This window comes from Acinetobacter cumulans, from assembly GCF_003024525.3.
Classification (GTDB): Bacteria; Pseudomonadota; Gammaproteobacteria; order Pseudomonadales; family Moraxellaceae; genus Acinetobacter; species Acinetobacter cumulans.
Genome location: NZ_CP035934.2, coordinates 1,670,475 through 1,728,145, shown reverse-complemented (window position 1 = coordinate 1,728,145; position 57,671 = coordinate 1,670,475). Strand labels below are relative to the sequence as shown.

Sequence of the window (57,671 nt, the reverse complement as noted above, 5' to 3'; positions counted from 1 at the left end):
GCTCAAAAAGCTGTATACCAAGCTCTGCTTCAAGGTTCTGAATTTGACGGCTCAAAGGCGGTTGAGCAATAAATAATTTTTCAGAAGCTTTGGTAAAGCTTTGCTCCTCTACAACTGCAACAAAATAGCGAAGGTGTCTGAGTTCCATTCAATTCCATACCTTTTATGTATATAAAAATGCAAATTTGATCTTCGACAGTCAAATTTTATTCTTTTAAGGTATATCACAAGAGCCATAAAACGCAAGTTTGCGAAGAGTAAACATGTACAAATCAGTCGAAACACTTTTAGTCGAAATCCCGACCATCCGCCCACACAAAATGGCGGTGGCGACGATGCAAACCCAAACTTTGGTTCTAATTAAAATTACCACTGAAGATGGATTTGTCGGTTGGGGCGAAGCAACCACCATTGGTGGCTTAGGTTATGGTGAAGAAAGTCCTGAAAGCATCAAAACCAATATTGACACTTATTTTTCACCATTACTTAAAACTTTAAAAGTACACAACATTGCGCAAATTATGCGCGTGTTGAAAAAAAATATTAACGGTAACCGTTTTGCGAAATGCGCCATTCAAACTGCACTTTTAGATATTCAAGCACAGCGTTTGAATCTACCGCTATCGGAGTTATTGGGTGGCCGTTTACGTGAAAGTGTACCTGTGCTTTGGGTGTTGGCTTCTGGTGATACCAGCAAAGATATTGCCGAAGCGCAAAAAATGATAGCGATTAAACGTCACAATACATTCAAACTCAAAATTGGTTCACGTCCTGTAGAAGCAGATGTTGAGCATGTGCTTGCGATTAAACAAGCTTTAGGTACAGATATTTCGATTCGCGTAGATGTAAACCGTGCGTGGTCAGAACTTGATGCCCTTAAAGGCATACAGCTTTTACAAGATGGTGGTGTTGATCTCATTGAGCAACCTTGTGCAATTGACAATATTGATGCCATGCAACGCCTAAGTCGCCGTTTCGATATTGCCATTATGGCGGATGAATCTTTAATGGGTCCAAGTTCGGCGTATCGCCTTGCACGTACCAATGCCGCCTCCGTATTTGCAGTCAAAGTTGCGCAGTCTGGTGGACTTTTAGAAGCTAAAGATGTTGCCACCATTGCCAATTTGGCAGGAATCGATCTTTATGGCGGCACCATGTTAGAAGGCCCTATCGGGACAATTGCATCTGCGCATTTATTTTCAACCTTTGAAAATTTGGCCGCAGGAACAGAACTTTTTGGCCCGTTGTTGCTTACCGAAGAAATTTTAAAAACCCCTTTGCAATATCAAAATTTTGAACTTGCTGTGCCAAAAACATCAGGTTTAGGCATTGAGTTAGATCAAGACAAACTTGATAACTTGCGTCGCAAATAAACTTAAATCAGGAGCTTCACATGCTTTTTCAAGTACGAATGGACGTGAATATTCCTCTGGACATGCCAGCGGAAAAAGCAAATGAAATTAAGGCTGTAGAAAAAGCCTATTCACAAGAATTGCAGACTCAAGGTAAGTGGCGTCACATTTGGCGTATTACAGGCCAGTACTCGAACATCAGTATTTTTGATGTGGAAAGCAATGAAGAACTGCACAACATTTTGCAGGGTCTACCGCTATATCCCTACATGAATATTGAAGTAATGGCTTTAAACCGTCATCCATCTTCTATCCGTGACAATGACAGTTAATTAAAACAGTCAATCACATCCTAAGGGTTATTTAACAAGGAATGTGGCAGCCAAGTGAAATTATAAAAATCACATCAGCCACCCAAAAAACATACTTAAGGAGCAATAGTATGAACCGTCAAGACATTGATACTTTAGTCAAAACAATGAATATAGATACGGCAACCAAACCTGTAGATGCACGTGTTCAGCAAGTTGTTGTACGCCTTTTAGGTGATTTATTTCAGGCCATTGAAGACTTAGATATTTCACAATCAGAACTGTGGAAAGGTTTGGAATATTTTACCGATGCAGGTCAGGCCAATGAATTAGGCTTATTGGCAGCAGGCCTTGGCCTAGAACATTACCTAGACTTACGTGCCGATGAAGCAGATGCCAAAGCAGGTATTACAGGCGGTACGCCGCGTACCATTGAAGGCCCGCTTTATGTTGCAGGTGCACCTGAATCTGTTGGCTTTGCTCGTATGGACGATGGTACTGAAACAGATAAGATTCCAACTTTATTTATTGAAGGTACAGTGAAGGATACTGCAGGCAATATCATTGAAGGTGCAAAAGTTGAAATCTGGCATGCCAACAGCTTAGGTAACTACTCTTTCTTTGATAAGTCACAATCTGACTTCAATCTACGTCGCACAATTTTTAGTGATCAAGACGGCAAATATATTGCACAAACAACGATGCCTGTTGGCTATGGCTGTCCGCCTGAAGGCACAACACAATTTGTATTAGACAAACTTGGCCGTCATGGCAACCGTCCATCTCATGTGCATTATTTTATTTCTGCACCAGGCTACCGCAAGCTAACGACTCAATTCAACATCGAAGGTGATCAATACCTATGGGACGACTTCGCTTTTGCAACCCGTGAAGGTCTCGTTGCAACGGCTGTTGATGTCACTGACGAAGCTGAAATTACCCGCCGTGGTTTAAACCAACCGTTTAAACACATCACGTTCAATGTTGAGTTGGTGAAAGAGCAAACAGAAGCTCCATCAACAGAAGTTGACCGCCGTCGCGCTAGCGCTTAATACCCATAGATTAGGAAACTCAGATGTCTGCAGGATGACATTGTCATGACATTTGAGTGACTTCCCCCAAATTTGGAAAGTTGGAGAAAGGATATGCCACGTATTCCAGTCATAAATACCAGCCACCTCGATCGTATAGATGAATTACTTGTAGACGATTTTGAAAGTGGTGAATTTAAACTTCATCGTTCTGTATTTACAGATCAAGCCCTGTTTGACCTAGAGATGAAATACATCTTTGAAGGCAACTGGGTGTACTTGGCACACGAAAGCCAAATTCCAAATAATAACGATTTCTACACCACCTATACTGGCCGTCAGCCGATCATCATTGCGCGTAACCGCCAAGGTGAACTGAATGCCATGATCAATGCTTGCTCACACCGCGGCGCACAGCTTTGCCGTCATAAAAAAGGCAACAAAGCAACTTACACTTGCCCTTTCCACGGCTGGACATTTAACAACTCAGGAAAATTGCTGAAAGTCAAAGATCCATCTGAAGCAGGTTATTCAGACTGTTTTAACCAAGATGGTTCGCATGACTTAAAGAAAGTTGCACGCTTTGAAAGTTATAAAGGTTTCCTATTTGGCAGCTTAAACCCTGATGTGCCTTCACTAGAAGAGTACTTAGGTGAAACCAGCAAGATTATCGACATGATCGTCGGCCAATCCGAACAAGGCCTTGAAGTGCTGCGCGGTTCATCAACTTATACCTATGAAGGCAACTGGAAACTGACTGCCGAAAATGGCGCAGATGGTTACCACGTGTCTGCGGTGCATTGGAACTATGCAGCAACCACACAGCACCGTAAAGAAGCGCAAGCAGCCGATAACATTCGTGCCATGAGCGCAGGCTCTTGGGGTAAACAAGGCGGTGGCTCGTATGGCTTTGAACATGGCCACATGTTGCTTTGGACACAATGGGCAAACCCAGAAGACCGTCCAAACTATGTTAAAGCTGAAGAATATACCGAGAAATTTGGCGCACCGATGTCGAAATGGATGATCGAGCGTTCACGTAATCTTTGTTTATATCCAAACGTGTATTTGATGGATCAGTTTGGTTCACAAATCCGAGTGTTGCGTCCAATTTCAGTCAATAAAACTGAAGTGACGATTTACTGTATTGCCCCTGTGGGTGAAGCGCCAGATGCACGTGCACGCCGTATCCGTCAGTATGAAGATTTCTTCAATGCCTCAGGCATGGCAACACCAGATGATCTAGAAGAATTCCGTGCCTGCCAAGCCGGCTATGCAGGCATTGAACTGGAATGGAACGATATGTGCCGCGGTTCAAAACATTGGATTCAAGGCCCAGATGAAGCCGCCAATGAAATTGGACTCAAACCAATCCTCAGCGGTATTAAAACTGAAGATGAAGGTTTGTATCTTGCACAGCATCAATATTGGTTAAAAATGATGAAGCATGCCATTCAAGCGGAAAAGGAATTGGCAGAAATTGAAGCTTCTGCAATGGGAGAAAGCGCATGAATGCAGCCGTTCAACAAGATGCGATCACGCTCGAAACTATTGCACAATTTCTCTACCGAGAAGCACGCTTTTTAGATGATGAACAATGGGACGATTGGATCGAGTGCTATGCCCCATCGGCCTCATTTTGGATGCCAGCTTGGGACGACGACGACAAATTAACGACCGACCCTCAGTCTGAAATTTCATTAATTTACTACCCTGACCGTCAAGGTTTAGAAGACCGCGTTTTTCGAATTAAGACTGAACGCTCATCAGCAACCATGCCTGATACCCGTACCAGTCACCACATTAATAATATCGAAGTCATTGAGCGTGATGGCACTAAAGTCACTGTGCGTTTTAACTGGAACACCTTGAGTTTCCGTTACAAAACCAATTACAGCTACTTTGGCATGTCACGTTATGAAATCGACTTTTCAGCAGAACAGCCGCAAATCTTAAGTAAATACGTGGTGCTGAAAAATGATTACATCAATCAAGTCATCGATATCTATCACCTCTAAGTATAGACAGCAATGTCACCTTTCAGCCAGAAGGATATTTGGCTGAAAGGTCTCAGTTACACCGATTTTTAAAAGGATATTCAGCCATGTCAAACCACAATGTTGCACTTCAATTTGAAGATGGCGTTACGCGTTTTATTTCAGTTGCACAAGGTGAAACGCTTTCTGATGCTGCTTACCGTCAAAAAATTAACATTCCGCTAGATTGCCGTGATGGCGCATGTGGTACTTGCCGTGCATTCTGTGAATCGGGCAGCTTTGATATGCCTGAAGAAACCTATATTGAAGATGCCCTTACACCTGAAGAAGCGGCTGAAGGTTATATCTTGGCTTGCCAATGTAAACCGACTTCTGATGCAGTTTTCCAAATTCAAGCCACTTCAGATGTCTGTAAAACTGAAATTAAAGCCTTACAAGGTACATTGGTCAGTGTAGACAACCTATCTGACTCGACCATTACATTTGATATTCAACTCGATGAAGGTCAGCCTGATATCAACTTCCTTGCGGGCCAATATGTCAATGTCGGCATTCCTGGAACGACTGAAACACGCTCTTATTCTTTTAGCTCAAAACCGGGCAACCGTCTGACAAGTTTTGTGGTACGTAACGTGCCGAACGGCAAGATGAGTGACTTTTTAAGCGTCAATGCCAAAGCGGGCGACAAAATGACTTTTACCGGCCCTTTTGGCAGTTTTTACTTACGTAATGTGGCACGCCCTGTATTGATGCTTGCAGGCGGCACAGGTATTGCCCCGTTTATGTCCATGCTGCAAGTTTTAGAAGAAAAAGGCGCAGAACACCCTGTTCGTTTGGTCTTTGGTGTGACCAATGACTTCGATCTTGTTGCCATAGAAAAACTCAATGCCTTAAAAGCAAAGTTCAATTGGTTTGACTACCGCACGGTAGTGGCAAGCCCTGAATCTAAGCATGAACGCAAAGGCTATGTGACCAACCATATTGAAAACGAATGGTTAAATGCGGGTGATGTTGATGTCTACCTATGTGGCCCTGTGCCAATGGTAGAAGCTGTACGTGGTTGGTTAGATGGTGAAAACATTAAACCTGCTAGTTTCTTATTTGAAAAATTCTCTGCGAACTAAGCATCTGACTACGTTAGACATATAGAGGTAGAGACATAAATGAACCATAACAACCGTTTTGAAAATAAAGTGGTCATTGTGACCGGTGCAGCACAAGGTATTGGACGCGGTGTGGCTTTACAAGTTGCAAGTGAAGGCGCTCAAGTTGTATTGGCCGATCTTTCTGACTATGTGGAAGAAACACTGGCTGAAATTGAAGCGCATGATGGCGATGCCATTATTGTTAAAGCCAATCTTGAGACTTTTGCAGGTGCAGAATTCGTCGTAGCCCAAGCCATTGCAACCTATGGCCGTGTAGATGTGCTGATCAATAACGTAGGCGGTGCAATTTGGATGAAACCATTTCAGGAGTTTTCTGAAGATGAAATCATCAAAGAAGTGAACCGTTCACTGTTTCCAACAATGTGGTGCTGCCGTGCGGTATTACCTGAAATGATCGAAAATCAGCGCGGTACGATTGTCAATGTGTCGTCTATTGCGACACGTGGAATTAACCGTGTGCCCTATTCTGCGTCCAAAGGCGGTATCAATGGCTTAACGGCTGCACTTGCTTTTGAACATGCTCAAGATGGTATCCGAGTGAATGCTGTGGCAACTGGCGGTACAGAAGCGCCGCCACGTAAAGTCCCACGCAATGCCAATCCATTATCGGATGATGAAAAGCAATGGATGCAGCAAGTGGTTGATCAAACCATTGACCGTACTTTCCTCGGGCGGTACGGCACGATTCAAGAGCAAGTGAATGCGATCTTATTTTTAGCATCCGATGAATCATCTTATATGACCGGAACTGTCGTTCCAGTAGGCGGCGGTGATCAGGGCTAAAGCTGATCGATTTCAGGATCATTTTTGAAAGCATGGAGGCAACAACAATGGCGACCCTGTTGAAAACATTAAAAGAAGATTGGTCACTTTCAGCAACTGTTGCAGGATTTTTAGCTGTGCTGATTTCCTATTCAGGGCCATTAATTATCTTCTTTCAAGCTGCACAGAAAGCAGATGTTGCACCTGAGATGATGATCTCATGGATCTGGGGTATTTCTATTGGTGCAGCAGTTGCAGGTATTTTTTTATCCATCAAATACAAAGTACCTGTGATTACTGCTTGGTCTGCACCCGGCACGGCACTTTTAGTCACGCTTTTTCCCAATATTAGCTTGAATGAAGCCGTCGCTGCCTACATTACGGCAGCAATTGTGATCTTAATTATTGGATTAACAGGTTATTTCGACAAACTTTTAAAATGGATTCCGCAATCCATCGCTGCAGGCATGATGGCAGGTATTTTATTTCAGTTTGGACTTGGTCTGTTTAATGCCACCGACAGTATGCCCTTGATTGTATTTGGCATGCTGTTGGTTTTTTTAGTGTCAAAACGACTCAACCCGCGCTATAGCATGCTTTGGGTACTCGTGACAGGCGTAGTCCTCAGTTTAATCTTTGGCAAAATGAACCCTGTCGACATCCACTTCAGTTTAGCCATTCCGCAGTGTATTAGCCCTGAGTGGACACTCAACAGCTTACTTAATTTAGCCCTTCCCCTGATTTTAGTCAGCCTTTCAGGCCAATTTTTACCAGGCATGGCCATGATGAAACTCAGCGGTTATGACACACCTGCCAAACCCATTATTACCGTGACCAGCTTAGCGTCATTAGCTGTCGCATGTGTCGGCGGAATCACCATAGTTCTCGCATCCATCACTGCTGCTTTATGCATGGGTAAAGATGCACATGAACTTAAAGACAAACGCTACATCGCAGGAATTGCCAACGGCATTTTTTACATCTTCGGTGGTCTCTTTGCTGGAAGCATTGTTTTGCTCTTTAGCTTATTACCTAAAGAACTCGTTGCAGCCCTTGCAGGTCTAGCGCTTTTAGGCGCAATTGCCACCAATGTATCCGTGGCGATGAAAGATGAAAGTCAAAGAGATGCGGCGCTAATTACATTTTTAGCAACAGCTTCAGGCATGCATTTTATGGGGCTGAGTTCAGTTTTTTGGGGGATTTGTATCGGGATTATTGCGCATTTGCTTTTAAGTAAACCGAGTACAAAAATAGCCTCTCAAACAGCTATGACAGGCTCAACAGATTCTAAAACTTTATAGTATAGGTACGTATATGATCGATAAAAGTCAGACTTCATTAACTGAAGTACTTTCACAAATCAAAAATGGCTCAACCATTATGATTGGCGGTTTTGGTACGGCAGGACAGCCAGCAGAACTGATCGATGGCCTGATCGAACTGGGCATTAAAGACTTAGTGATTGTAAATAATAATGCAGGTAATGGTGATTACGGCCTTGCCAAATTGCTTAAAGCCGGTGCTGTACGCAAAATTATTTGTTCTTTCCCCCGTCAATCTGACTCTTGGGTTTTTGATGAATTATACCGTGCCGGAAAAATTGAGCTTGAGCTGGTTCCTCAAGGTAACCTTGCCTGTCGTATACAAGCTGCAGGTATGGGACTTGGGCCAATTTATACACCTACAGGTTTTGGGACTTTACTTGCCGAAGCTAAACCTATGCTGAACTATGAAGGCAAAGATTATGTGCTAGAAAATCCAATTAAAGCCGATTTTGCACTGATTAAAGCCTCTCAAGGTGACCGTTGGGGTAATTTGGTTTATCGCAAATCTGCTCGCAATTTTGGCCCAATTATGGCAATGGCCGCGGATATTACCATTGCCCAAGTTTCTGAAGTGGTTGAACTTGGTGCTTTAGACCCCGAGCACATTATTACCCCAGGCATTTTTGTACAGCACGTTGTTGCTGTCACACCTGCACAGTAATTGGAGATTTTTATATGAGCTATACCAAATTAACTCGCGACCAAATTGCTGAACGTGTGGCGCAAGATATCCCTGACGGTGCTTATGTGAACTTAGGCATTGGCCTCCCGACCAAAATTGCCAACTACTTGCCTTCAGATAAGGACGTATTTTTACATTCAGAAAATGGTTTATTGGCCTTTGGTGAAAAGCCCGAGGTTGGACAAGAAGACCCTGAACTGATTAATGCAGGCAAAGAATTTGTCACGATGCTGACAGGTGGTGCATTTTTCCATCATGGTGACTCATTTGCCATGATGCGTGGCGGTCACTTAGACATCGCAGTTTTAGGAGCATTCCAAGTTGCACAAAATGGCGATCTTGCCAATTGGCACACTGGTGCACCTGATGCGATTCCTGCTGTAGGTGGTGCAATGGACTTAGCTGTAGGCGCAAAAAAAGTCTTTATTACGACCGATCATGTCACTAAAAAAGGTGAACCAAAGATTGTTGCAGAACTGAATTACCCAGCGACAGGCTTGAAGTGTGTAGACCGAATTTATACTGATTTATGTGTGATTGATGTGACTTCAGAAGGCATGAAAGTTCTTGAAAAAGTTGAAGGTCTTTCTTTTGAAGAATTACAGTCACTAACAGGTGCGAAGCTAATTGATGCGACTGCTTAAAGCAAAATATTCCCTCTTTTTTAAAGGGGGGATTTAGGGAGGATTAATAATAAAAATTAACTTCCTGTAAATCCCTCCCAACCTCCCTTTTACAAAGGGAGGAGCTGTGTTTCTAGGATTTAAAAAATGAAAAATGCCTATATTATTGATGCTATTCGTACACCTTTCGGCCGCTATGCAGGTGGTTTAGCACCAATTCGTGCAGATGATCTCGGTGCTTTGCCAATCAAAGCCATTATGGAACGCAACCCAACTGTAAATTGGGAAAAAGTAGATGACATTATCTTTGGCTGTGCCAACCAAGCCGGTGAAGATAACCGTAATGTCGGCCGTATGTCTGCGCTACTTGCAGGCGTCCCTTACCAAGTCCCTGCTACCACAGTAAACCGCCTTTGTGGGTCATCTCTTGATGCAGTAGCTATGGCTGCACGTGCGATTAAATCGGGTGAAGTAGATCTGATTATTGCTGGCGGTGTAGAGTCAATGTCACGCGCGCCTTTAGTTATGGGTAAATCTGAAGCAGCCTATGGTCGTACTCAAAAAATTGAAGACACCACTATGGGTTGGCGCTTTATCAACCCTAAACTCAAAGAAATGTATGGTGTCGAAACCATGCCACAAACGGCAGAAAATGTCGCCGAGCAATTTAAGATCAATCGTGAAGATCAAGACAAATTCGCATTGAATAGTCAACTACGCACTGCAGCAGCCCAAGCACGTGGTTTTTTTGCCAATGAAATTATTCCCGTACACATCGCTCAGCGTAAAGGCGAGCCTGTTGTAATTGATACGGATGAACACCCTCGCGCATCAACCACACTTGAAGCTTTAACAAAACTTAAACCTGTGGTGAAAGCAGATGGAACAGTGACTGCAGGTAATGCATCTGGCATTAATGATGGTGCCGCCGCTCTACTCATTGCATCTGATGAAGCCGTTACACGCTATGGTTTAAAACCACGTGCCAAAGTGATTGCTGCAACAGTAGTTGGGGTTGAACCTCGGATTATGGGCTTTGGCCCTGCACCTGCGATTAAAAAGCTGCTTTCGCAAACTGGCTTAACACTTGCACAAATGGATGTAATTGAACTGAATGAAGCTTTTGCAGCCCAAGCACTTGCAGTGACACGTGACTTAGGACTTGCTGATGATGATGCTCGCGTCAACCCGAATGGTGGTGCGATCGCCATTGGACATCCACTCGGTGCATCAGGCGCACGTTTAGTTACCACTGCTTTGAATCAACTCGAAGCAATCAACGGGAAATTCGCACTTTGTTCGATGTGTATTGGTGTCGGTCAAGGGATTGCTTTGATCATAGAAAAAATTTAACTAATTTAAAATCCACTCCCTGTATCAAGGGAGTTTGGGAGGGATTCAATGCCAACATTCAATTCAAATGATGCTCAGATTAACTATCAAACTTTTGGCAATAATACAAAGCCAACCTTGATATTTTCAAACTCATTAGGCACCAATTTTTCGATGTGGAAACCGCAAGTTGATGTGCTGAAAAAACTATTTTATATCATTTGTTATGACACCCGTGGTCATGGTGAATCAACTGCACCCAAAGGCCCATATACATTGGCGCAACTCGGCCAAGATGTTATTCACTTGATGGATCATCTCTCCATTAAAACGGCATCATTTTGCGGTATTTCTATGGGTGGGCTTACAGGCCAATGGTTAGCCATCCATCATCCTGAACGTTTTAATCATGTGATTGTATGTAATACGGCAGCCAAAATTGGGCAAGAACACGCATGGACTGAACGCGCAAAACTCGTGCGTGAACAAGGCCTAGAACCGATAGCCAGTACAGCTGCATCGCGCTGGTTTAGTGAACCCTTTATCCAAAGTAACACAGCAGTGATTGCAAAACTTTCTAACGACTTAGGTGCTGGCAGCCCTGAAGGTTATGCAAGCTGTTGTGAAGCTTTGGCTAAAGCGGATCTAACGACAGAGATTTCACAAATACGAATCCCACTTTTAGTCATCGCGGGTACGCTCGACCCCGTAACAACTGTTGCAGATGGACAATATTTAGTGAATCAAATTCGTAGTAGCGCACTATTTGAAATTGAAGCTTCACATATTTCAAATATTGAACAAGCACAGATCTTTACTCAAACAATTTCAGAATTTTTAGAGCAAAGTTAAATACAAGTTCATCTAAACACAATTTAAAATGCCTGCTTAAAACAGGCATTTTTTTTAATAAAAAATTAGATCAGAAAGTATTAAATGCGTTGTAGCTCATTAACAGATGTACCACTTTGTGCCAACCATTTTGCACGGCGTTTAAACAGTTTAGGTGCAGCTATATTTACGTCATCAATCAATTTTTGTAAATCTGCATTCAATAACTGGCCATTTTTAACCAATGTTTGCCCTGCTACCATCGTCATGACAACATCTTGACCTTGTACAGCATGAACCAAATTGTGATGTAGGTTAAATAATTGACCTCCTTTAATCAGTGGCGTCATACGTGGTGTTGCCGTATTTACCACAATCATATCTGCCTGTTTTCCCGTCTCTAAAGAGCCAATTTTGTCTTGCATACCTAAGGCTTTCGCTCCTAAAGAAGTGGCCATTTTGCACACAGACCATGCGTCTAAAGATGCCGCATTTAAATTGGAGAATTTTGCCAATAAAGACGCTGTTTTCATTTCTTCAAACATGTCTAAATTATTATTCTCTTTTTCACCGTCTGTGCCTAAGCCCACGGCCAAACCTTTGGCCAGCATTTGCGTAATAGGTGCCGCACCAGAAGCCAACTTCATGTTTGAAATTGGATTATGTGCCACACCTACACGGTAATTTTTTAAAATATCTATTTCTGTCGCATCTGTCCAAACACAGTGTGCAAGTAAGCACTTAGGTACATCAAATAAGCCTAACTGCTCCAGAGTTTGGATCGGGCGCACACCATAACGCTTCAAATTTTCTTGCACATCAAACTGACTTTCATTGCTATGGGTATGAAATCCCGTTTGATAATCCTGACAGAGCTTTTGTATGCGATCTAATGCTGGTTCTTGTGCATAAAATAAATGCTCTAGCCCCACCCACACCTCTATGCGACCTTGTGCGCTTTGGTGCCAACGATTGAGTAAAGCCTCATTACTTTTGAGCGTTTCAAAGTAGTTGTGGTCAGGGTGCTCTGCCACATAAGGCACCAATACCGCACGAATGCCAAGTTCTTTAGCTGCTTCAGCACTACCATCCATAAAACGCCACATATCAACTATTGTGGTCGTACCCGACAGAAGTGCCTCTGCATAACACAAGTAAGAGGCTATTTTGGCATCTTCAGGCAGAAGTACGCGGTGCATTGGATCAATAAACTGTTGCAACCAATCCCATACAGCCAAGCCTTCTGCAGTCCCTCGCAAAAAACCAGAGTGACAATGTGTATTCACTAAACCAGGCATAAGTAAGCCATTTGCATAATGTTCAACTGTTACGTCTGGATACTGCGCTTGAAGTTTTGCTAATGTCCCAACTTGCTGAATGATTTGACCATCGATGAGCACTGCCCCTTGTTCAATACAGTCTAATTGTTCATTCATGGTCAGAACATAATCTGCACTGATAATTTTCATTCGTATCTCTATTGTTATATCTGTGGGAGTTATGGCGTAAATGTCTTACCTAATGATGCAGGTAAGTTCATTTTCAATAATTTTTTGTCACGTGAAATTATGACAAGCACGACAATCGTAGCCACATAAGGCAATGCAGAAAGCAGCTCATTTGGCACTTTTAAACCCAATGCTTGCGCATGAAATTGTAAAATTGTGACGCCACCAAATAGGTATGCACCCAACATAAGACGTGTAGGTTTCCATGTCGCAAATACGACTAGGGCAATTGCAATCCAACCACGTCCTGCCACCATGTTTTCAATCCACATTGGTGTATATACCGTTGATAAAAACGCACCGCCAACTCCTGCCATTGCACCACCAAACAACACGGCACAATAACGAATGGCCAAGACGTTATAACCCATTGCATGTGCACTTTCTGGTGACTCACCCACTGCTTTTAATAGCAAGCCTAAACGAGTTTTTGCCAATACCCACCAAATCACGGCAAAGGCCAAAATCGACAAATAAACCACATAGTTTTGTTGAAATAGCACAGGGCCTATAAATGGAATATCTGCTAATCCAGGAATATTCATATTTTGTAAGCCGGGTAAAGCCATGCTCACGTAGTTTTGACCAATAAATGCCGAAATACCAATCCCAAAAATGGTCAGTGCCAAGCCACAAGCCGACTGGTTTGTACTTAAGGACAGGGTAAAAAATGCGAAGATGAGTGACATAAACATGCCCGCCAAAGCCCCAACCAATAAGGCACTGGCAACGCTTGCTTCATAGTGCGCAGCAAATGCAAAACCTGCGATTGCACCTACTAACATCATGCCTTCTACACCAAGGTTAATTACCCCTGTACGCTCAGCAACTAATTCACCTAAACCTGCAAAAATCAGAGGTGTTGCAGCTGCAATCGTTCCCGCTAAAATCGCGGTCATTTCAATACTCATGATTTATTCCTTTTGATTTAAGCCACGCCAGCATTTGGTACGGGTGCAGTTTTCTTTTTGGCAAAACGGTAGCGCTTTTCAATTAGCACATCCGACGCCAATAAGAAAAAGAGTAATAAGCCTTGGAAAATACCGGTAATTGCGACAGACAGTTGTAATTGCATTTGTGCCATTTCACCTCCAAGGTAAAGTAGTGCCATCAATAGCCCTGCAAGTACAATTCCGATCGGGTTTAAACGGCCTAAATACGCCACAATAATGGCTGCATAGCCATAACCTGGGGAAATATTTGGATTTAACTGACCAATTGGGCCTGCAACTTCACAAATACCTGCAATACCTGCCATCAGTCCAGAGATCCCTAAACTTAACCACACGGCTTTTTTAGATGAAAACCCTGCATATTGTGCAGCCAAAGGCGCCTGACCACTGACTTCAAGTTTGTAAGCCGTCATGCTTTTTTTAATAAAAAACCAAAATACAATCACGGCTAAAAGCGTTAAAAAGATAGAGACATTGACACGTGTGCCTTCCACAATAAAAGGCAAAGTGGCACTTTCACCAAACATCACAGACTGTGGAAAGTTCATGCCATCTGGGTCACGCCATGGTCCATTCACCAAATACAATAAAACAAACAAAGCCACGTAATTCATCATGAGCGTAGTCAATGTTTCTTCTGCATTAAAATGTGTTTTTAAAAATGCAGGAATGAGCCCCCAAAATGCACCACCAATCGCACCCATCACAATCATGAGGGGTAAAATCCACCAGCCCATTTGGTCATGAAATAAAATGGCAATACCACCACCAAAAATGGCGCCCATGGTGAGCTGTCCTTCGGCACCAATATTGAAGAGCTTGGCGCGAAAGCCAATGGCAAGGCCGAGCGCAATTAATATGAGCGGGCTGGCTTTAATCACCAATTCACTTAAGCTATAGAGCGAAGTTAAAGGCTCAATAAAAAAGATATACAACGCTTTAGCGGGGTCTACCCCCAAAATAAAAAACAACAAACTTCCAACAACCAGCATGGCAATGAGTGCGATGAGTGGTGACAACCATCTCATCAGTTGTGAGGGCTTTTCCCTCGGTTTTAATAAATACATGGATTCACCTCTATGCCTTGCTAAGCATGTAATTCTGGCTGTTTGCCATCATGTACATCGGATTGTTCTGATGCAATGCCCGACATGAGCAAGCCAATTTGTTCCGCATTTGTGCTTGTAGTTGCTTGTGGCGCCGAAAGCTTGCCTGAAGCAAGCACACAAATTTGGTCACTAATTTCGAATAACTCTTCCAATTCTTCTGAAATCACTAAAATAGCCACGCCAGTGCGCGACAGATCGATTAAAGTTTGTCGAATAAACATGGATGCACCAACATCTACGCCCCAAGTTGGCTGAGAAATAATTAAAAAATTGGGTTGTTGTAAAATTTCACGACCGACAATAAATTTTTGTAAATTACCACCAGACAGTGATCGTGCTTCTGCATGTGCACCAGCAGCCTTGACGCCAAATTTTTGAATACAATGCTCTGCAAATGCTTTAGTTTTCGAAAAATTAATAAAGTTAAAACGCGTCAACCCATGACGAAATGCCGTGAGTAAAGCATTTTCCGCTAAGGTCATCGCAGGGACTGCACCTCGGCCTAAACGCTCTTCTGGAACAAAGCCCAAGCCTAAATCACGGCGCTCACCCGCATTTAATTTGGTAATATTTTGACCCTTTAGCCATATCTCACCTTGCTCAGAAAATGATTCGCCAGAAAGCAAAGCCAAAAGCTCAGCCTGACCATTGCCCGATATTCCCGCAATCCCCATGATTTCGCCTGCTTGAATATTCAGGTTAATTCCAGCTAAAGACACGCCAAAAGGATCATCAGAAGTTTTGGATAAATTAGAAACCTCAAAGCAAGTAACTTTCTTACCTTCATAATCAGCATGTACATAGGTCGGCAATTCACGCCCAATCATCAGTTTGGCTAAATCACTGGTCGAGTTATTTTCGGGTAAAACATGACCTGTCACTTGACCATTTTGGAGAATGGTCGCTTCGTCACAAAGTTCTTTAATTTCATGTAACTTATGACTGATATAAAGAATAGATACACCTTGAGATGCTAAGAGTTTTAGCGTTTTAAATAACTGCTGTACGGCTTGTGGTGTCAGGACAGAAGTTGGTTCATCCAAAATAATTAACGATGGGTTTTGCAGTAGGCATCGGATAATTTCTACACGTTGTCGCTCACCTACAGATAAAGAATGGACTTCACGTCTTGGATCTACAGGTAGGCCATATTGCTTGGAAACCTCTAGAATTTTTTGATGTAGGTCGTCCAAATCAATTTTATCGTCCAGACCTAACAAAATATTTTGTGCAACGGTTAAGGTTTCAAACAAAGAAAAATGTTGATAGACCATGCCAATACCTAGCTTACGGGCCATCGATGGATTATCAATTTTTACTTCTTTACCATTCCAAATGATTTGCCCTTGATCAGCTTTGGTCGCACCATAAATAATCTTCATCAAGGTACTTTTTCCAGCACCATTTTCACCCAATATTGCGTGAATATGTCCTGCTTGTACTTTCAAGTTAATGTTGTCATTGGCTTTCAATGAATTGTAATTTTTACAAATATTGAGGAGCTCAAGACGAGGAATGGCTGTACTTGGTGCTCGATTTAGTTTTATGTCAGGTTCATGTTGAAATGCATTCATACCTCAAGCTCTCATTTTTAAAATCTAGGGTGTATGGCTTGAGCCTAGATACTGCGTATCTAGGCTAAATTCGGCTTTATTTAGGTAGAGCGCCTTCTACACCTTTAACATAAAAGTTCATTTTGCCAAGTTCAGCATCAGTCATAGACTTACCTTTAGCCACGACTAGACTGCCATCTTGTTTATAAATAGGGCCTGTAAATGGGTGCAATGTGCCTTTCTGAATCGCACTTTGTACGTTAAGCGCTTTTTGTTTTACATTGGCTGGGACAAAAGGTGCAAAGTTTTCAATTTTTACAGCATCTTGTTTTACGCCATACCAAATTGCGCTCGGTTTCCATGTTTTATTCGCCACTTGTTGCATGACAGGCGTATAAATTTTTTCCCAATGTAAAACCGATGCTGCCAGTTGCGCTTTGGCACCAAATTTACTCATGTCCGAATCCCAACCAAAGGCATAAACACCTTTTTGTTCGGCAGCTTGCACCACCGCTGGTGAATCTGTGTTTTGCATGAGTACATCTGCATTTTGCGCAATGAGCGCCAAAGCGGCATCACGCTCTTTACCAGGATTAAACCAAGAGTTCACCCAAATCACTTTGGTTTTAATTTTTGGATTGACACTTTGAGCACCTAAGGTATAGGCATTAATGTTGCGTACCACTTCTGGAATTGGGAAAGACCCCACTACGCCTAGGGTATTCTTTTTAGTTTGTTGACCGGCAACCACACCTAACATATAGGCACCTTCATAGGTACGTACGTCATATACCCCTAAATTTTTGCCTTGCTTATAGCCAGTTGCATGCATAAATACAGTATTAGGAAATTGTTTCGCCACTTTCTCCATTTGGTTCATATAACCAAAGGACGTCCCAAAAATCACTTTATTCCCTTGCTGTGCCAAATTTCGAATAACACGTTCTGCATCAGCAGTTTCAGGAACATTTTCAATATGAGAGGTTTTATATTTTCCAGCCAATGCTTTTTCAGCTTTAATACGGCCTTGGTCATGTGAATATGTCCAGCCATGATCACTGGTTGGACCAATATAAACAAAGGCTGCTTTATCCGTAGCATTGGCAGCAGTAATAAACGAAGTCCCCAAAAGCGTCGCTGTACTGAGTGTTAGAACGATTTTTTTTAACTGTGTTTTAAAGCTATATTCTTTTGGCATGAAGCTGCTCCTACTCATTAAATGCATTTCTAAATTGATGTAATTACAAGGCATTAGAAATATAAAAATTGAACATCGGTTTAAATGTCTGTGTTCACTTTCTGTTAATTAGCAAGTTCCATTCCAAAGTTAATAAAAATTAGAACATAGACACTTTGTTCGATTTTTTAGAACGCATATATGAATTTTTAAACAATAAATACAATGACTTATGATTTTATAGACAATGTAATTTGTGAGTTTTTCGTATCCATTTCAAAACACTTTTTTTAAATTTTAACGATTAAAACAAAAGTGCATTTTTTTAGCGCAAGTGCTTTTTTGTATGCACCCAAAATAAAAAAAGCCCTGTACCATCAATCGTACGGGGCTGTTTTTAAAAATTTTTAGTTAGATTTGTTCTAGTATTTTCTGTTCATCTTGGCTTAAGTCATAAGCTTTCATATACATTTCTTCCATGTGTTCACCTGCCGTACATGGGCGGTATCGATATACCTCGCCATCATTCAATGTGCCGGGTAGCGCATTAATCGCAGTCATATAATTTGGCCCATAAAAAAATGGAATTGAATAACGAGACTGCCCACCAGCATATACATTACGCACCCGATGTGGATTAGATTTAAATAAATCATTACTCCAACGCGGAATAAGATCTCCTAAATTCACCACAAATGTTCCATCAATGGGCGGTGCTGTCACCCATGTGCCATCAGGTAAACATACTTCTAAACCACCACAACTGTCTTGCGCTAAAATGGTAATTGAACCCCAATCTGTATGTGCCCCCACACCATAACTATCAATATCAGCATCTGCAGGATGTGGCGGATAACGGAGCATTTTTAGCGTGATCATTGGATCATGATAGCTTTCATCAAAATAATGCTCATCTAAATTTAATGCTAAGGCCAAAAGTTGCATAATGCGTTTGGCTAATTCGCTTAGTGCCTGAATATATTCCTGACAATGTTGCTCCATTTCTGGCACTTCGGCATGTGGCCATTGGTTAATTCCATAACCTTGATAATGTGCCAAAACGTAGGGATGATCACTGGCATAATTTTTCCCGCAGTAAAATCCTTCCTTAAGATCAGGTTTACCACTGTAATCGGACTTTTGCGCAGCGAATTGTTCGAATCCCAAATGACTAGCATTTAAACTTTGGTCATATTTCAGTTTTGTAGCTAAGGGTAAATCGAATATTTTTTGACAGAGTACAAATTGGCGCTGAATAATTTCAGCAGAAATGCCATGATTTTTAACATAAAAAAAACCGGAATGCGTGGCTGCTTCACGTAGTAAAGCGACAACTGCATGGGCCTGATTTGAATCAGATACAAGCGCTTCACTCAAATCTAAAACTGGAATACTGGTCATGTTTTTATTACCTGTAAAAATCAATGTGCGCTTGGAACAGCGCACAAAACAATATTGAAATTACGCCCGAATAGCTGATCTATTTGTTTTATTTAGGAAATGTTCCTTCTACACCTTTAACGTAATAATTGGTTTTCGCTAAATCTGCATCTGTTAAAGACTTCCCTTTTGCAATCAACAAACTGCCATCTTGCTTATAGATTGGGCCACTAAATGGATGTAATGTCCCTTTTGCAATCGCATCGCGTACAGCCAAAGCTTTAGCTTTCATTTCAGGTGTGGTATTTGGGCCAAAGTTTTCAATATTCACAGCGCCTTGTTGAGCACCATATTTTATAGCACTACTTTTCCATTTATTTGCGAGTACATCTTTCATCACAGGCTCATAAATTTTTTCCCAATGTAGTACTGCGGCTGCCAAGTGTGCTTTAGGGCCAAACTTAGTCATATCGGAATTCCAGCCAAAGGCATACACGCCTTTTTGCTCTGCCGCTTGGACCACTGCAGGCGAGTCCGTATTTTGCATGAGTACATCTGCTTTTTGAGCAATCAGTGCCAAAGCAGCTTCTCGCTCCTTACCAGGGTTAAACCACGTATTGGCCCAAATCACTTTGGTTTTTACTTTCGGGTTTACGCTTTGTGCACCTAAAGTATAGGCATTAATATTACGTACAACCTCAGGAATAGGAAAAGAAGCCACCACACCAATGGTATTGGTTTTGGTTTTTTGCCCAGCCACTACGCCTAACATATAAGCGCCTTCATAGGTACGTGTTTCATACACACCTAAGTTTTTGCCCTGCTTATAGCCCGTTGCATGCATAAATACAGTATTTGGAAATTGCTTTGCGACTTTTTCCATCGCATTCATATAGCCAAAGGAAGTACCAAAAATAATTTTATTGCCTTTTTGTGCCAAATTTCGAATCACACGTTCTGCATCTGCAGTTTCAGGTACATTTTCGATATAACTGGTTTGGTATTTACCCGCCAAGGCTTTGTCTGCTTTTATACGTCCTTGTTCATGTGAATAAGACCAGCCATGATCACTGGTTGGACCTAAATAAACAAAAGCTGCTTGCTCTTTGGCTTGGGTTAAACTCGAAATGCCAATAGCTAAAATAGTTAAAGCCCCCACAAACACTTTCTTGTTAAATTGCATACAGACCACCCTCACCTTTTATGATTGATCACTTGATTTTTGACTTTCTAGACATTTTTTAAATATGCAATTAGCATTCCAAATACAATTAGGTTTGATTATTTTATTAAAATATTAAAAGTTACCAATAAAATAATTTAGTTCTATTATATTTAAGTGATTAAAACCCATTAAAAATATGAATAATATAAAATTAAAATAAACCTATTTAACGATTTGACCAAAATTCAGCTTGTACTTGTATTATTTCTGGCTCTAATTCTTCCATAGGACCAATCAATTCAATGTCTTTTTGACCATGTGCAAATACATAAGATGCAGGAATGCTCAGGGTTGGATTTTCATGATGATTTCCAGTGCATGCCAAAAGTTTTTCTTCAGTCATGGCAAAAACCACACGCCCAATATTGGCCCAATAAATGGTTCCTGCACACATACAGCACGGTTCTACGCTGGTGTACAAAGTACAATTCCATAAATATTCAGCTGTATAATTAGTGCTGGCGATACGTGCTAAAGTTGATTCCGCATGATTAACACTGTCAATATTACACTGAGTGAAAAGCACCGTTTCGTGATCTGGCGCAACCAATACTGCACCAAATGGGTGATGCCCTAAAGATATTGCACGCTCAGCGACATCATTAGAAAGTTTTAAAAAATTAATCATCTGTTCATGAGTCGGTTTATTCATCAAAATGACCCCAAATAAATATATTTAAATTTAATAAATAATCAAAAATACTGTCTAAAAATAAAAAAGCACTTTTAAATAAAAGTGCTTCATATAATCAAATTAAACAGTATATCGTTTACTCAATCCCCATTCGGCTAATATACGGCGATATGTTGTCGATGAGCGATCAGCTTCAAAATGCGCCTCCATACTAATGTCAAGCGGAAGCTCCTCAGGTTTTTGACTTTCAACCATGTCTTGATCTTCAGCAAAAATCTGTGCATTAAAGTCATATACCGCTTGCAAGTCGCCTGTGGTGTCAAAATTACGTGTAAGTGGTACAAATAATCGGGTTTGATTATGTGAAACAGGACAGCAAGCATTTAAAATTTTCAAAATGCCATCATTTGGAAAATACACCGTCAACGTTGCTGAAAATGGCGGATAGACATCAAATTCACGCGTCCATAAAAAGTCTTCTGGCGCTAAATGTTGCATCCCATGCGGATAATTGCTGACATCAGAAATATAGATGCTTTTCAGTCCATAATCAGTTCGCTCAGTGTGATATTTGGGTACAACAGGATTATCACGCGTAGCAAAAGCTTCATGATGCACCCATGCAAAATGCGCTACATCAATAAAACCTTCTAATTGACGGCCACTTGAACCTGCAATATCAACATAAGGCGGCAAAATAGCTTGATGATCGGCATCATCCCAAGTTTCAAGAATTGGAAAATTGGCTTCGCTTTCATTTCGGCTAAATAAACTGGTCCAAATCAGGCCATATTTTTCTACAACTGGAAATTTCGTTAAGCTAAAACGATCTGATATTTTCGTTAGTTCTGGTTGCGCAGGAATTTTGCTGCATTTACCATCGGTGTTATAGCGTAAGCCATGATATGGGCAAACAATCTCTTCACCTTCAACCCAGCCTTTACTGAGCGGTACACCACGATGTGGACAAATATTTCGTACCAGATGAATTTGACCACTTTCGGTTTTGTATAAGGCCATTTTCACATCAAGCAAAATAACTTGTTGAGGCTCAATCGTGACATCTTGAACACGTGCAACAGGATACCAGTGCTGTGCCAAAATATTCCAATCCGATGCTTCAAATTGGCTACATTGCGGTTGGCTAAATAAATTGAGGACTGGAATAGCGTTCATAATAGACTCACGAATAGCATTAATTTTGCAGAAATTCTGATGTAAAACGAAACATACTGACTTCTGCCTGATGCTTTTAAATTAATGTTTTTATTAATTTTCTGTCTATTAGAATGTTTCTAACATTTTGTTCTAATAATTAGAACATCTGAGTATTCACTTCATTTTCTGCAACATTGCTTCAGATACATTTTTAGCTGTGAAAAAAATTGCTCATTCCAAATAATAAGTTGTTCTATTTTTGACAAATTTGAATGGCTGGTACAAAAATTGTATGCATGCACGTCATAATGATTTGTGTATGGTTACTTTATGACAACGCTTTGGATTAAAAACCCCATGGCTATTTTTACCGCCAATGATCAAGATGCACGTGGCGGTCTGCTTATTTCAAACGGTAAGATAACTGAACTGGTTGCGCTTGGACAAAGCCCTAAACAACCTTATGACACTTTTTTTGATGCATCACAGTTGGTAATTACTCCGGGTTTAATTAACAGCCATCATCATTTTTATCAAACCCTAACACGTGCTTGGGCACCCGTGGTCAACGCGCCACTTTTCCCTTGGTTAACCACTTTATACCCAGTGTGGGCCAAGCTAAATCCTGAACAACTCCATTTAGCCACTCAAATTGCCCTTTCAGAGCTTTTGCTTTCTGGCTGTACATTTGCAGCTGATCATCATTATTTATTTCCACAGCAATTAACAGATGCCATAGACATACAAGTCACTGCCGCTAAAGAAATTGGCCTTCGCGTGATGCTCACGCGCGGTTCAATGAGTTTAGGTCAAGATGCAGGTGGTTTACCACCCCAACATACTGTGCAAGATATTGATATTATTTTAAAAGACTCAGAACGCTTGGTGAAAAAGTATCATCAGCGTAGCCCTGATGCGATGGTGAATATGGCGCTGGCACCGTGTTCGCCTTTTTCAGTTACGCAAGACATTATGAAAGAAAGTGCTCAATTAGCACAGAATTTAGATGTCCGCTTACATACGCACTTGGCTGAAACCATAGATGAAGAAAATTTCTGCTTAAATATGTTTGGCATGCGCACGGTAGATTATTTGGAAAGCGTCGGTTGGCTGAGTGATCGTACTTGGTTAGCACATGGCATTCATTTTAATGCTGATGAAATACGGCGTTTAGGACAAGCCAAAGTAGGCATTTGTCATTGCCCACATTCCAATATGCGTCTTGCTTCTGGTATTTGCCCAACCATGGACTTATTACACGCTGGTAGCCCAATTGGTTTAGGCGTAGATGGCTCGGCGTCGGGTGATGCGTCTAATTTAATCCTTGAAACACGCCAAGCAATGTATTTACAGCGCCTCAAATATGGTGCAGAAAATATCACACCTGAGCTTGCATTGAGCTGGGCAACCACAGGTTCCGCACAGCTTCTTGGTCGTGAGCAACATTTAGGGCAATTACAAGTAGGCTTTCAGGCGGACTTAGCCTGCTATGCATTGAATGATGTGAAATTTTCAGGTGCACATGATCCAATCGCTGCTTTGCTACTGTGTGGTGCAGACCGTGCTGAACATGTCATGGTAAACGGTGAATGGGTCGTCAAAGACCAAAGCTTAGTCAATGTTAATATTGATGAACTGCAAGCTAAACACCGCGTTGCTGCCAAAGCCTTACTGGCAGCATGATCAAAAAGACCGAAGTCATGTGCTTCGGTCTAAATTTTAATTCTAGCGATACTTTTAAAGCCCATATATTTCAAGATTAAATGAGGAGATATTAAGCTACAGGATGATTGAGTTGATCAATGATACCTTGTGCGGCCAATTCATTTAATTCAGATTCAGTTCTAAATTGGGACAAAATTTCTGTCGTGTGCTGCCCTAACTGTGGTGGTGCATGACGGTATTCCACTGGTGTATCAGATAATTTCATCGGTGATCCAATCACTTTAAAATCATGATTTAAAGCATGTGGAATATTTACCACCATTTGACGATGTTGAATTTGCGGTTCATTTAATGCGTCTTCTACAGAGTTGATTACACCCACTGGCACTTTTACCGCATGAATCGCATCAACCCAAACTTGAGCATCTTGAGTGAGAAAATAAGCACTCAATAATGGAATTAATTCTTCACGGTGTTTCACTCGATCTTGATTACGTAAATAGTTCGGCTGATCTAGCAGTTCTGTATAGCCAATCGCAATACACAAGTCTTTAAATTGTTTGTCATTACCACAGGCAATAATAAATTCCTTATCTTTGGCTTTAAAAGTTTGATACGGCACAATATTCGGGTGATTATTTCCCATACGCTTAGGTGCTTTACCTGAGGTCAAATAGTTCATACCTTGATTGGCTAAAGCTGCCACCTGTACATCGAGTAAAGACATATCAATATATTGACCGCGTCCAGTATGCTACCGCGCCAACAATGCCGCCTGAATGGCAATGGTTGAGTACAATCCCGTTTGAATATCGACCACAGCGACCCCCACCTTTTGTGCTCCACCCATCACATCATCTGCTTCACCAGTAATACTCATCAAGCCAGACATGCCTTGAATAATAAAGTCATAGCCTGGTTCTTCCGCACGTGGACCATCCTGACCAAAACCTGTAATTGAGCAATATACGATATTTGGATTTAGCCCACTGAGCGATGCATAGTCCAAACCATATTTAGCGAGTGAACCCGCTTTGTAGTTTTCAATCACGACATCTGCCGTTTTAGCAATTTCACGGACTAGGGCTTGCCCTTCTTCACTAGCAATATCAATGGCTACAGAATATTTATTACGGTTCGCACATTGGTAATAGCCTGATTCTCTCGTCGCTTGACCTTGCTGATTTGGCATCCAAGGTGGTCCCCACATACGGGTATCATCACCGACTTTAGGACGTTCAATTTTGATTACCTCTGCACCTAAATCAGCCAATATTTGACCGCACCAAGGACCTGCTAAAACACGGCTTAAGTCCAATACTCGAATTCCTTTTAATGCACCCATAGTTCACTCCAGATGTGCCATAGTATTGAGCTATGGCACAGATCTTTTTATTTATTTTGCTGTTGCAGTTTTTGCATTAGTTTTTTGCGCTGCATCAGCAGCATGTGTATCTAAACTTAAACGGGGCAGTTTTTCTTTTTCCGCATCTGAAGAAAACGATGCTTGCTGCGGGTCATATTGACGTTCACGGATAAACAAGCCAGGAATAACCCCTGCAATAAAGTACGCAGCTCCCATTACAATAAAGGCCATGGTGAACGATCCACCAGCAGCGATCATACCAATGGTTGCTGGTGCAATGGCTGCGCCCAAACGTCCCATATTGTAAGCCCCACCAATAGCTGTACCGCGTACATCCGTAGAGAAACTTTCTGCCATATAAGTTGCATTTACCCCGTATGGAATACCGTATAAGAAACCGAAAGTTACGAGTAAATAGGCGATATTGGCTGGTGTGTTATAGAAAATGATGATTGGTAAGAAGGCTGCCGTGGCTACCGTACCAAACACAAAGGTAATACGACGTCCGAACTTATCAGCAGCATAGCCTGCTAAAATTTTGCCCAGAATCATGGCGGTATATGCACCTACCATATAGCCAGTCATGGCTTTAAAGTTCATGCTGAGTTCGGTTTCTAAATACGTCGGCATCCAGTTGTTAACACCGTAATAACCGAATTGTAGAAATGCAGCGGTCGACATCCAAAGGAAGAACATTTTGCGATGATTGGTATGGCCAAAAATACGTTTGTAAATACTTTCAGAAGGCGCGTTTTGAGTGGCTGCAGCATGTTGCTGTACAGGCTCAAGTTTTAATTCACGGCGTTTTAGCTGCTCAATTTTTGCTTCCTGCCAAGATTTTGGTTCAGGAACAAAACGCATAAAGATAAGAGCAAAAGCAGCAGGAATAATGGTGACATAAAATAGCATGCGCCAGCCATGATCTGGAATAATGGCACCCGCCATCAGCGTTGCAACGATATACCCCACGGTTTGACCCGTTTGCAAAGTCCCGAGTACTGTTGTGCGGTATTTGGTTGGTACATATTCTGCCATCAGCGTATTACACGCCATATAAAGTGAGCCCAAACCAAATGCGCCAATAAAACGTAAAATTAAAAATTGTTCATAGCTTTGGGTAAAGCCTAAAATACAGGTCATGATTGAGAAAAATACTACCGACCAAGCAATAGTTTTCACACGGCCGAATTTATCGCAGGCCCATCCACCAGAAATACCACCCAGCGCCATCCCTGCTAAAGAAGAGCTACCAAGCATTCCTGCTTGAAATGTACTTAAACCAAACTCAGCCTTTAAACTGGTGAGGCTGAATGACAGCAACATAATGTCTACACCATCAATCACCAAAGAAATAAAGGCAAAAATAAAGGCCATTTTCCAAGTGTTGCTGGTAATACGATGCATCGTGCCCACGTTAGAAGGCAATTTGAGCGTTCCTTCTCCGTTTTGCATTTCGTTATTCATTTCCTTGTTCCTCATTTTCCCAAATGAGTCATCGGCATTCCTATGTCTGCACATTTGCCTTTTTTATTCTTTTTATTTCATCACTGCTCAGGCTATTGCACAGAGTTACAAGAGTGTTTCACGATGAATCCTTTATTGATTAAGTTTATTTTTGCACAAAAAGTCTCTAAGGCACTCTATGTAGAGCACCTTATGAATATATAATTCAATTAGTTACAAAAAGACGCGATGCCTGTTTGCGCACGACCAAGGATCAGCGCATGTACATCATGCGTTCCTTCATAAGTGTTGACGACTTCGAGGTTAACCAAATGGCGGGCAACACCAAACTCATCAGAAATGCCATTTCCGCCCATCATGTCACGCGCTACACGGGCAATATCTAAAGCCTTGCCACAGTTGTTACGTTTAAAAGGTCGGCCAAACTGTTTACGGTCCATGGTGTATTGGTGTGCTGTATGCCAACAGAACTCAGCTGCGCCCATTGCACCCCAAGCGATACCATAACGTGCACTATTTAGGCAGGTAAATGGACCTTTTAAACCACGTACTTCTGGAAAAGCGTTTTCTTCAGGGACAAAGACATTGTCCATGACAATTTCACCGGTAATCGAGGCACGTAAGCCAACTTTACCGTGAATTGCTGGAGCAGATAGACCATCCCAGCCTTTTTCCAAAATAAAACCGCGAATGTCACCCACATTGCCTTCAGCCGAAACCTCTTTCGCCCAAACCACAAAAACATCGGCAATTGGGCTGTTGGTAATCCACATTTTTGCGCCCGTTAGACGGTAGCCACCATCCACTTTTTTTGCACGCGTAATCATGCTGCCTGGGTCAGAGCCATGATCAGGTTCAGTCAGGCCGAAGCAGCCAATGTATTCACCCGTTGCCAGTTTTGGCAGGTATTTTTGTTTTTGCTCTTCCGAGCCAAATTCATTAATCGGCACCATCACCAAAGAACTTTGCACGCTGGCCATTGCACGGTAGCCGAAAATATTATTTAGTCCACTCGAGCCAAGACAGCTCACCGCAAATAAAAAAATTTGTCGATTGGGTGCTACAAGAATTGAATCAGCTAAGTTGAAGTAGTCGCTATATTTTGAGTACAGTAAATTCGCTGAATCATCCATTCAATACATGCAACCGTACGCATTGGACTCATCAATTAAAATATAAGGCTAAATATCTATGCAAAAAATTGTGGTGTTTTCAGGTGCTGGCATGAGCGCAGAAAGCGGCATCAATACCTTCCGTGACAGTGATGGTCTTTGGGAACAGCATCGTATTGAAGATGTGGCCACACCTGAAGCTTGGGCACGCGATCCAGCTTTAGTACAGCGATTTTATAATGAACGCCGTAAACATATTTTAGCCGCAGAGCCAAATGCAGCGCATAAATTAATTGCTGAACTCGATGATTTTTTTGATGTTCAAGTCATTACACAAAATATTGATGATCTACATGAACGTGCAGGTAGTCACAATGTACTACATCTGCATGGCAATATTCGTTACGCAAAAAGCTCTGGCCCTCAGGCGCAATATACGCAGGAATTGTTTCCCATTGAATGTGCAGATTTAAACTTAGACATCGACAAATGCCCTGATGGATATCCTTTACGTCCACATGTGGTTTGGTTTGGCGAAGCAGTTCCTGCCTATGAAGATGCCAGTGTGAGTGTGCAAACAGCAGATATTTTTATTGTGATTGGCACAAGTCTGGCTGTCTATCCTGTGGCAGGATTGATTCACGAAATCCCTGCCAACTGCCGTGCATTTTATATCGATCCGAAAGCAGACTATCAACGCGTACCTGAGCAGTATCAATTGATTAAAGCAGGCGCGAGTGAAGGAATGAAAAAACTGTTTTTGCAATTGGTTGCGCCATAAAAAGACATTTTGGCATCAGTATCGATCAAAAAAACTAATATTGCCTGCTTCTTTTGCAGGCTTTTTGCTGTTTATAGCCTATCTAACTTGGCTTAAGTCCAATAAATCACGCCATACACGTGTTTGGCATTCAAATTGCTTAATAGTATTACGTTTTATTAAAAAAGTAATATTGGGGCTTGGTCAGTATGGGTTATGTCGCAAGAGAGCTCAGTCCGAAAAGCAAGCTATTGCTCGGCTTCGGATCATTTTTAATTCCTGTGCTTATTTGGTGTGCAGTGAGTTATTTGCCATTTTTATGGCATCCACAGGTGCAAATTACTCAGTCTGGCAGTGTGTCGTATTTGCAAGTCGATAGCCGTGTAGACAAAGCGGTGTTTTATGCCGAAGCGCAATCTGCGGTCAATGCAGGTGCAGAACCACCGCAAGGTAAACTGGTCAATCCAATCTATCTACCTGCACCGCATGAAGTGGCAAAAGCGCTGGTCACAGCCTTTATTACCCCGCCAGCCCAACCAGATGCCCCATGGTTTCATCAAAGCTTATGGCACAGTATTAAAATTGTGTTCAGCGCTTTTTTTATCGCCTCTCTCATCGGTATTCCGCTGGGTATTCTTTGCGGTTTTTCTCAAAAAATATCTCAACTGACAGAACCCTTTGTTGAGTTTTTCCGCTACTTGCCCGCTCCTGCTTTTGGTGCCTTAGCCGTTGCGATTTTAGGCATTAATGATGCACCTAAAATCGCCATTATTGTGATTGGTACGCTATTTCAGCAAATTCTAATTATTGCGAATACCACACGGATGGTAGACCGTGGCCTGATTGAAGCAGGTTTTACGCTAGGTACCAATAAATTAAAAAGCTTATTTCATGTGGTGATTCCAGCGGCGCTTCCCGACATTTACCGCGATTTACGTGTATTGTTGGGCTGGGCTTGGACTTATCTGATCGTATCTGAACTGATTGGCACAACCTCTGGGATTACGTGGTTTATTACTCAACAAGCGCGTTACCAAAACTTTGACAATGTCTATGCCGCGATCCTCATCATTGGAGTGATTGGTTTGGTGTGCGATGTGGTGCTAATGAAACTCGGTCAACGTCTATTTAAATGGAAAGCAGGAGCAAAATAATGAACAGCACAGAGTTTAATGCCACCACTTATTTCGATGCAATTTATGCACGCCCTGTCATTTTAGAAGCAAAAAAACTTACACAAAGTTTTAAACACGGCAAGACTGAGCGCACTATTTTAAATCAGTTGGATTTAAAGATTCATAAACGTGAATTTATCTGCGTGATTGGCCCATCGGGTTGCGGTAAATCGACCTTTAGCCGAATTGTGGCTGGACTTGACCCTTACAGTAGCGGTGAATTGCTGATCGATGGCCAAGTCATTGAAGGACCAAGCCCTGAGCGTGGCATGGTGTTTCAAGGCTACACGCTTTTTCCATGGAAAACGGTCAAAGAAAATGTGATGTTTGGCCCTTTAATGAAAGGTGCCAGCAATGCCTCGGCTGAATCCAACGCCCGCGAATGGATTGATATTATTGGTCTAGAAAAATACCAAGATCAGTACCCGCATCAGCTGTCTGGCGGAATGAAACAGCGCGTTGCTATTGCCCGCGCATTGGTCAATGAACCAAAAATATTATTGATGGATGAACCGTTTGGCGCGCTTGACCCGCATACCCGTCAAAAAATGCAAAAACATTTAATGGATCTTTGGCAAAACATTGATATCACCATCATTTTTGTGACCCACGACATGGATGAAGCCATTTTATTAGCGGATCGTATTGTGGCGCTCAAAGCCAATCCTGGTGAAATTAAAGAAATAATTGAGGTCGATTTACCCCGTCCTCGTAATCCTGAACTCATGCTGAGTCCTGAATTTAAACAACTGCGCGAACGGGTGGATTTCTTGGTGCATGCGCAGGAAGACGAGCTCGACCCAGCGATGGAAAACCTACCGAAAATTCCGCGTATGACCCAAGTCAGTACGCAAAAATAACTGGATTAATCCCTCTTCATCTTTAGGACGGCCTAAATGATGTACTACAGCGTTGGACGGCCAACATTATAGGAGTTGAAGATGAATGAATCTTATGTTTTGCCACTTGTTGATATTTCAAAAATGCAAAGCACGGTACTGTCAGAACGCTTAGAAGTAGCCTCTGCGTTGGATCAAGCCTGTAAAGATGTTGGTTTTCTTTATTTAAAAGGTGATCAGTTCAATTTTGATTTTGCGACATCACTGATTCAGGTGGCAAAGCGTTATTTTCAACAAGATACCGCCAGTAAAATGCAACACTATATTGGGCTGTCGAAAAATCATAGTGGCTATGTGCCAATTGGTGAAGAACAATTTGCAGGCAACAGCTACGACTTAAAAGAAGCCTATGACGTCAATTATGATTACCACGGCGAAACTACGGCATTTCCATTGCTTGGCCCTACTTTATGGCCAAATGATGCCACATTTAAAAGTACCGTCAGTGATTATTACTGCCATTTACGCAGTATTAGCGAGCAGATTTTTCAGGCCTTTGCTTTAGCTTTGAATGTAGATGAGCATTTTTTTGATCGTAAAATTACCCATCCGACCAGCCAACTGCGTCTAATCCATTATCCCTATAACCCTGAAGTGAAAGATGCTGAAGGTATTGGCGCACATACAGACTATGAATGTTTTACACTGCTCTTGCCGACTGCACCGGGTTTGCAAGTATTAAATAAACAAGGTGAATGGATGGATATTCCATTGATTGAAAATACCTTGGTGATGAATATTGGCGACATGATGGAAGTTTTGTCGAATGGCAAATATTTGGCCACCAAGCACCGTGTTAAAAAAGTCTCTGAAGAGCGCTACTCTTTCCCTCTGTTCTGTGCCTGTAATTACGAAACAATTATTGAGCCTGTACATTCTACTGAAGCGCCCAAATATCAGCCCTTAATTGGTGGTGAACATTTATTTAATCAAACCGCGCAAACCTTTAGTTATCTCAAAAAACGTATCGCTTCAGGAGAGCTGAGTCTAAGAAATGCTGTGCCTTTGTCATCATTTGGTATGGATGAAAATACAGAAGTACAAGGAGCAAGCGCATGAATCTATTTCAGGCTTTAGCACAGCTTCCAGCCAGCCAAGAGGTTTCAGGTCCTATTCCAGACTATTTGTATGGTGCTTTTCGCCGTAAAAGCATTAGTTTTTCAAATGGTTTAACGGATGAAAAAACGATTGTGTATTGGTTTCAGTCACGTAGTTTCACCATCGATCTACGTTTAAAAAGCCAAGAAAATACGCCAGTAAATGAGCGTCAAGGCTGGATTGGCAACACTCTTTGGGATGCTGAACAGCAATTATTGTCTTGGGACGTTAAAGCACACTCAAATTATCAAAATCATGTGCAATGGCCAGAACCTGCCAAACTGCATGCGATTGGCAACTGTATTTTAGAATTCTCTCCAAGCAATGTGTATGTCGAAGACTGGCGTCAGCAAGTTCATGAAGGGCTATTTTTAGGCCTGCGGTTGAAGTCAGCCCTCGATATAGAAAGTCATCAACCATTGCCGATGGATGGTGGTTTAATTATTTGTGATAAGTATGTGGCCTTTGCACTGAGCCGTTTACCTACAGATCAGCAAACAGTTGCCAGCATCGACATATCATCTGCACCTACTATGTATAAAACGGTGATTGAAAGCTTTGAAGTTTCCATCGCTGTAGATGGTCTGCATAAGCACTATACAACGACTTCATCTCAGCAAAATCAAGTGCTTAACTTTGATCATTTTGAAGTTATTGATGAAACACATTTAAAGCAAAACGTAATTATTAATGGTCAAGCAGTACAGCTGATGTTCGAGGTGGATATTTATGTTCCACATTATGCATTTCAGCATCACACTGATACCACGACAGAAAGTACAGATTGGTTACGAAATGAAAAACAGCATCTCATGCACCATGCAATAGAATGTCTATAGGAAATCAATGTCGTTTATATATTTGCTTATCGCAATCATTGCCGAAGTGATTGCTACATCCGCCTTAAAAGCCAGTAATGGCTTTACTGAATTTGTGCCGATTATTTTTACCGTATTGGGCTATGCCATTGCGCTCTTTTTTTTAGGTTTGACCTTTAAATCGATTCCTATGGGATTGGCCTACGCCATGTGGTCCGCTGCAGGCATTGTGCTTATTTCATGCGTGGGCTGGGTTGTGTTTAAACAAAATTTAGACCTACCTGCCATGATTGGTTTGGCCTTTATTTTATTGGGCATTGTGATTATCAATGTTTTTTCTAAAAGCACAGAGCTTTGAGATGTCAGTTTTGAAATGTAATTTTTAAATAATATCTTTGAAATTTTAAAGACTTAAATTGCTATAGATAAAAATGCTCTAGCTTGCTGTTGCACACTAGAGCATACGTTTCGAATGAATTAACTGTGATCAGTCGGCTTCTATAAAATGCCTTTCACTAGAAAAAAGCATCCAACAATACACAACAGCACCGCGAAACATTTTTTCAGTACTGCTGGTGAAAGCGCATGCGCAGTTTTCGCACCATATTTAGCAGTGAAGAAACTCATCACACTAATGCCAAAAAAGGCATAGATATGAATAAAGCCAATGGTATTTGGAATTTCAACTTGCTGCTGCATGCCAAAGAACATAAAGCCTAATGCACCCGCAATGGCAATGGGTAAACCGCACGCCGCAGACGTCCCGACCGCTTTTTGCATCACCACGCCATTTGCCGTTAAATACGGCACTGTAATACTGCCACCGCCAATTCCGAAGATTGCCGATGCAACGCCGATACCCGAACCCGCCGCAATTTGCTTAGCTGTAGATGGCAGTGTTTTGTTTGGATCGACTGGCTTTTTTGCTCCCATAAACATGGTATACGCCACCCAAAGTAAAAACACACCGACAATCATTTGCAGATGTAAGCCCGACAGCCAGCCTGCAATGCCCGCGCCTGCAAAACAGCCAATCGCCATAGGTGGGGCTAAATTTTTAAATACAGGCCAAATCACAGCGCCATTCTTATTGTGCGCCATCAAGGAGCTGATCGACGTCACCACAATCGTAGCCAAGGACGTACCTAGCGCCAAATGCATAATCACATCGGGGCTATAGCCCATTTGGCTAAAAACAATATAGAGCAATGGCACAATGATAGTACCGCCGCCAACGCCAAACAGCCCCGCAGCAAAACCAGCAAATGCGCCAATAATTAAGAAAGTAATGAGTTCCACGAAATAGATACTTTTAAAAAGATGTATTGAAGAAGTCTGACTGGTTTAAGCCAACTCCACTTGACCTACAGCATGATAAGCACGGTTGAAATACACCAAACTTTCTTCCTGCTGACTTTGCTTGATTGCGACCACACGGCACATAAACACGCTGTGCGTACCCACTTCTTGAATCTGTTCAATCTGACAGTCAAAACTGACCAAAGCATCTTTGAGTATTGGTGAACCTGTTTCTAATGTGGTCCAAGAACCCAATTTAAAACGCTCTTCCGAATTAAATTTGCTTGAAGCAAAGGCATTGGAAATTTGCTCATGCTGTGTGCCCAAAACATTGACAGACAGAACTTTATTTTCAAGAAAATGCGCATGAGAACGAGATGATTGATTCATACAAACCAGCAAAGTTGGCGGTGTATCTGTCACACTGCATACTGCTGATGCTGTAAATCCATGCATGCCTGCTTCACCCTCAGTCGTAATCACGTTGACTGCAGTCGTCAATAAAGACATTGCATTTCTAAAATCAGTTGCTTCAATCATCTCTTCAATCTCAATGGTCTATATGGCTTATCTCTTTCTCATGTTTGGATAATAGGGATTTCATTTCCTTCTTGCTCCTACATGAAATTGAGTCAGCTCGAATTTATGCGGTCAATTCTTGGCGAATAATGGCAGCGCCTGCGCTTAGCGCATTTAGTTTGCCTTGCGCCACGTGGCGAGGTAAAGGCGCCATACCGCAGTTTGTTGAAGGATATAGCTTGTCGGCATCTACGAATTGCAATGCTTTGCGTAATGTATTTGCTACTTCTTCTGCTGTTTCTACTTGATTGGTTGCTACATCAATTGCACCAACCATCACTTTTTTACCGCGGATGAGTTCGATTAAATCCATTGGTACACGAGAGTTTTGGCATTCAAGTGAGATGATATCCAGCTTCGATTGTTGCAATTTCGGGAATGATTCTTCGTATTGGCGCCATTCATTACCCAAAGTCTGTTTCCAATCGGTATTGGCTTTAATGCCATAACCATAGCAAATATGAACGGCTGTTTCGCATTTCAAACCTTCAAGCGCACGCTCTAATGTCGCAATACCCCAGTCATTGACTTCATCAAAAAATACGTTAAACGCAGGCTCATCAAATTGAATGATATCCACGCCTGCCGCTTCAAGCTCTAACGCTTCTTGATTCAGGATTTTAGCAAATTCCCAAGCCAATTTTTCACGGCTCTTGTAGTGTCCATCATACAAAGTATCAATCATCGTCATCGGGCCAGGCAAAGCCCATTTGATCGGCTGATTGGTTTGGCTGCGTAAGAATTTTGCATCATCCACAAACACTGCTTTCTTACGCGATACTTCGCCCACCACAGACGGTACACTTGCATCGTAACGATTACGAATACGCATCGTTTCACGCTTTTCGAAATCTACACCTTCAAGATGTTCAATAAATGTGGTCACAAAATGCTGACGGGTTTGTTCACCATCACTGACAATATCAATGCCTGCATGGATTTGTTCATGCAAAGATAATTTCAACGCATCACGTTTTGCATCTAATAATTCTTCGCCTTCAAGTTTCCATGCTGACCACAATTTTTCAGGTTCAGCCAGCCAAGACGGTTTAGGTAAGCTACCAGCAGTTGAAGTTGGGAGTAAAATGGCCATATTCGATCTTCTATCTCTATTTTCTTTAAAACGGGTGGTTTAACTCACCCGCGTTTTCATCTATTTAAGTGATTTAAAATTAAGCTGCGTCTGCATTTTCAATACTAAAATTAGCCGCCCACTCATTCAGAATGTCTTTATATGGCTGAATAAAATTCTCTTCTGTCCATTTGCCCTGTTTAACCGCCAACTGACCACGTTCAACACGGTCATACACAATACGGGTTAATGAGTAATCGCCAAAGCTTAAGCTTGGTTGATACACTAAACCTGCTGTCGCATTGGTATTGTAAATTTCAGGACGGTAGATTTTTTGGAAGCTTTCCATGGTGCTGATCGCGCTGATCAGTTCGAAATCTGTATAGTCGCTGAGCAAGTTATTTGCTGAATAGAATGCCAATGGTGCAGTCGCATTTTCAGGTTTGAAGTAACGAACGCTTAAGCCCATTTTTGCAAAATAGTCATCGGTACGTGAATGGTCATCATTGGTGTATTCCACACCTAAGATCGGATGTACATTTGCAGTACGGTAATAAGTTTTTGTCGTTGAAACACTTAAGCAAATCACAGGCTGTTTTTTAAATTCAGCTTTGAATACGTCTGAATTGATCAAGTGTTGATAAAGCTTGCCGTGTAAATCGCCAAAATCTTCAGGTTTTTCATTGAATTTGCAACCGAGTGCAGGCAATACCACACTGAAATCATAGTCACGCACATACGATGAAAAACTGTTGCCGATCATGCCTTCAATGCGTTCATTGGTTTTATGGTCGATGATGGTGCTTTTTAAAGTTTCAATAAACGGGAAAGTTTGACCATTGCCTTCTACATCGAGTTCAGCAGAAATAATGTCAATTTCAAGTGAATAACGATCCGCATTTGGGTTATCACAGCTGGCCAAAGTGTTGAAGCGGTTATTAATCATTGCCAAGGTACGGCGTAAATTTTCTTCACGGTGCTCACCGCGCGCCAAGTTAGCAAAGTTCGTTGTTAGACGTGTATTGTCAGCTGGTTTATAGTTTTCATCAAAGCGGATTCGTTTGATTGAACATGCAAATTTATTACTCATGGAGATTCACGACCCTAAAATTAAAATAATCAAAATTTCTGTATGGAGTAATTTATACGTGAATCTTAAGATGAATAAAAATGATTTAACCTCAACACAAAGTGAGTGAAATTCATGTTTGGTAATTTTATAGGATGAATCTATTTCAATTTAGGTCAATGCGCGCATTTTAAAACTGACTAACCCATAGAATAATCTCAAATTAATATAAGTATAAACAACACTTTATGATTTTATTAAATGCATATTCATATCAGCATTCTGCTGATTTTTTGATGTAAAAATGAAGCTGATTGATAAGAATGTCCACTTTTAGAATGTGGCTATTTATTATTCTAAGTGAATTAAACTCAGCTTAAACTGAGAAAAGATCAAATTATTAACTGGATTTTCATTTCTTATATTTAGGTCCAAGTACCCAAATTTATCATTTAGATACTTGCCCTATATTTGTAAATTGCTATGCCAATACTTTAAAAAATAAAAGATTTATGCACGACAATCCCTGTCATTGCTCCATCACCCACGGATAAAGCAACTGAACCGCCTGAACGTGTGACATCACCGCAAGCATAAATTCCTTTAACATTTGTTTCTTTTGCAGGCGAAGTTTTAATGGCCTCGCCATATTCATTGCAGTCTATCTCTAAACCTAAATGATGAATCCAGTTCGATTGCAGACGAGTAACGGTTGAAACAAATAAACCATTCAATTGAATTCGTTCACCATCTGCCATTACAACGTCACAATGACCTTCAATATGGTCAATTTTACGCGTTTCGATCTGAATTTGACGCTTAGAAAGCTTCGCTAATAACTCATCATCCAATTGATCTACAGCAATTGCATCATTTAAAAATAAAGTAGTATTGCCCCAATCTGGCAACATCAACGCCATGTGTAATGAGTGCATACCCGACACCAACATGCCAATTTCACCTAAGTTCAGTTCATAACCATCACAATATGGGCAGTGATAAATAGATTGCCCCCAACGTTCAGCCAAACCATTCACTTGAGGCAATTCGTCACGTACGCCAGTGGCAATAATTATTTTTTCAGCTTGAATTTGCTGATCACCTGCGATAACTGAATATTTTCCATCAACTGCTTTTACATCTGTAACCGTTTCAGCAAGCCATGAAATCGTGGAATACTTTTCTAATTGTGCTTTAGCTTCTTCTGCAATAGCACTAGGTGATCGGCCATCTTGCGTCAAAAAATTATGTGAATGTTCAGCAAAACGATTACGACGTTGCCCTGCATCAATAATTAAAATACGGCGGCGCGCACGTGCTAAAGGTAAAGCTGCAGAAAGCCCTGCATAACTGCCTCCAATAATCACAACTTCATAATTCATGTTCATAATTCCTAATATGTAACTTTTGAAGTTACCATATCATTTAATCCATGTATAAGAAACTTTTAATGTTACAATCTATCAATTTCTCCGATAATCAATTTCCTCATGCGTAAAGACAGTAAACTTTCACGAATGCTGCATGTCCTGCTACATATGGCGCGTGAAAATAAGCCTTTTACATCCGATCAGATTGCCGAAATGCTAGAAACAAACCCAGTTGTGGTACGTAGAACCATGTCGGGTTTAAAAAAGCATGGATATGTTGATTCTGAGAAAGGCCCTGGTGGCGGCTGGAGTTTGATTAAACCTTTGCATGACATTTCGCTGTATGACATTTACCTTGCTGTCGGTGAACCTTCAATTTTTGCGATTGGCAATGAACATTCAGCACCAGATTGCTTGGTAGAACTGGTGGTCAATCGGGCACTTGATCATGCCTTTTTTGAAGCGCAAGAAGTGCTGATTAAAAACCTTAAAGCAACTCAATTAGACCAATTGGCACATGATTTTCAGATTGAATGGAATCAGCAGATTAATGCGAAATAAAATAAATGCATCTTCAAATCTGTTTCAATTTTAAGTCTCTGTACTGAATCTGTCTCAGCTCAAACTTAGAAAAAATCAGCATATTCGAAATTTGATATTTCCATGAATCGCTAAAATATAAAGTTTATATTTATAGCTTATGATTATGTCAAACAAACTTGAACGTCAGAAACTGACGCTTCCAACAGGTCATGACAAGCTTTTATTGCATTCTTGCTGTGCGCCCTGTTCTGGCGAAGTCATGGAAACTTTAATTGAATCTGGTATTGAATTTTCGATCTTTTTTACAATCCTAATATTCATCCAGTTAAAGAATATGAAATCCGTAAAGAGGAAAATATCCGCTTTGCAGAAAAACACAACATTCCGTTTATCGACTGTGATTACGACACAGAAAACTGGTTTAAACGTGCCAAAGGCATGGAAAATGAGCCTGAAAAAGGTATCCGCTGTACCATGTGTTTTGATATGCGCTTTGAACGTACAGCATTATATGCAGCAGAACATGGCTTTAGCCTAATCAGCAGTTCACTGGGAATTTCACGCTGGAAAAACATGCAGCAGATTAATGACTGTGGTCATCGTTCGGCTTCACATTATGACGGAATTACATATTGGGACTATAACTGGCGTAAAAATGGCGGCGCTGTACGCATGCTGGAAATCAGTAAGAAAGAAGAATTTTATCAGCAGTAATACTGTGGCTGCGTCTATTCACTGCGCGATACCAATCGCTGGCGCATGAGCCAAGGCCGTGACCGAATCAAATTAGGGGTGAAGTTTTATTCCAATGCGATGGATGAAGGAGATTAATTCCTTTTATGAATTGATGTTACGCAGTAACATTTATAAATTTTAAACTTTGTAATAAAAATTGATACACGAAAACGTCATCCGCAATTGTTTGAGACAGGACTACATCTAATTGATAAGGTTTCTGTGATTTATTGGTTATTTTGATGAAAGTGAACGAGTTCTGTCGGTGAGGAGTAACGCTCCGCAAGATGGTTTCCTTGCGCAGTTTCACTGCTCATTTTGCCGAAACAAAAGTACTTCGAGCCTGAGCAAGTTAAAGCAAGGCTTTAACGAAGCGCAAGACGCAGTGGCTATTCCCTAAATTTAAACTTTTGATGTAAGACTCCAAAGAGCAAGCCTATATTTTCGTCATTGGTAAATTAAATCCATACTCAGTGCGTAACATCAGTTATTAAGCTTCTGCCGCTAAATACCAATTTTTCCAAGAACTAGTGCCACGAACCTCAATAGGTACAGTGGGTATCAGCTTTTCTTTCAATACTTGTGTTTGCTGCACTGCTTTGGCAAGGCGCGCTTTCACAGAATGAATGCATTCGCGGTCACCAAATTCACAGCGGTCTAAACTTGTGCCACCACATGGCCCATTGGCGAGGCCTTTGGGGCATGTTTCTGGGCAAATATACAAAGTATCGCCCAAACGGCATTGTCCACAGCTTTCACAGCCTACAACACCATGTTTACTGATGTATTCAGTTTTTAACAAAGTTTTTGCAGCCGTGGCTTTTTGCCAAATTTGCGCTTTAAAAATAAAACGCCCTACACCTTTGCCAAGCTTTGAATCAAACAACGCATCATGCATTAAATGCAATTGATGATATTTAAAAAGCTGTCTGGATGATGGCGGACGGGAAAAATAGCTCAATTCAGGCTGAAACTCTGCGCCAGTGTGTATCTGCCAAAGTTCATTCCACAATTTCTCAAGTGCATCCAAATTTAAATGTCGATATTGCTCTATATAGCTTTCCAGCAGTGCCTGCTCTGCAGGTTTATGGCATGCAGATAAATCAACACCCGCAAAACCTAATTGTTTACAGATGAGTATCTGCAAAGCACAGCGCAAATACACCCGTTCTGAAAGCCCTGCTTGTTTTTCTTCCTCTAAAACCTTGAGCATATATGGCGTAATAACTATACCTGCCACTTGATTCTTCAGCATAAATTTAGCCCGCGCCAAACTAAGTGGCATTACGCAGGCAAGAATTTTTTGACTATAGTGATGCTGTGTTAAAAATGCCTTTGCTTGCTTGAGCGCCTGAATGTCGTAGCCCAATTGGGTAATAATAAAGTCTGCGCCAGCTTTTATTTTTTTATGCAGTTTTAAATACTGTGCATCACGTTCAGCTTCGGTATATTTGAACGGATTAAAGGCAACACCAATACAAAAACCGCCTGCTTTTTTGGCAGCCATGACCGCATTGACCGACTCTAAATATCGGCTACGCGCTGTGCCGTTTTCTCCGTTGCTGTGCTCTTTTAACTTATCACCTGTCAGTAAGAGTAAATTTTGAATATCTGCCTTTCGTGCTTGCTTTAAAAAGTTTTCAAAATCATGAATATCTCTGCCTTTACCAGCAAAATGCAATACTTTTTCTAGGTCTTGTGGATACAATTTACTGGCTTCAAGCGGTGACGTATCATGATCTGAATGCACACGGTCAGCTAAAGTCATTACGGCGGGATAGCCTGCGAATTGCTTTTTTACTGGAAAAATCTCATTCAACGACGTGAGATATTCCACCAAAATACAAAACTGGTTTTGCTGAAAATAGGAAGAGAGCAAAGACATAAAACAGTAAAATAAAATAGAAATATTTAGAAGCTCGCTATTATAGTTCTATGCTCACAACTATTCATATTACTTTTTTATAATTTAACTAAAGGCTTTAAATCAATATACATTTTGAGTAATGTACGGGCCTATATCATTTTAGAGTCAAATTTTTATATTTAGAACTAGTCGTATAAGCTCACCATTTCAAAAATAATCAAAAGCCCTACATCTGTAGAGCTTTGAATAGAAAATACTTAAATATCAGATCCAAAATGCAATTATTTTAGCTCTTGCACCAAGGCTGGATAAATCGAGCCATCTACATCCATTTCAGTTTTATAAATGCCATTGGTAACATTGAATTTATTTACGTGATAGCTCGACCCGTACAAGGAGTCAAAGCCTTCACCTTTGGTAAATACTTTTTTATTGGCATCTAAATCTAATAAATGTGTACCACCAATAAATTGTTCATATTGTGCAGGTTCTACACCTACACGGGTGGACATAATTTTAACTGCATCTGCATGTGTTGCTGGATCATTAATATATTTAACTGTTTTATCCCATACTTGAATGATTTTTTTCCATTCTTCTTTGTTGGCAGATAAATGCGTCATATTGACCGTCAAAGTGTCATAAATCAGGCCGGGCTTATCTTTAGAGCTGTAGATGATTTTTGAACCCGCAACTGCTTTCAATGCCTGATTTGCAACAGGTTGCCATACTGCAATGGCTGCAATATCTGGACTGGCGAATACTTGAGGTAATTCATTGGTCATAGTATTGATCAATTTAATATCAGATGCCTTAACCTTGGCATCTTCTAAAGCTGTGGCTAAAAGCAAATGATCGACCAAGCCTTTTTCAGTTGCTACGCTTTTGCCTTTCAGATCAGCAATCGACTCAATACCAGGTTTTGCAATAATGACATCATTTCCAGCAGAATAATCTGTCGCCATAATCATAACGCCTTTGGTACCACCCGAGCCTGTGACTAAGTTATCTCCATTGGTCACCAAAACAGCATCCAACTGGTTGGCAGCAAAAGCTGACAGTGAGGCTGAATAATCAAACCATTTAAAATCTACATTTACACCAGCTTCTTTGAGCCAACCTTTTTCAATCGCAACTTGCCAAGCAACAAAGCCAGGCCAATCACTGTAGCCAATCGTAATGGGCTTTGTGACAGCAGTTGTTTCGGTTTTATTTTGTGGTTCTGGCACTTTCGCCGTGTTATCACAACCCGCAAGTAGTATGACGCTCAGTATAGACGTCGATAAAAAAGCTGTTTTCATCATAGTGTGATTGCCCCAATTGCATTGCAGTTAAATTTTGTATTGGTACTTAAAAACGGTTGTGTAAATTGTGAATGACCCAATTTTGCTAGGTCATTTGCGCCTTTAAATGCATTAGGTTTGGCACTCCCGTTGCTTTGCTGATTTTCCTGTAGGGTTAGCGTGCCTGCTTTGCTATGTGAATGATTGAATTGGCCCATTTTTAAACTCCTTTATTATTTTTCGTTTTGCGGAATTGGCGGCATAACTGCATTCATCAATTCCAGATGCCCTTTGGTAACACCTTTTAAGGCAATAAAATGTTGACTAATGGCTTTTAGCTCAGTGCTTAGACCTTGCAAAATCATGACTTCTAAAATTTTATGATCATCCAGCTGAATATGCAGCGAACTCACCACTTGCTCTAAAAACTGCTGCTGTAAATCCAAAAGCTGAATACGTAGCGCCGTAACACTGGCGTCATACAGCAAGGTAAATGTGCCAACCATTACTTCATTGCGTTGCTCTTGATCTGCAATCAAATGCTTATTGATCATGTCTACAATGGCTTGTGAACGGCTTTCATAATGCTGATCCACAATCTTTTGATCTAAAGCATCTACCGTATTTTGTGGCACAGTAATGCTGATACGTGCCAGCTTTTGTTTAGGCATTACCTTATCCTTTATCAGCCTGATTTTGCTTGATATATAACCCTGCACGTGCACTGAACAGTTCCACCATAAATTGCTTGAATAACGGCAGTATTTTGATCATTAAGCGTAGATACGTATTTTTCATGCGCTGCTCCTTTTGGTATTACCAAAATTATTTTTCGTAATACCCGATTAAATGCAGAATACATGCCAAGTTTTTTATTCTTGTAATGGCTGTTTTTTGTCTTTAATTGATGAATAATTGCGCAGTTTTAATGCGTATGCGCAAACTTAGGGCTTAGTTAACATTTTTGCTGTGCATACTGCCAAAGCTGTGCATGATTTCAGGCAAGTAAATAGTATCGGAATACAGCTAGAGTAAATCCCGTCAATTTTTTAGCTTGCTGTTCACGCTAAGCTGACAAAATACTGCTGTCGTACACTTTTGATTATGTAAAAATATCAAGTAGATCGCTTGTACTTCGCTTTAGGTCATATCATGAGGACGGCAGTTATTTATGAAGTATTTTGCATGTACTACTTGTGGCAATCAGGTGTTTTTTGCCAACTCGCACTGCGTAAATTGCAAAACAACCTTAGGTTATAGTGCCTCAGAAAAAGAAATGTGTGGTTTTACGAAGCACAGCGACACACTTTGGCTTGCACTCAATCCATCTATTGCAGGTAAACGCTTCAAACCTTGCTATAACTATCAGCACCATCAAGTCTGTAACTGGGTTATTCCTGCCGAAAGTAGTGAAATTTACTGTGAATCTTGCCTGCTTACACATACCATTCCCTCCTTAGACAATCCAGATCATCTTGTCTATTGGGCACGTCTAGAACATGCCAAACGTCGTTTCTTATATTTAATGCAACGTTTAAATATCATGCCTCGCCCTAAACGATCCGATAACGATCGCTTTGGTCTCAGATTTGATTTTTTGATGCCACAAGCAGATTTCCCGGTGATGACCGGACACGCTCAAGGTGTGATTACACTCAATGCGAGTGAAGCAGATGTGATTTACCGTGAAACAACACGGGTCAAAATGGGTGAAAACTACCGTACGCTTCTGGGACATTTCCGCCATGAAAGTGGTCATTATTATTTTGACTTAATGCAACACTTACACCCAGAGTTAATAGACGAATTCCGTGAACTATTTGGTGATGAGCGTCAAGATTACAACGAAGCGCTTAAACGCCATTATAACGATGGCGCACCACAAAACTGGGCCGATTTTTATGTAAGCTCTTATGCCAGTACGCATCCATGGGAAGATTGGGCAGAAACTTGGGCACATTATTTACACATGATGGATACTTTAGAAACAGCCTACTATGCTGGCTTAGTGGTTAAAACCAATAAATCAGATTTAAACAATTTAGAACTTAAAGAAAATCCAATTGGCGCGCAGGATTTTGACCTTTTGCTACAACATTGGATGACATTAACTTTTAATTTAAATGCATTAAACCGCAGCATGGGCTTAGATGATGCATATCCGTTTACGCTGTCAAATCCGGTATTGGATAAATTGCGGTTTATTCATCATAAACTGCTCAATATGACACTTAAAAATCAGGCTTAGGCGACAGTCACAAGTTGCTACCACATTTAACAAATATGTATTTAGCAATATTTGGCAAATGCAGAAATGAATGAAGCAAATAACAAAGCCCCACTATGGGGCTTTGTTATTACCACTGTACTTAATGAATATCCGTTACAAACTCATCACGCGATATGCGGAATTTTTTCAAACCGAGTAACCAGTCTTTTTCAGGATTACGGCGCCCTAAAGCCAATAGCACAACAGATTTAAGTCCTTTTTCTTTTAAGCCTAGTAACTCATCTAAACCTTCTTTATCAAAGCCCTCCATAGGCGTTGCATCAATACCCAATTCAGCAGCCGCTGCAATGGCCACACCAAAGCCAATATGTGCTTGCTTTGCAGTATGGTGATATTGCTGCTCCTCAGTAAAACCAGCAAATAGATTTTTTAGGTTTTGCACCACATCCATTGTGGTATCAAGCGGTAAGTTGCGCTCTGTATTCATTGAATTATAACGCTCGTCAATTCGTTCATCTGGAATGCTATCCCATGCAGTAAAGACCAATAGATGTGAAGACTGAGTAATTTGCGGTTGATTCAACGCAACAGGTGAAATTTGCTCTTTCAGTGCTTGATTGCTAATTGAAATAATATGATATGGCTGTAAACCAGCAGAAGTTGGCGCTAAACGTGCAGCTTCTAATATTAAATCAACATCGGCTTGATCGAGCTTTTCACCCGTCCATTTGCTTGGTTGCATAACGTCTGCAACCGTGCCATGCGTTAAATAAACTATAAAGTCTGGCAAACCGATGCTATGCAACATATCTCGATAACTAGCATCATCTAAATTTTGATAATTCACTTTTTGCTTTGAAATTTCTGACAGCAAATCTGCAATATCCTGATAGCTGTACGTACGACTACCCACCAGCGAGTAGATTTTATTTTCATGCCCATCCTGCATTAATGCATTTGCAGCAGCTTCACCAAATTCTGCACGTAATGCATAAGGCACTTTGCCTGCTCCGCCTGCCAAAGCTAAACCTGTTGCAATCGCCTGTTCACCAATAATTTGCGGAATGGCTTCTGCGTACATGCTGTTACGTAAAATGGTGTATTTCAAACCGCTCGCTTTAAGATAGTCCTCGGTTTGAAAATGACTAATCATCAAATCTTTAACCGCAGAAGTTTCAATATTTTGAATTGCCAAGCTGGTATAAAATATGTGTTTTACGCCTGCTTTTTTGCAGCATCAATAACATTTTTATGCTGTTCAAATCGGTTTTGCTCCATTGTTGAAATCAGCAACAGTTTTTTTATGCCTCGAAAAGCTTCCTCTAAAGTTTGTGGCTGATCAAAATCGCCATAGATCACTTTCATCCCTTGATTCAAATATTGCTGTGCCTTGTTTTGGCTTCTGGCCAAAACAGAAAATTCATTTAAAGGTAAATGTTGCTGTAATTGTTTAACGGCGCTTTGTCCTAAGTTTCCTGTGGCACCTGTGACTAAAATCATCTGCTGTCCTATATTTCTTGTTTCGTTGTATAAAGTTATACGGCAGGCAAAATTTAAGTTCACTATACTGTTGTATAGTGATTATTATGGGAAATCCTCTTAGATTGAGCGCAAGATAGGATTTGTTTATGAGTGATTTTATGACCAAAGATGCGGATACCTTGAGCGAAGCCGATCAATGTAATGTGAAGTTTATTGTGGCGCTGAAAAATGCCATGAATGTGATCAATGGTAAATGGAAACTGGCTATTGTGGCGACTATGATTAAGCAACCACGACGTTTTAATGAAATTGAACGTCTGCTACAAGGCATCACGCCAAGGATGATTTCGAAAGAACTGAAAGAATTAGAACTAAATAATGTAATACATAAAATTGAAAGTATTGACCCCGAATCAGGCCGAATGACGACAATGTATGATTTAACGGAATCGGGTCGTAAGCTTGAAAAATTAATGGTGCAAATGGCGGTTTGGGGGCAAGAACATAGAGACCATCTCCAACTATAATATGAGCATCCCAAGCTCACATCCCACTAAGTTATAAAGTTCAATCTTTAAGCTAAAATTATAAATTAATGAATAATATTTAACTCTAAGTCTTTCAATATACGATTATTTTCCAGTGCTATTATTTTTTAAAATTGGATTTGATTCCTTTAAATGAATGAAGAAAAAAGACCGCTTTCAAAGCAGTCTAATCATAATCTTTGATCTTAAATTGAATTGCTATTTGCGCTTGGTTTTTTTGCGGGTTAAATAATTCATAGCCTGCGCATAACGTGTAGGCGCAATGCGCTGAATTAAATCTAATATTTTTGCATCATTACCAATTAATACACGCGCCTGATTGTGCTGAACCGCTTTTAAAATCACTTTGGCAGCGTCTTCTGGCGGTGTTTTTAAAACTTTATTAAATGAACGGCTGGCCTTTTCAGGGTTTAAGCCTAGTGAGCGGATACTGTCACTCATTTTAGCATTGTTGGCGATATTGGTACGGATACCGCCCGGATGCACACAAGTTGCACTCACATTACAAGCTTCAATATCCAGCTCTTGTCTCAGCGCTTCGGTAAAACCGCGAACCGCAAATTTTGTTGCATTGTATGCGCTCTGTGTTGGCTGCGCCGTAAGGCCAAAGAGGCTTGAAGTATTGATGATATGCCCTTCACCGCTTTGTTTTAAATACGGTAAAAAGGCTTTGGTGCCATATACCACGCCCCAAAAATTGATATTGAAGATCCACTCCATTTCATCGTAAGTCATACCTTCTACACTGCTGGCCAAAGCAACGCCTGCATTGTTAAATATCAAATTGATACGGCCAAAACGCTGAAAGCTTTCTTCAGCCCATGCATACACCTGATCTTTATTGGCCACATCTACACGTGACAAGCTGACTTCAACTGGATATTGCTTAAGTAAGGCTAAAGTTTCTGCCAAGCCTTGTTCATTCATATCTGACAAAGCTAAATGACAGCCTTGCGCAGCCAGCTGCAATGCCAATTGCTGCCCAATGCCAGAGCCTGCACCCGTAATGGCTGCAACTTTATCTTTAAAATTTTTCATTTCTATATTCACCATTAACCATATGTATTTAAGTCTTTTTTAAATCCATCTTATAAAATGCGATGGCATTATCCCGCATCATTTTTTGCAAATTTTCTGCCCCATAAGGCGACAGCATGTGTATATATGCTTTTATCAAATCGGTCAGTTTGGCATTGGGTTTATCCATGGGATAATTTGATGCATATACAATCCGATATGTACCAAACACTGCCACAGCATGTTCAATCATAGGACTTAATAGCTCGACCATTTCATTGACAGTTGCTGTCCGCTTAGCCCGAAAATAACCATGACCTAGCACTGGCATCATTAAGCCTGAAATTTTGGCATGTACATTTTTCTGCTCTGCCAAATGGCTAATGTCATCTTTCCATTGCTGAAAAATAGCCTTCCGCTGTGAAGGTTTGTATCCCGTGGATTTCCCGACTTTTCCAAACAGCCCTACAGGTGTTGCCAAGTGGTCAAGCATAATCGGTGTATTTGGGAAATTTTGCGCTAAGCTTTTGATATCATTTATTTGGTTTGCATAACCCCATGCATCAAAACTGAGCTGCATATCCGCCAGATGTTCGAAGCCTTTTAAGAATGATTTCTGCGTATATAAATTCGACTGATCACACCAGCGGTGAATTCCAGCATCGGGGTGCCAGGATGCCATTTTTCGAATACCGCGAAATAACGGACTGGCCTGCTGATGTGCCTCTAAGATTTTTTTAAATTTACGGTCGCGCGGATCGGCCGTGGCAACGATAGCGCCAAGTTTTAACTGTTGTGTATGGAATGGCAGCTGTTTGATCCACTGGGTTTCTTCCACCACACCAAATCCTTTGTGATGATGCCAACTGGCTTCTATATGCGCCACGGCTTCCACCATATAGTTCCCGCAATCTTTTTTATAATCATGTGGTAAATACGGTTTTAATATATGTTCTGGGTGGCCGACGGTTTCTAATAACGGTTTAGGCTTTACCGCATGAATCAACGCATACATAAGTTTGGGGTGTTTACCCAGTAATTTTACGAGGCGTCCTGCTGTATGCGGTGTGGTATATGGGTCCCATTGGTGAATATGCGGATCGACGATCGCGAAATTAATTTGGCTCATATTGTTCTATCCATGCTTTGAGCTTGTAACGGGAAATACATAAGTTGTATTTAGCGTAATGGATAGTGCTATATGAATGAAATGATTTATTTTAATGGTATTCCATGTATGAAATTCATAGTGAAGAACTTAGTAAAGCTAAGACTTCGATACGATCTTCAATCAATTGAAACACTAAGCAGTAGCCTGCCGATCTGAGTTTGTACTTGGGTATTCGAGTACTGTCTAAGATGGTTTCGAGCTTACGAATAAACTGTTCTGCAATTTGCCGATTTAGCTTATCTAACTTTTAGCTAGCATAGTTTTTGTGAGCTTGATCTTCCAGATCGTCTAAAATGATTTTTCTAGCTTTTTCACTTTTAGTTTCTTCTGCTAGCTGTTTTAAATGTAAATCGTCCGCAAGATAGTCTTTCAAAATTATTTTTGCATCTTCCAAAATTCGGTTTTGACTTTCAGAGCTACGAGCATCTAAAAGTTCTTGTAATTTTTTAGCCATAATTAAAAAAATCTCTTTTAGTTTTCACTGAAATCTTAATCGCTTGCAATAAAAAGCGAATAGATAAAATTGTTCATATTAGTCGATGTCTTAGATATGTAAACAATAACTAAAAGTGCTAGTAAAATTAAAAATCTTTTTACTGGCGTTTTGATAAAATGCTGAATTAGTTTTATATTAACAAAAACATGGGTTAATTCAGAAAATTAAGAAATGGGAAGTTATTCATCTACAACTATCAATAACTATGAACTTACACGGTCTAAAAATTATTTTTATGAATGGTTTTTTCACAAAAATGATAGGATTCGTACACTTGATAAAGATGGTGAAATTAGTTTTATTGGATATAAAGTTGATCTGAATACACTAAAAATTAGACTTGAATTAGCTGGTTACAATATTGAATATGCAAAAAATGATTTTGAAAGTTTAAAAATTACTTGGATTGAATATTTAAAAAAAATTGTAAGGGATATTAATTTCCTAGAATTGAGAGAACGTGCCCAGCAACAACTTAATTTGATACAGAAAATAAACTTTGAGAAGTGTTTAAGCCTTGTTCCTTTTCTATTAGATAAGGAAAATAAAAAATTTCAGGATGATAAGACCACTTATGAATTAGCCCATTCCTTGAGAGAATTAATCTTAGATTTTGATATAGGATTGAATAGTAGTTCATCCTCTGTTTTCCCCTGCTCAGAGCTAGAAAGTTTTGCAATCATTTTAATGGATTTAGAAAACTACAACGGTTTTTGTGAAGTAGACCTTACTGACTTGTATCATGGTGGTTGGATAGAGGATTTTCATGATATAGCCCAAATACAAAAACAGAAAACCTATGTTTATGAAACCTTTGAAAAATCAATTTTAGATTTATATGAAATCAAAAAATTACAAATAAACAACCCCTTGTTCAACAATATGCTCATTGGAAATGCTGTTTCAGCTATGGAAGCTTATCTCTTTGATACATTTAAAAGACAGGTACTAGATAAAGAAAGTATTAAAAGAAGATATGTTAAAAATTACGATAATTTTAATAATAAAGAAAAAATTAGACCTGATCAGTTATTTGAGATTTTAGATAACTTAGATGAAAAAATTTCAAAAGAGATAGATAAGTTATCATTTCATAATATAGATTTAGTCAAAGGGTTATACAAACATATACTTTGTTGCAACTTTGAAGAAAATGACATTAATGAATTGCGAAAAATCATTTCTATACGCCACGATATTGTTCACAGAAATGGTAAAAATTTATCTGGTGAAAAAATACAAATAACCACTGAATCTTTGGAAATATACCTAACATGTATTTCGAATTTTATTAAAAATATTGATCAACAGATCGTTCATAATTTACTTGATGATTAAAAAAACCGCCCTACGGACGGTCTTTTTATTACTATCTCATCAAGCTACTGGTGCCAAGGTAAACAACACCTGCCCCGTTTTCACCGTCTGCCCTTTTTCAATGGTAATTTCAGAAGCCATCATACGTTCAGACGCAATAATCGGGATCTCAATCTTCATCACTTCAATCACGACTAAAGTTGCCAGAGAAGTTTTTTTATTTATTATCGTTTATTCAATAAACTTCTTTAAAGACTCCAAACCGGATGGTTTTCCCAATGATTTGGAAACCCCATTGCCATACGCCAATGTTCATCCCTTAAAATCGGTTTAAGTATAGTATTCATTTGACTACACCACTCTGCGTCAAAACCTGTTGGGCGTAACATCGTTTTTAATATGAGCAATACATAAAAAATGCGTTTATTGGTTGGTGTGATAGGTGACTGCCAATTTTCATCTTTATCCAATTTCGCTTTAATGGCCAACTCTCTATTCCAAAGCCGTCCATGGTGGGCACAAACATTTCGCACATAAGTTAATATATGTAGCCAATCGGCTAACTTCTCATGATGAATATTAAAATGCTGTGAAATGGTTTTTTTATCTTCTTTATTTAATTTTTGGTTATTTTCCAATCCATGATATAAAAATGATAAAGAACCTAAGCTTAAAACTTCGGTCAGCATCCATATTGGAATGTGTGGATAACCCTTATAATTCTGTTCAAAATGCTGAATAAACGTATCTTTAGATCGTTCAACCTCTTTGTCACAATTTTTAATAAATACCTTATGGTTAAATTTTGGATGAAAATTTCCCTCACAATACACACCAAATGCACCATATTGATGAGCCATAAAATAAGTGATTTTTGTACGTAAGAAAGTTTCTATGACTTCAATTGCACTAAAAATATGTAATCTTAATTCTGTATCAAACTCATAAATTTGAACAACTTTTTCTAAATATGTTCCTGACCTAAAATGATCGGTAATTTGACCATCGATATAAATTCGATCAGGATGCCAATATGCACTCAATCGATAATAACCATATTTCGAAAGTACAGTTTCAGCCCAAGCTTGATTATGAATAATCATTCCCTTGGCTTTCAGGTGATTGACCTGTTCCGTATAAGATAGTGGATTTTTATTATAGGTTTTCAGCATAATTCATTGTATTTGAGCATAAAAAACCGCCAAGGTTGCGCGGACTTCCAAAGAAGAACTAAGCGTGGCGGCTGTATTAAATTTATCATATCGACAATTGTCGTTATAAGCAAGCACTAATCAAAAACCGCCCTTATGGACGGTCTTAAAATTGCCTCCATTTTCAAAGGAGGGTTAAGGAGGATTTTTTATGCCACTGGCGACAACGTAAACAACACCTGCCCTGTTTTCACCGTCTGCCCTTTTTCAATGGTAATTTCCGAAACTATCATGCGCTCAGGTGCAATAATTGGAATCTCAATTTTCATCGCTTCAATTACCGCTAAGGTTGCACCTTCTTCCACAATATCACCCGATTTACATTCAATTTTCCAAATACTTCCCGGCATGTGAGATTCTACCGCACAACCACCTTCTGGAATTTGAATATCACTATCATCAGTCACCGCATCCAAACTTTCAGAAACATACTCTGCAAGTCCTGCTTCATGCCAACGGCGGCGTTCTTCATCAAAATTGGCTTGTTGCACAGACTTAAACGCAGAAATAGATTCTGCATTTTCAGTCAGGAATTCGTTATATTCTTTCAGGTTCAGTATGCCTTCTTCCACACGCAGTTTTAAGCGGCCTGCTTTAAAGTCCTCACGCATTTGCATAAGCTCAGACTCAGAGACTTCATAAAACTTAATTTGGTCAAAGAAGCGCAATAACCACGGCATACCTTGTTCAAAGTCAGGGTTTTTACGGTAACGAGACCACATTTGCGTGGTACGACCGACAAACTGATAACCACCGGGGCCTTCCATGCCATAGACACACATATACGCACCGCCAATACCCACGGCATTTTCAGGCGTCCACGTACGTGCAGGGTTATATTTGGTGGTCACGAGGCGATGGCGTGGATCAAGCGGTGTGGCTACAGGTGCGCCTAAGTACACATCACCCAAGCCCATCACTAAATAATTGGTGCTATACACCACATCTTTAACGGCTTGTTTAGATTTTAAACCATTGATACGGCGGATAAACTCAACATTGTCAGGACACCATGGCGCATCTGGGCGTACAGTTTGCATATAGCGTTCTGTTGCCAATTGCGTTTGCGAATCTTCCCATGCCAGCGGTAAATACACCGTACGTGATGGCACTTCCATTTCCGTCACATCTGGCAATTCGCTTTCTGCTTGTTGTAATAATGCCAACAAAGCTTTTTGATCTAAAACCAAAGAATCAAAATGGATTTGTAGCGAACGAATGCCCGGTGTAAGGTCAATAATCCCTGCAATGTTTTGATCTTTCACCCATTGCATCAATGCATGAATACGGAAACGCAGGTTTAGATCTAAAACCAATTCGCCATATTCTACCAGCATGTAGCTATTACCCGCAGGACGATACACTACATCAGGCGCACCATTTTCACCTGCTTGGGTTGCTAAAATTGCATCATCTAAGGTATCCATTTCTGCGCTAAAACTTGCAGAAAAATCAACTTGTGCAAGCTCAGTGTCTTTAAATCCTGCGCTGTATTTTTGATTAAATACCTGCGCTTGATCATACGAAATCGGCACAAATTTCACTTTATCGCCGGCTTTAAGCTGTCCGACTTTCCACAGTTCATAGCTGACAATCACCGCAGGACAAACAAAGCCTCCTAAACTTGGACCATCTGGACCCAAGATAATCGGCATATCGCCCGTGAAATCAATCGCACCAATCGCGTATGCATTGTCATGAATATTGGATGGATGCAAACCTGCTTCACCACCATCCTCACGTGCCCATTCAGGTTTTGGACCAATCAAACGAATACCTGTACGGCTTGAGTTAAAGTGAATCTCAAAAGTATTGGCAAAGAAGGTATCAATGTCTTTTTTAGTGAAGAAGTCTGGTGCACCATGCGGGCCGTACATCACCGCAATTTCCCATTCATGACTAAACGTTGGCACTTGTTCAGGCGCTAAGGCTTTCACTTCATCCGATGTAAATATAGTGATCGGCAACATATCGCCAATCAATAAATTACGACCGGCATGACCACCAAACTGACCAAGGGTAAAGGTCGCTTGTGAACCTAAATATTCAGGCACATTCAAACCACCTTTAATCCCGATATAAGTACGACAACCTGTGGCGATTTTTCCACATTTTAGAATCTGACCTTTACGCACATTCACAGTTTGCCACATTGGCACAGCCACACCATCAAGGGTTGATGGCATATCACCACCCGCCAATACAATTTGGCTATCACAGTGGAATTTTAAGCTTGGTCCTTGCAAAGTACATTCAAGCCCTGCCGTGTTATATGCATTGCCTAACAATTGATTCGCAACATTAAGTGACAGCGGATCAATCGCACCTGATGGTGGCACACCCACATCCCAATAGCCCAAACGACCTGTGACATCTTGCACAGAAGTTTGAATGCCTGATTGCAACACTTCAATTTTTTGAGTTTTCCACTCGAATGTATTTAAGAATCGTGTGGTTTGCGTACCGGCTTTAAATACATCACAGTCGATAATATTTTGTAGATATTCAAGATTAGTTTCGATGCCTGCAACCGATGTTTTCGCGAGTGTTGCGGTCATTGCAACGATTGCAGAGTCACGATCGCCCGAAGTCACAATAATTTTAGCAATCATCGGGTCATAAAATGATGAGACATTAGAACCCGTTTCCACCCACGTTTCATTACGGGCATGGCTATCAAACTCGACATGTGTAAGTAAACCTGCACTTGGCTGGAAGTTCTTGATAGGGTCTTCAGCATATAAACGTACTTGAATCGAATGACCTTTCGATTCAAGTGGTGCTGTTGGTGCAATCCAATCCCCACTACCGAGAGTCACCATCCATTCCACAAGGTCTACACCAAAGACTTGTTCCGTCACGCCATGTTCGACTTGCAGGCGGGTATTCACTTCTAAGAAGTAGAATTCTTGCGTGTCGGTATCCATCACAAATTCAACTGTGCCTGCCGAGCGGTAACTCACCGACTGCATCAGCCCAATCGCAACCGATTGAATATAGGCACGTTGCTCATCATTGATATGTGGTGCTGGGGTTTCTTCCACCACTTTTTGGTTACGACGTTGTACCGAACAATCACGCTCGCCAAGTGCCAAGATTAAGCCATTACCATCACCAAAAATCTGCACTTCGATATGACGGGCATTCTGTACAAATTTCTCTAAATATAAACCTGCGTCTTTAAAGTTGGCTTGGGCAAGATATGACACTGTAGAATAAGCATCTTTCAGCTCTTCTTCATTCCACACCAAACGCATACCAATACCGCCACCGCCCGCGGTACTTTTCAGCATCACAGGATAACCAATACGATTGGCTTCAAGCAGTGCTTCGGCTTCATCAGCCAAAAGCTGACTGCCCGGAAGAAGTGGTACATTGGCTTGAATCGCGAGTTCACGTGCGGTATGTTTTAAGCCAAAGGATTTCATTTGCGCCGAATTTGGCCCTAAAAATACAATGCCTTGCGCTTCACAGAGATCACAAAATTCAGCATTTTCAGACAAGAAACCATAGCCCGGATGAATCGCTTCAGCACCTGTTTGTTTTGCGACTTCTAAAATTTTATCGACATTTAAATAGCTTTGGCTGGCAGGACTATCGCCAATAAATACAGCTTCATCCGCCAAGGTCACATGCAAAGAATCACGGTCTGCTTCTGAATACACTGCAACGGACTGAATGCCTAATTTTTTCAGTGTACGGATCACACGGCAAGCAATTGCACCACGGTTGGCAATGAGGACTTTATTGAACATGGTATTACTCCTCACCGTCACGGATGATCAATTGAATTTTTGTTGGGTTATAGGCATTACATGGATTATTCAGTTGTGGGCAATTGGAAATGAGGACGATTAAATCCATTTCGGCTTTAATCTCGACATATTTACCCGGTGCAGAAATACCGTCATCAAATTTCAAATGTCCCTCAGCGGTCACAGGCACATTCATAAAGAAGTTAATATTTGGGCCGATATGGCGCACATTTAAGCCATGTTTTTTGGCAATCGGATGCTGAGAAAGTGCAATCATGAAATTATTACGGCAACTGTGCATTGGGAATTTGTCATGTGCATAGCGAACAGTGTTGCTTTCACATGAACATGCACCGCCTAAGGTGTCATGACGGCCACAGTTATCGTCATGGATGGTGGCAATTTTGTTGCCAAAGTTAGTGTATAGCGCTGTGCCTTTTTCTAAATAAATCTGTTGGTTAATGGCTAAGGTATCCGTTGCACTATAACGTTCCTCAGGGTTATGGCTTGAGATAAATAGCGTATCCACCGCTTGATTGCCTTCGAGGTCAACGATACGGAAATATTGCCCTTTTTTGACTTCGCACATCCAAGCTTCGCCGGCAGGACATACTTCGCTTAACACTGATTTTTCAAAATTTTGTGTTGGATTTACTAATGCAGTCATGATCATTCCCCTCAAGCCGTTAAAGCGTAATAGCGTTTATTATTTTGAAAAGCACGTTGATTTTGCGGGCAAGAATCACGGCAAACATCTGTATCTGCCAAAGGCAATGCCTTAAATAAGCTTAGTTGTACATCGGCAGGGTTATATTCTTCTGCTTGAGATAATCCATGTGGTGCACTAGATAAAAAGACCAAACAATCCATTTCAAAGCGAAGTTCAATCACTTGATCAGTGTTGTCCGAAGCAACATAACTTAAGTTGCCATTGTCATCAGGTTGAACTTTAGAGAATAAATTTAAGGTACTGCTGAGGTCAGTTGCATATAAGCCAAACTTGGTCATTTCAAGCAATAAGCTATCTTTGCCATTACGGTACATATCATTACGGGCATCTTGGAAAGTTTTGCTGCCGTATTGTTTTTCAATTTGCGATGCCGTACTTGGTGCACAAAAAGCATCATTCCAAGCGTGATCATCTTTCACAATCGAAATCATGGCACGGCCTAAATCCGATGCCAAAATATGACCTGTACTTAAATATGCCGTGTGCTGCCCTTTAAGGCTATCTGGCATGTTGTAGCGTTCGAGCTTATCTTCACTATTTACACAGTAAAGCGCCAGATTGGCATTTTGCCCTAGCGATTTAAGCTGTAATACAGCGCCACGCTGAATACGCGCTGACCAGTGGTGTCCACCCGGTAAAAGTTCAGTCCATAGTGCTTTATCGTCATGATAATGTTTTGTGCTCATTGCAGCCTCTGCCTAATTCTTAACTGTTTACCTCCCGGGCTTTTATCCCTCCGTGCAGCTTTGCTTTGAATTAAAACGAAGCCGTGAACTCTCGGTCGCGGTCATACATATAAATGCATCGGAACCCTAGATCACTTTATGATGTAAGTAGAAATGCAAAGGCTGTGCCAATTTAGTAATACGATTTAAATAAATCGTATTACTAAGGTTTTAGGGTTCGTTTTGATGCTTAAGCTACAGTATTGATTTTAAATTGCGCTATTTTTGAACTGTGCATCTGCTTAGGTATGCATCATCCTTGTGCATGTGCAATCATGGTTAAGTATTTTTGAATTTATCTTTTTTAGATTTCTTCAAAATAAAAAGGCCCAATGTCAGCATTGGGCCTTTCCTGTGATGTTTGCAAACAGCTGCTGTCGCTTTTAACCTGCTGCTTTATAAAATGGTATCGAGCCATTCACAGTTGCACGATGCATAATGCGGTGCGCATCGCCATAGTCAAACAGCGCTTTGTGCTGCGTACAGCGGTTGTCCCAAATGGCAACATCACCTTCTTGCCATTTCCAGCGTAAGTGAAATTCTTCCTTCACCGCATGTTCAAACAAGAATGTCAGCAACGCATCGCTCTCTTGTGCATTCAGTTCGTTAATATGCGTCGTAAAACCTTCATTCACAAACAACACTTCAGCACCAGTTTCAGGGTGTGTACGCACAACTGGATGCACTACTGGCGGGTTTTTACGGA

53 protein-coding genes, 6 pseudogenes and 1 riboswitch (2 of these 60 cut by a window edge) are annotated in these 57,671 nt (G+C 40.8%); of the genes and pseudogenes, 25 read left to right on the top strand and 34 right to left on the bottom strand.

Going from position 1 to position 57,671, the window contains the following annotated elements; translation table 11 throughout:
* Positions 1–148: the beginning of a LysR family transcriptional regulator gene (locus C9E88_RS08260; RefSeq protein WP_106984373.1), read on the bottom strand. It extends 767 nt beyond the left edge of the window; 148 of the gene's 915 nt are visible here — the first part of the coding sequence; the start codon lies at positions 146–148; the stop codon falls past the left edge of the window.
* A gap of 115 nt (positions 149–263) precedes the next feature.
* Between C9E88_RS08260 and C9E88_RS08255 the strand changes: the two genes are divergently transcribed.
* The 12 genes from C9E88_RS08255 (at position 264) to pcaD (ending at position 11,433) form a co-directional block, all read left to right on the top strand.
* A complete protein-coding gene (locus tag C9E88_RS08255) occupies positions 264–1,373 on the top strand; it encodes a muconate/chloromuconate family cycloisomerase (RefSeq protein WP_106984374.1) in 1,110 nt (369 codons plus the stop codon).
* A gap of 20 nt (positions 1,374–1,393) precedes the next feature.
* Positions 1,394–1,684 carry a muconolactone Delta-isomerase gene (catC, locus tag C9E88_RS08250; RefSeq protein ID WP_106984375.1) on the top strand — a complete coding sequence of 97 codons (291 nt, stop codon included), beginning with the start codon at positions 1,394–1,396 and terminating at the stop codon, positions 1,682–1,684.
* A 110-nt stretch (positions 1,685–1,794) separates the two neighbouring features.
* Positions 1,795–2,715 (top strand): catechol 1,2-dioxygenase, encoded by a 921-nt coding sequence (gene catA, locus C9E88_RS08245; RefSeq protein ID WP_106984376.1) that lies wholly within the window; start codon positions 1,795–1,797, stop codon positions 2,713–2,715.
* A gap of 93 nt (positions 2,716–2,808) precedes the next feature.
* Positions 2,809–4,206: a benzoate 1,2-dioxygenase large subunit gene (gene benA, locus C9E88_RS08240; protein WP_106984377.1), complete on the top strand. Its 1,398-nt coding sequence runs from the start codon at positions 2,809–2,811 to the stop codon at positions 4,204–4,206.
* A complete protein-coding gene (gene benB / locus C9E88_RS08235) occupies positions 4,203–4,712 on the top strand; it encodes a benzoate 1,2-dioxygenase small subunit (RefSeq protein ID WP_106984378.1) in 510 nt (169 codons plus the stop codon). The genes benA and benB overlap by 4 nt, the downstream gene beginning before the upstream one ends.
* 86 nt (positions 4,713–4,798) lie before the next feature.
* A complete protein-coding gene (benC, locus tag C9E88_RS08230; protein WP_106984379.1) occupies positions 4,799–5,815 on the top strand; it encodes a benzoate 1,2-dioxygenase electron transfer component BenC in 1,017 nt (338 codons plus the stop codon).
* 39 nt (positions 5,816–5,854) lie between these two features.
* Positions 5,855–6,640 carry a benzoate diol dehydrogenase BenD gene (benD, locus tag C9E88_RS08225; RefSeq protein WP_106984380.1) on the top strand — a complete coding sequence of 262 codons (786 nt, stop codon included), beginning with the start codon at positions 5,855–5,857 and terminating at the stop codon, positions 6,638–6,640.
* Positions 6,641–6,687: 47 nt separating this feature from the next.
* Positions 6,688–7,920 carry a benzoate/H(+) symporter BenE gene (gene benE, locus C9E88_RS08220; RefSeq protein ID WP_106984433.1) on the top strand — a complete coding sequence of 411 codons (1,233 nt, stop codon included), beginning with the start codon at positions 6,688–6,690 and terminating at the stop codon, positions 7,918–7,920.
* Positions 7,921–7,933: 13 nt separating this feature from the next.
* Positions 7,934–8,605: a 3-oxoacid CoA-transferase subunit A gene (locus tag C9E88_RS08215; protein WP_106984381.1), complete on the top strand. Its 672-nt coding sequence runs from the start codon at positions 7,934–7,936 to the stop codon at positions 8,603–8,605.
* A 14-nt stretch (positions 8,606–8,619) separates the two neighbouring features.
* The gene (locus C9E88_RS08210; RefSeq protein ID WP_106984382.1) at positions 8,620–9,270 is read left to right on the top strand and encodes a 3-oxoacid CoA-transferase subunit B; all 651 of its coding nucleotides are present in this window, start codon (positions 8,620–8,622) and stop codon (positions 9,268–9,270) included.
* Between the two features lie 126 nt (positions 9,271–9,396).
* Positions 9,397–10,602 (top strand): 3-oxoadipyl-CoA thiolase, encoded by a 1,206-nt coding sequence (gene pcaF, locus C9E88_RS08205; RefSeq protein WP_106984383.1) that lies wholly within the window; start codon positions 9,397–9,399, stop codon positions 10,600–10,602.
* A 48-nt stretch (positions 10,603–10,650) separates the two neighbouring features.
* Entirely contained in the window at positions 10,651–11,433 is a 783-nt protein-coding gene (gene pcaD / locus C9E88_RS08200) for a 3-oxoadipate enol-lactonase (protein WP_106984384.1), read from the top strand.
* An 80-nt stretch (positions 11,434–11,513) separates the two neighbouring features.
* On the opposite strand, the gene C9E88_RS08195 is transcribed toward pcaD, so the two are convergent.
* The 9 genes from C9E88_RS08195 to C9E88_RS08155 all read right to left on the bottom strand — a co-directional run bounded on the left by C9E88_RS08195 (position 11,514) and on the right by C9E88_RS08155 (position 22,127).
* On the bottom strand, positions 11,514–12,881 hold the full coding sequence (locus C9E88_RS08195; RefSeq protein WP_106984385.1) for an amidohydrolase family protein: 1,368 nt from the start codon (positions 12,879–12,881) through the stop codon (positions 11,514–11,516).
* A gap of 29 nt (positions 12,882–12,910) precedes the next feature.
* Entirely contained in the window at positions 12,911–13,831 is a 921-nt protein-coding gene (locus tag C9E88_RS08190; protein WP_106984386.1) for an ABC transporter permease, read from the bottom strand.
* A 17-nt stretch (positions 13,832–13,848) separates the two neighbouring features.
* Positions 13,849–14,940, bottom strand: a complete 1,092-nt coding sequence (locus tag C9E88_RS08185; protein WP_106984387.1) for an ABC transporter permease — start codon at positions 14,938–14,940, stop codon at positions 13,849–13,851.
* Positions 14,941–14,960: 20 nt separating this feature from the next.
* Positions 14,961–16,556, bottom strand: a complete 1,596-nt coding sequence (locus C9E88_RS08180) for an ABC transporter ATP-binding protein (protein WP_106984388.1) — start codon at positions 16,554–16,556, stop codon at positions 14,961–14,963.
* Positions 16,557–16,632: 76 nt separating this feature from the next.
* Positions 16,633–17,733, bottom strand: a complete 1,101-nt coding sequence (locus C9E88_RS08175; protein ID WP_106984389.1) for a BMP family ABC transporter substrate-binding protein — start codon at positions 17,731–17,733, stop codon at positions 16,633–16,635.
* Between the two features lie 390 nt (positions 17,734–18,123).
* A complete protein-coding gene (locus C9E88_RS08170; protein ID WP_106984390.1) occupies positions 18,124–19,113 on the bottom strand; it encodes an isopenicillin N synthase family dioxygenase in 990 nt (329 codons plus the stop codon).
* A gap of 88 nt (positions 19,114–19,201) precedes the next feature.
* The gene (locus C9E88_RS08165) at positions 19,202–20,275 is read right to left on the bottom strand and encodes a BMP family ABC transporter substrate-binding protein (protein ID WP_106984391.1); all 1,074 of its coding nucleotides are present in this window, start codon (positions 20,273–20,275) and stop codon (positions 19,202–19,204) included.
* Between the two features lie 208 nt (positions 20,276–20,483).
* A complete protein-coding gene (locus tag C9E88_RS08160; protein WP_106984392.1) occupies positions 20,484–20,969 on the bottom strand; it encodes a nucleoside deaminase in 486 nt (161 codons plus the stop codon).
* A gap of 102 nt (positions 20,970–21,071) precedes the next feature.
* A complete protein-coding gene (locus C9E88_RS08155) occupies positions 21,072–22,127 on the bottom strand; it encodes an aromatic ring-hydroxylating oxygenase subunit alpha (RefSeq protein WP_106984393.1) in 1,056 nt (351 codons plus the stop codon).
* Positions 22,128–22,439: 312 nt separating this feature from the next.
* On the opposite strand from C9E88_RS08155, the gene C9E88_RS08150 reads away from it, so the two are divergent.
* Positions 22,440–23,792, top strand: a complete 1,353-nt coding sequence (locus C9E88_RS08150) for an 8-oxoguanine deaminase (RefSeq protein WP_106984394.1) — start codon at positions 22,440–22,442, stop codon at positions 23,790–23,792.
* 91 nt (positions 23,793–23,883) lie between these two features.
* Here C9E88_RS08150 and C9E88_RS08145 read toward each other — a convergent pair.
* From C9E88_RS08145 to C9E88_RS08135, 3 genes and pseudogenes are all read right to left on the bottom strand, one after another.
* A pseudogene (locus C9E88_RS08145) lies at positions 23,884–25,119 on the bottom strand (CaiB/BaiF CoA transferase family protein).
* A gap of 51 nt (positions 25,120–25,170) precedes the next feature.
* Positions 25,171–26,604 (bottom strand): MFS transporter, encoded by a 1,434-nt coding sequence (locus C9E88_RS08140; protein WP_106984395.1) that lies wholly within the window; start codon positions 26,602–26,604, stop codon positions 25,171–25,173.
* Positions 26,605–26,813: 209 nt separating this feature from the next.
* Positions 26,814–27,596: pseudogene (locus C9E88_RS08135) on the bottom strand (acyl-CoA dehydrogenase family protein); the annotation flags it as partial.
* Here C9E88_RS08135 and C9E88_RS17815 point away from each other — a divergent pair.
* The 7 genes and pseudogenes from C9E88_RS17815 to C9E88_RS08100 form a co-directional block, all read left to right on the top strand.
* A pseudogene (locus C9E88_RS17815) lies at positions 27,584–27,691 on the top strand (LysR family transcriptional regulator); the annotation flags it as partial. The pseudogenes C9E88_RS08135 and C9E88_RS17815 sit on opposite strands and share 13 nt — an antisense overlap.
* 104 nt (positions 27,692–27,795) lie before the next feature.
* Complete coding sequence (locus C9E88_RS08125; RefSeq protein ID WP_106984396.1) at positions 27,796–28,497, top strand: SIR2 family NAD-dependent protein deacylase; 702 nt, start codon at positions 27,796–27,798, stop codon at positions 28,495–28,497.
* Between the two features lie 188 nt (positions 28,498–28,685).
* Positions 28,686–29,630, top strand: a complete 945-nt coding sequence (locus tag C9E88_RS08120; RefSeq protein WP_106984397.1) for an ABC transporter permease — start codon at positions 28,686–28,688, stop codon at positions 29,628–29,630.
* The gene (locus tag C9E88_RS08115) at positions 29,630–30,511 is read left to right on the top strand and encodes an ABC transporter ATP-binding protein (RefSeq protein WP_106984398.1); all 882 of its coding nucleotides are present in this window, start codon (positions 29,630–29,632) and stop codon (positions 30,509–30,511) included. Before C9E88_RS08120 ends, C9E88_RS08115 begins: the two co-directional genes overlap by 1 nt.
* Positions 30,512–30,592: 81 nt before the next feature.
* Entirely contained in the window at positions 30,593–31,609 is a 1,017-nt protein-coding gene (locus tag C9E88_RS08110) for an isopenicillin N synthase family dioxygenase (RefSeq protein WP_106984399.1), read from the top strand.
* Positions 31,606–32,487 carry a hypothetical protein gene (locus C9E88_RS08105; protein ID WP_106984400.1) on the top strand — a complete coding sequence of 294 codons (882 nt, stop codon included), beginning with the start codon at positions 31,606–31,608 and terminating at the stop codon, positions 32,485–32,487. The genes C9E88_RS08110 and C9E88_RS08105 overlap by 4 nt, the downstream gene beginning before the upstream one ends.
* Before the next feature lie 7 nt (positions 32,488–32,494).
* Complete coding sequence (locus C9E88_RS08100; protein WP_106984401.1) at positions 32,495–32,824, top strand: DMT family transporter; 330 nt, start codon at positions 32,495–32,497, stop codon at positions 32,822–32,824.
* A 140-nt stretch (positions 32,825–32,964) separates the two neighbouring features.
* Here the strand turns inward: C9E88_RS08100 and C9E88_RS08095 are convergent, their stop codons facing one another.
* The 5 genes from C9E88_RS08095 to C9E88_RS08075 all read right to left on the bottom strand — a co-directional run bounded on the left by C9E88_RS08095 (position 32,965) and on the right by C9E88_RS08075 (position 37,867).
* Positions 32,965–33,765, bottom strand: a complete 801-nt coding sequence (locus tag C9E88_RS08095; protein WP_106984402.1) for a sulfite exporter TauE/SafE family protein — start codon at positions 33,763–33,765, stop codon at positions 32,965–32,967.
* A gap of 45 nt (positions 33,766–33,810) precedes the next feature.
* Positions 33,811–34,305, bottom strand: a complete 495-nt coding sequence (locus C9E88_RS08090; RefSeq protein ID WP_106984403.1) for a flavin reductase — start codon at positions 34,303–34,305, stop codon at positions 33,811–33,813.
* Between the two features lie 103 nt (positions 34,306–34,408).
* Positions 34,409–35,437, bottom strand: a complete 1,029-nt coding sequence (locus C9E88_RS08085; protein WP_106984404.1) for a methionine synthase — start codon at positions 35,435–35,437, stop codon at positions 34,409–34,411.
* Between the two features lie 79 nt (positions 35,438–35,516).
* Positions 35,517–36,506: a putative oxygenase MesX gene (locus C9E88_RS08080; protein ID WP_106984405.1), complete on the bottom strand. Its 990-nt coding sequence runs from the start codon at positions 36,504–36,506 to the stop codon at positions 35,517–35,519.
* Positions 36,507–36,979: 473 nt separating this feature from the next.
* Complete coding sequence (locus C9E88_RS08075) at positions 36,980–37,867, bottom strand: NAD(P)/FAD-dependent oxidoreductase (RefSeq protein WP_171501783.1); 888 nt, start codon at positions 37,865–37,867, stop codon at positions 36,980–36,982.
* Between the two features lie 108 nt (positions 37,868–37,975).
* Here C9E88_RS08075 and C9E88_RS08070 point away from each other — a divergent pair, with 108 nt between their 5' ends.
* Both C9E88_RS08070 and C9E88_RS08065 read left to right on the top strand, forming a co-directional pair.
* A complete protein-coding gene (locus C9E88_RS08070; protein WP_106984407.1) occupies positions 37,976–38,416 on the top strand; it encodes an Rrf2 family transcriptional regulator in 441 nt (146 codons plus the stop codon).
* 139 nt (positions 38,417–38,555) lie between these two features.
* A pseudogene (locus C9E88_RS08065) lies at positions 38,556–39,112 on the top strand (epoxyqueuosine reductase QueH).
* A gap of 511 nt (positions 39,113–39,623) precedes the next feature.
* Here C9E88_RS08065 and C9E88_RS08060 read toward each other — a convergent pair.
* From C9E88_RS08060 to C9E88_RS17810, 5 genes are all read right to left on the bottom strand, one after another.
* Positions 39,624–41,018 carry a methylenetetrahydrofolate reductase C-terminal domain-containing protein gene (locus C9E88_RS08060; RefSeq protein WP_106984408.1) on the bottom strand — a complete coding sequence of 465 codons (1,395 nt, stop codon included), beginning with the start codon at positions 41,016–41,018 and terminating at the stop codon, positions 39,624–39,626.
* A 263-nt stretch (positions 41,019–41,281) separates the two neighbouring features.
* Entirely contained in the window at positions 41,282–42,304 is a 1,023-nt protein-coding gene (locus tag C9E88_RS08055; protein WP_106984409.1) for an ABC transporter substrate-binding protein, read from the bottom strand.
* Positions 42,301–42,501 (bottom strand): hypothetical protein, encoded by a 201-nt coding sequence (locus C9E88_RS08050; protein WP_106984410.1) that lies wholly within the window; start codon positions 42,499–42,501, stop codon positions 42,301–42,303. Before C9E88_RS08050 ends, C9E88_RS08055 begins: the two co-directional genes overlap by 4 nt.
* A 15-nt stretch (positions 42,502–42,516) precedes the next feature.
* Positions 42,517–42,954: a CopG family ribbon-helix-helix protein gene (locus tag C9E88_RS08045; protein WP_106984411.1), complete on the bottom strand. Its 438-nt coding sequence runs from the start codon at positions 42,952–42,954 to the stop codon at positions 42,517–42,519.
* Between the two features lie 4 nt (positions 42,955–42,958).
* Complete coding sequence (locus C9E88_RS17810) at positions 42,959–43,081, bottom strand: hypothetical protein (protein ID WP_227865904.1); 123 nt, start codon at positions 43,079–43,081, stop codon at positions 42,959–42,961.
* 373 nt (positions 43,082–43,454) lie between these two features.
* Between C9E88_RS17810 and C9E88_RS08040 the strand changes: the two genes are divergently transcribed.
* A complete protein-coding gene (locus tag C9E88_RS08040) occupies positions 43,455–44,531 on the top strand; it encodes a zinc-binding metallopeptidase family protein (RefSeq protein WP_106984412.1) in 1,077 nt (358 codons plus the stop codon).
* A 121-nt stretch (positions 44,532–44,652) separates the two neighbouring features.
* Here C9E88_RS08040 and C9E88_RS17805 read toward each other — a convergent pair whose 3' ends face one another.
* Positions 44,653–45,255 (bottom strand): nitroreductase family protein, encoded by a 603-nt coding sequence (locus tag C9E88_RS17805; RefSeq protein ID WP_227865934.1) that lies wholly within the window; start codon positions 45,253–45,255, stop codon positions 44,653–44,655.
* Between the two features lie 126 nt (positions 45,256–45,381).
* A pseudogene (locus tag C9E88_RS17800) lies at positions 45,382–46,013 on the bottom strand (NAD(P)H-binding protein); the annotation flags it as partial.
* A gap of 128 nt (positions 46,014–46,141) precedes the next feature.
* Here C9E88_RS17800 and C9E88_RS08025 point away from each other — a divergent pair.
* Positions 46,142–46,522 (top strand): winged helix-turn-helix transcriptional regulator, encoded by a 381-nt coding sequence (locus C9E88_RS08025; protein WP_202981942.1) that lies wholly within the window; start codon positions 46,142–46,144, stop codon positions 46,520–46,522.
* Positions 46,523–46,741: 219 nt separating this feature from the next.
* Here C9E88_RS08025 and C9E88_RS08020 read toward each other — a convergent pair whose 3' ends face one another.
* The 3 genes from C9E88_RS08020 to C9E88_RS17795 form a co-directional block, all read right to left on the bottom strand.
* Entirely contained in the window at positions 46,742–47,581 is an 840-nt protein-coding gene (locus C9E88_RS08020; RefSeq protein ID WP_106984415.1) for an SDR family NAD(P)-dependent oxidoreductase, read from the bottom strand.
* 28 nt (positions 47,582–47,609) lie between these two features.
* On the bottom strand, positions 47,610–48,689 hold the full coding sequence (locus C9E88_RS08015; protein ID WP_106984416.1) for an amidohydrolase family protein: 1,080 nt from the start codon (positions 48,687–48,689) through the stop codon (positions 47,610–47,612).
* Between the two features lie 289 nt (positions 48,690–48,978).
* Entirely contained in the window at positions 48,979–49,185 is a 207-nt protein-coding gene (locus C9E88_RS17795) for a hypothetical protein (protein WP_227865902.1), read from the bottom strand.
* Positions 49,186–49,398: 213 nt separating this feature from the next.
* Here C9E88_RS17795 and C9E88_RS08005 point away from each other — a divergent pair, with 213 nt between their 5' ends.
* A complete protein-coding gene (locus tag C9E88_RS08005) occupies positions 49,399–50,565 on the top strand; it encodes a HEPN/Toprim-associated domain-containing protein (protein ID WP_106984417.1) in 1,167 nt (388 codons plus the stop codon).
* A gap of 39 nt (positions 50,566–50,604) precedes the next feature.
* Here the strand turns inward: C9E88_RS08005 and C9E88_RS08000 are convergent.
* The 6 genes and pseudogenes from C9E88_RS08000 to tauD form a co-directional block, all read right to left on the bottom strand.
* Positions 50,605–50,748, bottom strand: a pseudogene (locus C9E88_RS08000) (biotin/lipoyl-containing protein); the annotation flags it as partial.
* Positions 50,749–50,792: 44 nt separating this feature from the next.
* Positions 50,793–51,716 carry an Abi family protein gene (locus tag C9E88_RS07995; RefSeq protein ID WP_106984419.1) on the bottom strand — a complete coding sequence of 308 codons (924 nt, stop codon included), beginning with the start codon at positions 51,714–51,716 and terminating at the stop codon, positions 50,793–50,795.
* Positions 51,717–51,904: 188 nt separating this feature from the next.
* The gene (uca, locus tag C9E88_RS07990; RefSeq protein ID WP_106984420.1) at positions 51,905–55,510 is read right to left on the bottom strand and encodes an urea carboxylase; all 3,606 of its coding nucleotides are present in this window, start codon (positions 55,508–55,510) and stop codon (positions 51,905–51,907) included.
* Positions 55,511–55,514: 4 nt separating this feature from the next.
* Positions 55,515–56,177, bottom strand: a complete 663-nt coding sequence (locus C9E88_RS07985) for an urea amidolyase associated protein UAAP2 (protein ID WP_106984421.1) — start codon at positions 56,175–56,177, stop codon at positions 55,515–55,517.
* Between the two features lie 11 nt (positions 56,178–56,188).
* Positions 56,189–56,926 carry an urea amidolyase associated protein UAAP1 gene (locus tag C9E88_RS07980; RefSeq protein ID WP_106984422.1) on the bottom strand — a complete coding sequence of 246 codons (738 nt, stop codon included), beginning with the start codon at positions 56,924–56,926 and terminating at the stop codon, positions 56,189–56,191.
* Positions 56,927–56,955: 29 nt separating this feature from the next.
* Positions 56,956–57,067: riboswitch (guanidine-I (ykkC/yxkD leader) on the bottom strand.
* Between the two features lie 281 nt (positions 57,068–57,348).
* Positions 57,349–57,671 carry the end of a taurine dioxygenase gene (gene tauD, locus C9E88_RS07975; RefSeq protein ID WP_106984423.1) on the bottom strand. Its footprint extends 523 nt past the window's final position, so the window shows 323 of its 846 coding nt (coding positions 524–846); its start codon lies beyond the right edge, outside the window — the gene reads right to left on this strand; it ends in the stop codon at positions 57,349–57,351.

Bases quoted from the DNA above. Each gene is read 5' to 3' on its own strand.
- C9E88_RS08255 (WP_106984374.1), top strand. From the start codon at position 264: ATGTACAAATCAGTCGAAACACTTTTAGTCGAAATCCCGACCATCCGC.
- catC (WP_106984375.1), top strand. From the start codon at position 1,394: ATGCTTTTTCAAGTACGAATGGACGTGAATATTCCTCTGGACATGCCA.
- catA (WP_106984376.1), top strand. From the start codon at position 1,795: ATGAACCGTCAAGACATTGATACTTTAGTCAAAACAATGAATATAGAT.
- benA (WP_106984377.1), top strand. From the start codon at position 2,809: ATGCCACGTATTCCAGTCATAAATACCAGCCACCTCGATCGTATAGAT.
- benB (WP_106984378.1), top strand. From the start codon at position 4,203: ATGAATGCAGCCGTTCAACAAGATGCGATCACGCTCGAAACTATTGCA.
- benC (WP_106984379.1), top strand. From the start codon at position 4,799: ATGTCAAACCACAATGTTGCACTTCAATTTGAAGATGGCGTTACGCGT.
- benD (WP_106984380.1), top strand. From the start codon at position 5,855: ATGAACCATAACAACCGTTTTGAAAATAAAGTGGTCATTGTGACCGGT.
- benE (WP_106984433.1), top strand. From the start codon at position 6,688: ATGGCGACCCTGTTGAAAACATTAAAAGAAGATTGGTCACTTTCAGCA.
- C9E88_RS08215 (WP_106984381.1), top strand. From the start codon at position 7,934: ATGATCGATAAAAGTCAGACTTCATTAACTGAAGTACTTTCACAAATC.
- C9E88_RS08210 (WP_106984382.1), top strand. From the start codon at position 8,620: ATGAGCTATACCAAATTAACTCGCGACCAAATTGCTGAACGTGTGGCG.
- pcaF (WP_106984383.1), top strand. From the start codon at position 9,397: ATGAAAAATGCCTATATTATTGATGCTATTCGTACACCTTTCGGCCGC.
- pcaD (WP_106984384.1), top strand. From the start codon at position 10,651: ATGCCAACATTCAATTCAAATGATGCTCAGATTAACTATCAAACTTTT.
- C9E88_RS08195 (WP_106984385.1), bottom strand. From the start codon at position 12,881: ATGAAAATTATCAGTGCAGATTATGTTCTGACCATGAATGAACAATTA.
- C9E88_RS08190 (WP_106984386.1), bottom strand. From the start codon at position 13,831: ATGAGTATTGAAATGACCGCGATTTTAGCGGGAACGATTGCAGCTGCA.
- C9E88_RS08185 (WP_106984387.1), bottom strand. From the start codon at position 14,940: ATGTATTTATTAAAACCGAGGGAAAAGCCCTCACAACTGATGAGATGG.
- C9E88_RS08180 (WP_106984388.1), bottom strand. From the start codon at position 16,556: ATGAATGCATTTCAACATGAACCTGACATAAAACTAAATCGAGCACCA.
- C9E88_RS08175 (WP_106984389.1), bottom strand. From the start codon at position 17,733: ATGCCAAAAGAATATAGCTTTAAAACACAGTTAAAAAAAATCGTTCTA.
- C9E88_RS08170 (WP_106984390.1), bottom strand. From the start codon at position 19,113: ATGACCAGTATTCCAGTTTTAGATTTGAGTGAAGCGCTTGTATCTGAT.
- C9E88_RS08165 (WP_106984391.1), bottom strand. From the start codon at position 20,275: ATGCAATTTAACAAGAAAGTGTTTGTGGGGGCTTTAACTATTTTAGCT.
- C9E88_RS08160 (WP_106984392.1), bottom strand. From the start codon at position 20,969: ATGAATAAACCGACTCATGAACAGATGATTAATTTTTTAAAACTTTCT.
- C9E88_RS08155 (WP_106984393.1), bottom strand. From the start codon at position 22,127: ATGAACGCTATTCCAGTCCTCAATTTATTTAGCCAACCGCAATGTAGC.
- C9E88_RS08150 (WP_106984394.1), top strand. From the start codon at position 22,440: ATGACAACGCTTTGGATTAAAAACCCCATGGCTATTTTTACCGCCAAT.
- C9E88_RS08140 (WP_106984395.1), bottom strand. From the start codon at position 26,604: ATGAATAACGAAATGCAAAACGGAGAAGGAACGCTCAAATTGCCTTCT.
- C9E88_RS08125 (WP_106984396.1), top strand. From the start codon at position 27,796: ATGCAAAAAATTGTGGTGTTTTCAGGTGCTGGCATGAGCGCAGAAAGC.
- C9E88_RS08120 (WP_106984397.1), top strand. From the start codon at position 28,686: ATGGGTTATGTCGCAAGAGAGCTCAGTCCGAAAAGCAAGCTATTGCTC.
- C9E88_RS08115 (WP_106984398.1), top strand. From the start codon at position 29,630: ATGAACAGCACAGAGTTTAATGCCACCACTTATTTCGATGCAATTTAT.
- C9E88_RS08110 (WP_106984399.1), top strand. From the start codon at position 30,593: ATGAATGAATCTTATGTTTTGCCACTTGTTGATATTTCAAAAATGCAA.
- C9E88_RS08105 (WP_106984400.1), top strand. From the start codon at position 31,606: ATGAATCTATTTCAGGCTTTAGCACAGCTTCCAGCCAGCCAAGAGGTT.
- C9E88_RS08100 (WP_106984401.1), top strand. From the start codon at position 32,495: ATGTCGTTTATATATTTGCTTATCGCAATCATTGCCGAAGTGATTGCT.
- C9E88_RS08090 (WP_106984403.1), bottom strand. From the start codon at position 34,305: ATGATTGAAGCAACTGATTTTAGAAATGCAATGTCTTTATTGACGACT.
- C9E88_RS08085 (WP_106984404.1), bottom strand. From the start codon at position 35,437: ATGGCCATTTTACTCCCAACTTCAACTGCTGGTAGCTTACCTAAACCG.
- C9E88_RS08080 (WP_106984405.1), bottom strand. From the start codon at position 36,506: ATGAGTAATAAATTTGCATGTTCAATCAAACGAATCCGCTTTGATGAA.
- C9E88_RS08075 (WP_171501783.1), bottom strand. From the start codon at position 37,867: ATGAATTATGAAGTTGTGATTATTGGAGGCAGTTATGCAGGGCTTTCT.
- C9E88_RS08070 (WP_106984407.1), top strand. From the start codon at position 37,976: ATGCGTAAAGACAGTAAACTTTCACGAATGCTGCATGTCCTGCTACAT.
- C9E88_RS08060 (WP_106984408.1), bottom strand. From the start codon at position 41,018: ATGTCTTTGCTCTCTTCCTATTTTCAGCAAAACCAGTTTTGTATTTTG.
- C9E88_RS08055 (WP_106984409.1), bottom strand. From the start codon at position 42,304: ATGATGAAAACAGCTTTTTTATCGACGTCTATACTGAGCGTCATACTA.
- C9E88_RS08050 (WP_106984410.1), bottom strand. From the start codon at position 42,501: ATGGGCCAATTCAATCATTCACATAGCAAAGCAGGCACGCTAACCCTA.
- C9E88_RS08045 (WP_106984411.1), bottom strand. From the start codon at position 42,954: ATGCCTAAACAAAAGCTGGCACGTATCAGCATTACTGTGCCACAAAAT.
- C9E88_RS17810 (WP_227865904.1), bottom strand. From the start codon at position 43,081: ATGAAAAATACGTATCTACGCTTAATGATCAAAATACTGCCGTTATTC.
- C9E88_RS08040 (WP_106984412.1), top strand. From the start codon at position 43,455: ATGAAGTATTTTGCATGTACTACTTGTGGCAATCAGGTGTTTTTTGCC.
- C9E88_RS17805 (WP_227865934.1), bottom strand. From the start codon at position 45,255: ATGCAACCAAGCAAATGGACGGGTGAAAAGCTCGATCAAGCCGATGTT.
- C9E88_RS08025 (WP_202981942.1), top strand. From the start codon at position 46,142: ATGAGTGATTTTATGACCAAAGATGCGGATACCTTGAGCGAAGCCGAT.
- C9E88_RS08020 (WP_106984415.1), bottom strand. From the start codon at position 47,581: ATGAAAAATTTTAAAGATAAAGTTGCAGCCATTACGGGTGCAGGCTCT.
- C9E88_RS08015 (WP_106984416.1), bottom strand. From the start codon at position 48,689: ATGAGCCAAATTAATTTCGCGATCGTCGATCCGCATATTCACCAATGG.
- C9E88_RS17795 (WP_227865902.1), bottom strand. From the start codon at position 49,185: ATGGCTAAAAAATTACAAGAACTTTTAGATGCTCGTAGCTCTGAAAGT.
- C9E88_RS08005 (WP_106984417.1), top strand. From the start codon at position 49,399: ATGGGAAGTTATTCATCTACAACTATCAATAACTATGAACTTACACGG.
- C9E88_RS07995 (WP_106984419.1), bottom strand. From the start codon at position 51,716: ATGCTGAAAACCTATAATAAAAATCCACTATCTTATACGGAACAGGTC.
- uca (WP_106984420.1), bottom strand. From the start codon at position 55,510: ATGTTCAATAAAGTCCTCATTGCCAACCGTGGTGCAATTGCTTGCCGT.
- C9E88_RS07985 (WP_106984421.1), bottom strand. From the start codon at position 56,177: ATGACTGCATTAGTAAATCCAACACAAAATTTTGAAAAATCAGTGTTA.
- C9E88_RS07980 (WP_106984422.1), bottom strand. From the start codon at position 56,926: ATGAGCACAAAACATTATCATGACGATAAAGCACTATGGACTGAACTT.